General features: G+C 33.2%; 47 protein-coding genes, 2 tRNA genes and 1 riboswitch. Of the genes, 25 read left to right on the top strand and 24 right to left on the bottom strand.

Features of this window, described 5'->3' with window-relative positions; translation table 11 throughout:
• Positions 1-93 precede the first annotated feature (93 nt).
• The 4 genes from graF to CD127_RS05460 all read left to right on the top strand — a co-directional run bounded on the left by graF (position 94) and on the right by CD127_RS05460 (position 3,373).
• Positions 94-228, top strand: coding sequence for a glycopeptide resistance-associated protein GraF (graF, locus tag CD127_RS12770; protein ID WP_197730648.1), 135 nt, complete (start codon positions 94-96; stop codon positions 226-228).
• A 162-nt stretch (positions 229-390) separates the two neighbouring features.
• Positions 391-491: riboswitch (TPP riboswitch) on the top strand.
• 88 nt (positions 492-579) lie between these two features.
• Complete coding sequence (locus tag CD127_RS05470) at positions 580-1,155, top strand: ECF transporter S component (protein ID WP_103366035.1); 576 nt, start codon at positions 580-582, stop codon at positions 1,153-1,155.
• Positions 1,156-1,167: 12 nt separating this feature from the next.
• A complete protein-coding gene (locus CD127_RS05465) occupies positions 1,168-2,571 on the top strand; it encodes an ABC transporter ATP-binding protein (RefSeq protein WP_103366034.1) in 1,404 nt (467 codons plus the stop codon).
• A complete protein-coding gene (locus CD127_RS05460) occupies positions 2,564-3,373 on the top strand; it encodes an energy-coupling factor transporter transmembrane component T family protein (RefSeq protein ID WP_103366033.1) in 810 nt (269 codons plus the stop codon). Before CD127_RS05465 ends, CD127_RS05460 begins: the two co-directional genes overlap by 8 nt.
• A 57-nt stretch (positions 3,374-3,430) precedes the next feature.
• On the opposite strand, the gene purD is transcribed toward CD127_RS05460, so the two are convergent.
• From purD to purE, 11 genes are read right to left on the bottom strand one after another with little or no spacing between them, the layout of a single operon-like run.
• Positions 3,431-4,669, bottom strand: a complete 1,239-nt coding sequence (purD, locus tag CD127_RS05455; RefSeq protein ID WP_103366032.1) for a phosphoribosylamine--glycine ligase — start codon at positions 4,667-4,669, stop codon at positions 3,431-3,433.
• A 33-nt stretch (positions 4,670-4,702) separates the two neighbouring features.
• On the bottom strand, positions 4,703-6,181 hold the full coding sequence (purH, locus tag CD127_RS05450; RefSeq protein WP_103366031.1) for a bifunctional phosphoribosylaminoimidazolecarboxamide formyltransferase/IMP cyclohydrolase: 1,479 nt from the start codon (positions 6,179-6,181) through the stop codon (positions 4,703-4,705).
• Between the two features lie 15 nt (positions 6,182-6,196).
• Positions 6,197-6,763 carry a phosphoribosylglycinamide formyltransferase gene (gene purN, locus CD127_RS05445; RefSeq protein WP_103366030.1) on the bottom strand — a complete coding sequence of 189 codons (567 nt, stop codon included), beginning with the start codon at positions 6,761-6,763 and terminating at the stop codon, positions 6,197-6,199.
• Entirely contained in the window at positions 6,760-7,794 is a 1,035-nt protein-coding gene (purM, locus tag CD127_RS05440) for a phosphoribosylformylglycinamidine cyclo-ligase (protein WP_103366029.1), read from the bottom strand. The genes purN and purM overlap by 4 nt, the downstream gene beginning before the upstream one ends.
• Complete coding sequence (purF, locus tag CD127_RS05435) at positions 7,787-9,271, bottom strand: amidophosphoribosyltransferase (RefSeq protein ID WP_103366028.1); 1,485 nt, start codon at positions 9,269-9,271, stop codon at positions 7,787-7,789. Before purF ends, purM begins: the two co-directional genes overlap by 8 nt.
• On the bottom strand, positions 9,250-11,439 hold the full coding sequence (gene purL / locus CD127_RS05430; protein ID WP_103366027.1) for a phosphoribosylformylglycinamidine synthase subunit PurL: 2,190 nt from the start codon (positions 11,437-11,439) through the stop codon (positions 9,250-9,252). Before purL ends, purF begins: the two co-directional genes overlap by 22 nt.
• Positions 11,432-12,103, bottom strand: a complete 672-nt coding sequence (gene purQ / locus CD127_RS05425; protein ID WP_103366026.1) for a phosphoribosylformylglycinamidine synthase subunit PurQ — start codon at positions 12,101-12,103, stop codon at positions 11,432-11,434. Before purQ ends, purL begins: the two co-directional genes overlap by 8 nt.
• 1 nt (position 12,104) lies before the next feature.
• A complete protein-coding gene (gene purS, locus CD127_RS05420) occupies positions 12,105-12,365 on the bottom strand; it encodes a phosphoribosylformylglycinamidine synthase subunit PurS (RefSeq protein ID WP_103297081.1) in 261 nt (86 codons plus the stop codon).
• The gene (gene purC / locus CD127_RS05415; RefSeq protein WP_103366025.1) at positions 12,365-13,069 is read right to left on the bottom strand and encodes a phosphoribosylaminoimidazolesuccinocarboxamide synthase; all 705 of its coding nucleotides are present in this window, start codon (positions 13,067-13,069) and stop codon (positions 12,365-12,367) included. Before purC ends, purS begins: the two co-directional genes overlap by 1 nt.
• Positions 13,070-13,072: 3 nt before the next feature.
• The gene (gene purK / locus CD127_RS05410) at positions 13,073-14,197 is read right to left on the bottom strand and encodes a 5-(carboxyamino)imidazole ribonucleotide synthase (RefSeq protein ID WP_103366024.1); all 1,125 of its coding nucleotides are present in this window, start codon (positions 14,195-14,197) and stop codon (positions 13,073-13,075) included.
• Positions 14,184-14,666, bottom strand: coding sequence for a 5-(carboxyamino)imidazole ribonucleotide mutase (gene purE / locus CD127_RS05405; protein WP_103366023.1), 483 nt, complete (start codon positions 14,664-14,666; stop codon positions 14,184-14,186). The genes purK and purE overlap by 14 nt, the downstream gene beginning before the upstream one ends.
• Before the next feature lie 211 nt (positions 14,667-14,877).
• Here purE and folD point away from each other — a divergent pair, with 211 nt between their 5' ends.
• Entirely contained in the window at positions 14,878-15,735 is an 858-nt protein-coding gene (gene folD / locus CD127_RS05400; protein WP_103366022.1) for a bifunctional methylenetetrahydrofolate dehydrogenase/methenyltetrahydrofolate cyclohydrolase FolD, read from the top strand.
• 92 nt (positions 15,736-15,827) lie between these two features.
• On the opposite strand, the gene CD127_RS05395 is transcribed toward folD, so the two are convergent.
• Positions 15,828-16,973, bottom strand: coding sequence for a globin domain-containing protein (locus tag CD127_RS05395; protein WP_103366021.1), 1,146 nt, complete (start codon positions 16,971-16,973; stop codon positions 15,828-15,830).
• A 258-nt stretch (positions 16,974-17,231) separates the two neighbouring features.
• On the opposite strand from CD127_RS05395, the gene CD127_RS05390 reads away from it, so the two are divergent.
• The 6 genes from CD127_RS05390 to rihC all read left to right on the top strand — a co-directional run bounded on the left by CD127_RS05390 (position 17,232) and on the right by rihC (position 22,934).
• Positions 17,232-17,549 carry a DUF5011 domain-containing protein gene (locus tag CD127_RS05390; protein WP_103298762.1) on the top strand — a complete coding sequence of 106 codons (318 nt, stop codon included), beginning with the start codon at positions 17,232-17,234 and terminating at the stop codon, positions 17,547-17,549.
• 300 nt (positions 17,550-17,849) lie between these two features.
• The gene (qoxA, locus tag CD127_RS05385) at positions 17,850-18,971 is read left to right on the top strand and encodes a cytochrome aa3 quinol oxidase subunit II (RefSeq protein ID WP_103366020.1); all 1,122 of its coding nucleotides are present in this window, start codon (positions 17,850-17,852) and stop codon (positions 18,969-18,971) included.
• Positions 18,971-20,959, top strand: a complete 1,989-nt coding sequence (gene qoxB / locus CD127_RS05380; RefSeq protein ID WP_103298760.1) for a cytochrome aa3 quinol oxidase subunit I — start codon at positions 18,971-18,973, stop codon at positions 20,957-20,959. Before qoxA ends, qoxB begins: the two co-directional genes overlap by 1 nt.
• Positions 20,949-21,554, top strand: coding sequence for a cytochrome aa3 quinol oxidase subunit III (gene qoxC / locus CD127_RS05375; protein WP_103298759.1), 606 nt, complete (start codon positions 20,949-20,951; stop codon positions 21,552-21,554). The genes qoxB and qoxC overlap by 11 nt, the downstream gene beginning before the upstream one ends.
• Positions 21,551-21,841: a cytochrome aa3 quinol oxidase subunit IV gene (qoxD, locus tag CD127_RS05370; protein ID WP_103166768.1), complete on the top strand. Its 291-nt coding sequence runs from the start codon at positions 21,551-21,553 to the stop codon at positions 21,839-21,841. The genes qoxC and qoxD overlap by 4 nt, the downstream gene beginning before the upstream one ends.
• A 184-nt stretch (positions 21,842-22,025) precedes the next feature.
• A complete protein-coding gene (rihC, locus tag CD127_RS05365; protein ID WP_103366019.1) occupies positions 22,026-22,934 on the top strand; it encodes a ribonucleoside hydrolase RihC in 909 nt (302 codons plus the stop codon).
• Positions 22,935-23,015: 81 nt separating this feature from the next.
• Here rihC and CD127_RS05360 read toward each other — a convergent pair whose 3' ends face one another.
• Positions 23,016-24,191 (bottom strand): serine hydrolase domain-containing protein, encoded by a 1,176-nt coding sequence (locus CD127_RS05360; RefSeq protein WP_103366018.1) that lies wholly within the window; start codon positions 24,189-24,191, stop codon positions 23,016-23,018.
• Between the two features lie 452 nt (positions 24,192-24,643).
• Between CD127_RS05360 and CD127_RS05355 the strand changes: the two genes are divergently transcribed.
• The 4 genes from CD127_RS05355 to CD127_RS05340 all read left to right on the top strand — a co-directional run bounded on the left by CD127_RS05355 (position 24,644) and on the right by CD127_RS05340 (position 31,478).
• The gene (locus CD127_RS05355; RefSeq protein ID WP_103366017.1) at positions 24,644-25,891 is read left to right on the top strand and encodes an LCP family protein; all 1,248 of its coding nucleotides are present in this window, start codon (positions 24,644-24,646) and stop codon (positions 25,889-25,891) included.
• A 19-nt stretch (positions 25,892-25,910) separates the two neighbouring features.
• Positions 25,911-26,381, top strand: coding sequence for a DUF2538 family protein (locus CD127_RS05350; protein WP_103299058.1), 471 nt, complete (start codon positions 25,911-25,913; stop codon positions 26,379-26,381).
• 157 nt (positions 26,382-26,538) lie between these two features.
• On the top strand, positions 26,539-26,961 hold the full coding sequence (locus CD127_RS05345) for a GNAT family N-acetyltransferase (RefSeq protein WP_103366016.1): 423 nt from the start codon (positions 26,539-26,541) through the stop codon (positions 26,959-26,961).
• A 299-nt stretch (positions 26,962-27,260) separates the two neighbouring features.
• Entirely contained in the window at positions 27,261-31,478 is a 4,218-nt protein-coding gene (locus CD127_RS05340; RefSeq protein ID WP_103366015.1) for a glucosaminidase domain-containing protein, read from the top strand.
• Between the two features lie 126 nt (positions 31,479-31,604).
• Here the strand turns inward: CD127_RS05340 and CD127_RS05335 are convergent, their stop codons facing one another.
• Entirely contained in the window at positions 31,605-32,024 is a 420-nt protein-coding gene (locus CD127_RS05335; RefSeq protein WP_103296918.1) for a MarR family transcriptional regulator, read from the bottom strand.
• Between the two features lie 153 nt (positions 32,025-32,177).
• On the opposite strand from CD127_RS05335, the gene CD127_RS05330 reads away from it, so the two are divergent.
• Both CD127_RS05330 and CD127_RS05325 read left to right on the top strand, forming a co-directional pair.
• Positions 32,178-33,185, top strand: coding sequence for an acyltransferase family protein (locus CD127_RS05330; RefSeq protein WP_103366014.1), 1,008 nt, complete (start codon positions 32,178-32,180; stop codon positions 33,183-33,185).
• A 131-nt stretch (positions 33,186-33,316) separates the two neighbouring features.
• Complete coding sequence (locus CD127_RS05325) at positions 33,317-34,480, top strand: aminotransferase class I/II-fold pyridoxal phosphate-dependent enzyme (RefSeq protein ID WP_103296921.1); 1,164 nt, start codon at positions 33,317-33,319, stop codon at positions 34,478-34,480.
• Between the two features lie 75 nt (positions 34,481-34,555).
• Here CD127_RS05325 and menB read toward each other — a convergent pair whose 3' ends face one another.
• Genes menB through CD127_RS05305 form a run of 4 tightly spaced genes read right to left on the bottom strand, consistent with a single transcriptional unit; the run spans position 34,556 to position 39,184 of the window.
• The gene (gene menB / locus CD127_RS05320) at positions 34,556-35,374 is read right to left on the bottom strand and encodes a 1,4-dihydroxy-2-naphthoyl-CoA synthase (protein ID WP_103296923.1); all 819 of its coding nucleotides are present in this window, start codon (positions 35,372-35,374) and stop codon (positions 34,556-34,558) included.
• A complete protein-coding gene (menH, locus tag CD127_RS05315; RefSeq protein WP_103366013.1) occupies positions 35,367-36,170 on the bottom strand; it encodes a 2-succinyl-6-hydroxy-2,4-cyclohexadiene-1-carboxylate synthase in 804 nt (267 codons plus the stop codon). The genes menB and menH overlap by 8 nt, the downstream gene beginning before the upstream one ends.
• Entirely contained in the window at positions 36,157-37,827 is a 1,671-nt protein-coding gene (menD, locus tag CD127_RS05310; protein ID WP_103366012.1) for a 2-succinyl-5-enolpyruvyl-6-hydroxy-3-cyclohexene-1-carboxylic-acid synthase, read from the bottom strand. Before menD ends, menH begins: the two co-directional genes overlap by 14 nt.
• A complete protein-coding gene (locus CD127_RS05305) occupies positions 37,817-39,184 on the bottom strand; it encodes an isochorismate synthase (RefSeq protein ID WP_103366011.1) in 1,368 nt (455 codons plus the stop codon). The genes menD and CD127_RS05305 overlap by 11 nt, the downstream gene beginning before the upstream one ends.
• Before the next feature lie 180 nt (positions 39,185-39,364).
• On the opposite strand from CD127_RS05305, the gene CD127_RS05300 reads away from it, so the two are divergent.
• Positions 39,365-40,303, top strand: coding sequence for a 1,4-dihydroxy-2-naphthoate polyprenyltransferase (locus CD127_RS05300; protein ID WP_103296930.1), 939 nt, complete (start codon positions 39,365-39,367; stop codon positions 40,301-40,303).
• Between the two features lie 55 nt (positions 40,304-40,358).
• Here CD127_RS05300 and CD127_RS05295 read toward each other — a convergent pair whose 3' ends face one another.
• The gene (locus CD127_RS05295; RefSeq protein ID WP_103366010.1) at positions 40,359-40,913 is read right to left on the bottom strand and encodes a GNAT family N-acetyltransferase; all 555 of its coding nucleotides are present in this window, start codon (positions 40,911-40,913) and stop codon (positions 40,359-40,361) included.
• A 180-nt stretch (positions 40,914-41,093) separates the two neighbouring features.
• Here CD127_RS05295 and CD127_RS05290 point away from each other — a divergent pair, with 180 nt between their 5' ends.
• Both CD127_RS05290 and CD127_RS12965 read left to right on the top strand, forming a co-directional pair.
• Complete coding sequence (locus CD127_RS05290; RefSeq protein WP_103366009.1) at positions 41,094-41,321, top strand: TM2 domain-containing protein; 228 nt, start codon at positions 41,094-41,096, stop codon at positions 41,319-41,321.
• A gap of 84 nt (positions 41,322-41,405) precedes the next feature.
• Positions 41,406-41,504, top strand: coding sequence for an SAR1012 family small protein (locus tag CD127_RS12965; RefSeq protein WP_276516891.1), 99 nt, complete (start codon positions 41,406-41,408; stop codon positions 41,502-41,504).
• Between the two features lie 77 nt (positions 41,505-41,581).
• Here CD127_RS12965 and CD127_RS05285 read toward each other — a convergent pair whose 3' ends face one another.
• Positions 41,582-41,800 (bottom strand): IDEAL domain-containing protein, encoded by a 219-nt coding sequence (locus CD127_RS05285; RefSeq protein ID WP_103328308.1) that lies wholly within the window; start codon positions 41,798-41,800, stop codon positions 41,582-41,584.
• A 215-nt stretch (positions 41,801-42,015) separates the two neighbouring features.
• Here CD127_RS05285 and CD127_RS05280 point away from each other — a divergent pair, with 215 nt between their 5' ends.
• The 3 genes from CD127_RS05280 to CD127_RS05270 all read left to right on the top strand — a co-directional run bounded on the left by CD127_RS05280 (position 42,016) and on the right by CD127_RS05270 (position 42,919).
• On the top strand, positions 42,016-42,600 hold the full coding sequence (locus CD127_RS05280) for a competence protein ComK (RefSeq protein ID WP_103366008.1): 585 nt from the start codon (positions 42,016-42,018) through the stop codon (positions 42,598-42,600).
• A gap of 152 nt (positions 42,601-42,752) precedes the next feature.
• Positions 42,753-42,827, top strand: a tRNA-Asn gene (locus tag CD127_RS05275).
• A 3-nt stretch (positions 42,828-42,830) separates the two neighbouring features.
• Positions 42,831-42,919, top strand: a tRNA-Ser gene (locus CD127_RS05270).
• A gap of 266 nt (positions 42,920-43,185) precedes the next feature.
• Here the strand turns inward: CD127_RS05270 and CD127_RS05265 are convergent.
• Positions 43,186-44,175 carry a lipoate--protein ligase gene (locus CD127_RS05265; protein WP_103366007.1) on the bottom strand — a complete coding sequence of 330 codons (990 nt, stop codon included), beginning with the start codon at positions 44,173-44,175 and terminating at the stop codon, positions 43,186-43,188.
• Positions 44,176-44,375: 200 nt separating this feature from the next.
• On the opposite strand from CD127_RS05265, the gene CD127_RS05260 reads away from it, so the two are divergent.
• Positions 44,376-44,552, top strand: coding sequence for a YkvS family protein (locus CD127_RS05260; protein WP_103297526.1), 177 nt, complete (start codon positions 44,376-44,378; stop codon positions 44,550-44,552).
• 15 nt (positions 44,553-44,567) lie between these two features.
• A complete protein-coding gene (locus CD127_RS05255; protein ID WP_103366006.1) occupies positions 44,568-45,170 on the top strand; it encodes a CPBP family glutamic-type intramembrane protease in 603 nt (200 codons plus the stop codon).
• A gap of 99 nt (positions 45,171-45,269) precedes the next feature.
• Here the strand turns inward: CD127_RS05255 and CD127_RS05250 are convergent, their stop codons facing one another.
• The 3 genes from CD127_RS05250 to CD127_RS05240 form a co-directional block, all read right to left on the bottom strand.
• The gene (locus tag CD127_RS05250; RefSeq protein WP_103366005.1) at positions 45,270-46,781 is read right to left on the bottom strand and encodes a bifunctional metallophosphatase/5'-nucleotidase; all 1,512 of its coding nucleotides are present in this window, start codon (positions 46,779-46,781) and stop codon (positions 45,270-45,272) included.
• A gap of 131 nt (positions 46,782-46,912) precedes the next feature.
• Complete coding sequence (locus CD127_RS05245; RefSeq protein WP_103297529.1) at positions 46,913-48,271, bottom strand: TrkH family potassium uptake protein; 1,359 nt, start codon at positions 48,269-48,271, stop codon at positions 46,913-46,915.
• Between the two features lie 18 nt (positions 48,272-48,289).
• Positions 48,290-50,176 carry a S1C family serine protease gene (locus CD127_RS05240; protein WP_103366004.1) on the bottom strand — a complete coding sequence of 629 codons (1,887 nt, stop codon included), beginning with the start codon at positions 50,174-50,176 and terminating at the stop codon, positions 48,290-48,292.
• Positions 50,177-50,383: the final 207 nt, after the last annotated feature.

Raw genomic sequence — 50,383 nt, 5'->3', positions numbered from 1 at the left:
AATAAAATACTTCTCTGGACCTATATAAGTTTATCCTACTCTTTTATGGGTAAACTATAGATGTAACAATTATTCAACAAGGAGTGTTGTATGATGACAAACGAAGATGCTAAAAAATCAGCAGCTGAAAAAGCAAAAGAAGCTGAAGAAAAATTAAAAGACCAAAAAGAAGAAAAAACTGATGATCTAGAACAAACAAAACAAGACGTTCAAGACACATTAGATTAATTTAAATTTTCATTTTTTGCTACCAGTCAATTTTAATTGGCTGGTAGTTTTTTATTTAACTTTTTAATTTTTTTAATTTGAATATATTTAAGAACGCTATAATATTTAAAAGTATCTTGACATTATTTCTTAAAAGTCATACATTTAAATTAAATTAAATATTCAACGCACTAGGGGTGTGTATACTGAGATGAGGAGTATCCTCGAACCCTTTGAACCTGATCTAGTTAAAAGCTAGCGTAGGAAAGTGTCGCTAATATAAATAATAGTAGTATATACATAAAGCATGTTATTTAAATTCACGCACAACTTTCTACGGAGGGTTGTGCGTTTTTTTAGGAGGAAATAGTTATGTCAAAAGGTTTAAAGCTATCAGAAATCTTAGTAACAGTACTGATAGCAGTAATTTTTGCTATCATTTATAATTTAATGTATTTACCTTATAATGTTGTTCAAGCATTTGGTTTTCATTTAGAACAACTTACATATGGTATTTGGTTTATGGCGGGTGTAGTTTCATATTTAATTATTCCTAAGCCCGGAATTGCCTTAATTGCTGAATTTGCTGCTGGAGCTGGTGAAACAATTGTTAAAGGTGAATTTAGTATTCCAACAATTGTATATGCAATTTTACAAGGTCTAGCTTGTGAAATTATTTTTGCTATTTTCAAATATAAATCACGCTCACTAATGGTAGCAATGTTAGCAGGATGTGCAGCAGCTGTAATTTCTCTTCCAGTAGATTTCTATTATGGATATATGAAAGAAGTTGCATCTTGGAATTTAATTTTATTTATAGTATTTCGTATTATTAGCGGTATCGTAGTAGCAGGTATCTTATCTTACTATATCGTTAAAGCGCTTGATCAAACTGGCGTAACTAAGTTATTCCGCCCTGCTTCTCAAAAAGATTACGACAACCTATAAGGGGAAATTAATGTGTTAAGAGTTAAAAATTTACGCCTAAAATACCCAAATGGTAATCGAAAAATTTTCGATAACTTAAATATTGAAATTAAAGATAAACAAAAAGTGCTTTTACTAGGTCCTTCTGGATCTGGTAAAAGCACATTGCTTAATGTTTTAAGTGGTATCGTTCCTAATCTTATTGAACTTCCTATGAAGTGTGATGAGTTAGAAATTGATTCTCATTCTGGAGTAATCTTTCAAGATCCAGATACACAATTTTGTATGCCTAAAGTATATGAAGAATTAGCATTTGTGCTTGAAAATAAACAAGTGCCCCGTCACGAAATGGATCACCAAATTGAAGAAGCCCTTGCTTCTGTAGATTTAAATGTCACTAAAGATACTTTTGTTAATCACCTGAGTGGCGGTATGAAACAGAAACTAGCTATTGTAGAAACTATTTTACAAGAAGCTAATACACTTTTCCTAGATGAGCCTACTGCCATGTTAGATGTAGATGCTACAGCAGATTTATGGAAAAAATTAATTCAGTTGTGGACAGACCAAACAGTACTTATTGTAGAACACAAAGTGGAACATATTTGGGATTATGTTGACCGTGTTATTTTAATGAATTATGAAGGTGAAATTATCGCTGATAATACACCAGATTATATTCTTCAAAATTGTGAAGCGTTACTTTCGGAATATGGTGTTTGGCACCCTCATGCATGGGAACATGCCCCCGAACCAAAACCACTATCACCTAATAAAAATGAGATATTGTTGAATTTTAAAAATGGTGAAATTATTCGTGGAAAGAATGAATTGTTTTCTGTGGATAATTTAAGTGTACATCCGGGAGAGTGGATTACCATTACTGGTAAAAACGGAGCTGGAAAGACTTCCCTATTGGAATCTATACTGCAATTAATTAAATATAAAGGGCAAATGTTCTACCAAGATAAACAATTAAAAAAAATTAAAGATGCTGCTAAACACATGTATCTGATTTATCAAAATCCAGAACTTCAATTTATCACTAATTCAGTCTATGACGAAATTAATATTCATTATAATCATCTAGACCGTAAAGCAGCAGATAACGAAACACAACAGTTATTAAAACTTTTACATTTAGAAAACGTTAAAGATCAACATCCTTTTGAATTATCAATGGGCCAAAAACGACGTTTAAGTGTAGCAACTGCTTTAAGTTCAAAAGCTGACATTATTTTACTTGATGAACCTACATTTGGTTTGGATAGTCACAATACATTTCAATTAATAAAGTTATTCCAAGAACGCGTGTCTAATGGACAAACGATTGTTATGGTGACACATGATCCTGAAATCATTCGTCGTTATCCAACTCGTCGATTAAACGTTGAAAATGGACAACTTAAAGAGATGGCAGGTGACCTTCATGTTTGAACGATGGAAAAAACATTACACATTCGTTGATGATGTCAATATCATCACTAAATTACTACTTGGAGTAGCTTTATTCTTCTTTGTTATCTTTGTACATAATTTTGATTATATGATTTATATAACGCTGTTGCTATTTATACTATTGCTATTATTCAATGGTACTTCTTTTAAAATTACAGGTACATTAGTACTAGCTTGTGTATTATTTGCTTTATTATCTTCTTTATTTATGATTCTATATGGAGATGGTACTCATGTACTATTTTCTTTAGGATTTATTCAAATTAGTACTGAAAGTTTAGTCAGAGGTTTACACGTATCTTTACGTACTATTTCAGTCTCTATGTTAGGAATTTTAATCGCTTTAACTTCACAAATTGTTATGATTTTTTATAGCTTAATGCAACATTTGAAAGTTAAACCTAAAATTGCTTATGCGTTTATGGCTGCGATTAGAATGGTCCCTCTCATTTTTACATCATTTATTCAATTGAGACGTTCATTAAAAATGCGTTATCAAATGATCGATGCTTCAAATTATAGAGGGCTCAAACGTCTTAAACATTTATTAATTCCAATTTTAAGTCAAAATATCCGTCGTGCACATCAACTATCTGTTGCGATGGAATCTAAAGGCTTTAAAGATGGTCCAAGAACGTATTATTACAAAGCACCTTTTTCTTATAAAGATATTTTATTTGTGATTTGCGTTGTAGCCATTTTAATCATTGGGTTTTACCTTTCACAATATTTACCTATTACTGGTATTACTGATGCTCGTGTATCAGGATATACTGCTTAAAGCGAACATTTAGGGCGTATCACTCACAATGTGATACGCCCTTATTTTTTAATATTATTATTTCAATGCTTTATTACCAATATCGTGACGATAGAATAGATTATCACTTTCTATTTTTTCCACGTTACTATAAGCTGCTTTTTGTGCTTCTTCAATTGTTGCCCCTTTTCCAACAGCTAATAAAACTCTGCCTCCTGAAGTAACGAAGGCATTATCTTTTTTACGTAAACCACTAACGAAATAATTATCATTTAATTCGAAGCCTGTTACTTTGGCACCTTTCTCATAGCTACCAGGATAGCCTTTAGATGCTAACATCACACCTACAACAAAGTCATCTTGCCATTGGAAGCGGATAGGATCTTTACGGTCTAATGCGACGATTTGAGCCATTAAATCACTTTCTAAACGACTTAATAATACTTGAGCTTCTGGGTCGCCAAAACGCGCATTAAATTCTATGACTTTAGGACCTTCTGAAGTTAAAATCGCTCCAATATAAAGCAATCCAAAGTAATCATACCCTTCTGCTTTCATCGCTTTCGCAATAGGTTGAGCAATTTCTTTATCCGTACGTTTTAGAACATCTTCAGAAATATGAGGGACTGGACAATACGCACCCATTCCGCCAGTGTTCGGACCTTCATCGTTATCAAACGCACGTTTATGGTCTTGGGCAATACAGTCAAATGGCACTGCATAGTCGCCATTGATAAAGGTCATTAATGAGAATTCTTCCCCTTCTAAAAATTGCTCAAATACCACTTTACCTTGTTCTTCTGGATAGAGGGTTTCAACCGCTTCAATTGCGTCTTCACGTGTTTCAGCGATAATGACGCCTTTACCAGCTGCCAAACCATCTTTTTTAGCTACAATTGGCAATTCGCATTGATTTACATAATCAAGCGCCTCAGTTTTAGAATTCACTTCTTTATAATCCGCAGTTGGAATGTCGTATTTTTCCATTAATTGCTTAGCGAATAATTTTGAACCTTCTATTTGTGCGGCTTCTTTATTAGGACCAAACACTTTAACATCTGCTTGACGTAATCGATTAGATAAGCCATCAATCAGAGGTTGTTCTGGGCCGATAACCACCCATTCAACATTATTATCTTTGACAAATTTCAAAATAGCCTCGTGATCATTTTCAGCAATTTCAGTATGTGTTTCTGCCATATTCTCCATAGCATCATTGCCTGGAATAGCAAATAATTGTTGAACCAATGGTGATTGATGTAATTTAGAAACTAAAGCGTGTTCACGTCCACCTGCACCTATAACTAAAACATTCATCTAACTAGTCCCTCCATTCTTTTTAATATTTTATTAGTGTTTAAAGTGACGCATACCTGTCATTACCATAGTAATGCCATATTTATTAGCCATATCGATTGAATCTTGGTCTTTAATTGAACCACCAGGTTGAATAATCGCTTTTATACCATGTTTAGCTGCTAACTCAACGGTGTCATCCATTGGGAAGAACCCGTCAGAAATCAAAGCAACATTATCATTGATTTCAATTGCACGTTCTAAAGCTATTTTTGCAGAGCCTACACGATTCATTTGACCCGCACCGATACCTACTGTTTGTTTCGCATTACTTAAGATAACCGCGTTACTTTTTACAGATGGAATCACTTTCCAACCAAGTAACATTGCTTCCCATTGAGTATCTGTTGGTTTCGTTTCAGTCACTACTTTCATATCTTCTTTAGATACTTCATAGTTATCTTTATCTTGAACTAAGTAACCGCCTGACACTGAAACAAATTCCTCTTCTCTATTATCAATCGTCATATCAATTTCTAATAAACGGATATTTTTCTTTTTAGTTAAAATGTCTAACGCCTCATCAGTAAATCTTGGTGCGATAACTACTTCTAAAAAGATAGTATGCAACGTTTCAGCAAGTTCAGCCGTTACCGTTCTATTTAAAGCAATGATGCCACCAAAGATAGATTGATTATCCGCATCATATGCATTCTTGAAAGCATCTTCAATTGTATTGCCGATACCTACGCCACATGGATTCATATGCTTCACTACTACAGCTGCTGGTTCACTAAATTTCTTCACTAAAGATAATGCTGAGTCTGCATCTTTAATATTGTTGTAGCTTAATGCTTTACCATGTAATTGCTTAGCACCTGCGATGGTATGTTTGCTTGTAGATGTGCGGACAAAACGCGCTGATTGTTGCGGGTTTTCCCCGTAACGTAATTGTTCACTATCTCCTTTGAAGAAACTTACAATTGCATGATCATATTCGTTTGTATGCGCAAATACTTTAATCATTAATTCTTTACGGAACGCTTCATCTAGGCGATCAGATTTAATTCGTTCAATCACTTCATTATAATCTGCAGGATGTACGATTGTAGTAACGTGTTTGAAGTTTTTCGCTGCCGCACGTAACATTGTTGGACCACCAATATCTATATTTTCAATGGCATCCGCTTCAGTTACATCTGGATTTGACACTGTTTTTTGAAAAGGATATAAGTTTACGACTACCATATCGATTAAATCAATATGTTGTTCTGATAATTGTTCAAGATGTTCAGGTTTGTCGCGATCCGCTAAAATGCCCCCATGTACCGCTGGATGTAACGTTTTAACACGACCGTCCATAATTTCAGGAAATTGAGTTAAATCAGAGACAGATTTTACTGGCACAGAAGCTTCTTCAAGCGCACGTTTCGTACCACCAGTTGAATATAATTCGTAATCTAAGTCGCTTAATGCTTTAGCAAATTCTACAATTCCACTTTTATTTGAAACACTTAAAATTGCTTTTTTCATGATTTACTTAACTCCTTACTTGATGACCTTAGCAATAACGCTAGGATAAAGTTCATACTCTAAATGTTTAACACGTTCTTCTAATACTTCTTTAGTATCGTCCGGTTTAATATCACATTGTCTTTGTTCAATAATTTCTCCCGTATCCATGCCACTGTCAACATAATGGACAGTTGAACCAGTTACATTATCACCGCTATCGAACGCTTGCCCAACAGCATCTTTCCCCTTATATTTTGGCAATAATGATGGATGGATATTTAATATTTTACCTTCGTAAGCGTCTAATAAATCTGGACCTATCAATCTCATATAACCCGCAAGAATAATCCATTCTACTTCTTCACGTTTTAATAATTGAATCAAATGTTGTTCATATGCAGATTTAGATTCAAAGTTTTTAGGTTCATTGATATGTGTCGCTACTTTAAGTTTATTTGCACGATCAATACAATATGCATCGTGATGGTCTGTAAATAATGACGTAATTTCAATGTTGTTAAGTTCACCTTTGTCTACTTTTAACACGATATTTTCAAAGTTACTGCCTGAACCAGAAGCAAAGATAGCTACTTTAGTCACGCCTCTACCCCCTCTAAATGGATAGGCGTATCTTTATCTGTAATAATTTCACCAATTTCATATGCTGAAATGCCTTCATTATTTAATATTTCAATCGCTTTTTTGGCTTCTTCTTTATCGACAATAACCGTATAACCTATTCCCATATTAAATACGTTATACATTTCTTGAGTTTCAATTTGAGCCTGTTGTTGTAACCATTCAAATACTTTAGGCGTTGGGAAGGATTGAGTATCAATCTTCGCTGCTAATCCTTTAGGTAAGCCACGTGGGATATTTTCGTAAAAACCGCCACCTGTGATATGATTCATGCCTTTTATTTGAACAGCCTTTTTCAGAGCAAGAATAGGCTTAACATATAACTGTGTTGGCGCTAAGAACGTATCTAGATACGTACGTCCATCGAATTCATCGTTTAAATCAATACCTGATTCTTTAATTAATTTACGGACTAAACTGTAACCGTTTGAATGAATGCCGTTTGACGCAAGACCAATGATAGCTTGTCCTTCTTGAATCGCTGAGCCATCAATGTAGTCTTCTTTCTCAACTGCACCTACCGCAAAGCCTGCAAGATCATACTCACCTTCATGGTACATTTCGCCCATTTCTGCAGTTTCACCACCGATTAAAGCGGTATTAGTTTCTTCACAACCGTCACTGACACCTTTAACAATTTGTTCAATCACTTCTGGCACCACTTTATTTGTAGCAATATAATCTAAGAAATAAAGTGGTTCAGCGCCTGTAGTTAAAATATCGTTAACACACATTGCTACGGCATCGATGCCAATGGTATCGTGTTTGTCATTATCGATTGCAAGCTTTAATTTAGTACCTACACCATCCGTGCCAGAGACGAGAACGGGTGCTTTCATATTTAATTGTGATAAGTCGAATGTCGCACCAAATCCTCCTAGACCGCCAAGCACTTCTTTACGCATCGTACGTTGGACGTGACTCGACATTCTTTCAACTGCTTCATAACCTGCGTGAATATCAACACCTGATTGTTCATAAGCTTTAGACATGGATATTACCCTCTCTATCAAAGTTGTGTTTATGATTGTTAATGTAATCCTTTTGACGTTGACTCAAGTTTTTATAATAATTCTCTTCGTAATCGAAAAGGCCTGCCGGATAGTCGCCCGTGAAGCTTTCTACACATAAACCGTGATATGGCGCATCGTAATCTAAACCAATCGATTCAATTAACCCATCAACGCTTAAATAAGCTAATGAGTCTGCGCCAATATATTCACAAATTTCTTCTGGTGATTTACTAGCTGAAATCAATTCAGCCGTTGTTGAGACATCAATACCATAGAAACTTGGGAACATAAATTCTGGAGACGCTATACGGACGTGAACTTCTTTTGCGCCTGAATCTTTCAACATCTTAACAATACGTTTACTTGTAGTACCTCGTACAATTGAATCATCAACTAAGACAATACTTTTTCCATCGACAATGTCTTTAACAGCTGAGAGTTTTACGCGAACGCCTTGTTCTCTTAATTCTTGAGTAGGTTGAATAAACGTACGTGCTACATATTGGTTTTTAACTAAGCCCATTTCATATGGTAATTTGCTTTCTTCAGCGTAACCACTTGCAGCTGATAACGATGAATTAGGTACACCAATAACCATATCAGCATTAGCTGGACTTTCTTGAGCTAATTTTTTACCAGACGCTTTACGTACTGCATGAACATTTTTCCCAGCAATCGTAGAATCCGGACGTGCAAAGTAGATGTATTCCATTGCAGAAATCGCTGTATTTGTGTGACTTGTATAAGATTTAACTTCAACACCATCTTTATTAATGACGACGTATTCACCGGCGTGTATATCTTGAACAAACTCTGCACCTAATACATCAATCGCACATGTCTCACTTGCTAAAATGTAAGTTCCATCTTGCATTTTACCGACTACAAGCGGACGGATGGCATTAGGATCAACTGCACCATATAGTGCATCTTTAGTTAAAATCGCAAAAGTGAAACCACCTTTAATTTGACGTAAACTTTCTTTTAAAGCTTCTTCAAAAGTTGGTGCTTTACTGCGACGAATTAAATGCATAATCACTTCAGTATCAGATGATGAATGGAAAATAGCACCATGTTTTTCTAAATACTGACGAAGCGCTTGCGCGTTAATTAAGTTACCATTGTGACAAATCGCTACACTCATATCATAGAAGTGATAAAGGAATGGTTGAATATTTTCAATACCTTTATTACCAGAAGTAGCATAGCGTACATGACCAATAGCGTTATGTCCTTCTTTAAGGTTCTCCATTTGAGGCGCTTTAATCGCTTCAGTTAACAAACCTAAACCACGTTCGCCTTTTAATGTTTCGCCATCTGAAACAACAATACCTGCGCCTTCTTGACCACGATGTTGTAAACTATGAAGTCCCATATAAGTTAATTGGGCTGCTTCAGAATGATTCCATATTCCGAATACACCACACTCTTCGTTTAATCCACTGTAGTTAAACATTTTTCAATGGCCCCTTCCCAATTTTCTTTAATGTCTGAGACTTTTTCTACAATAGTAGTTTGAGCATTTGAAACTTTAAATTCGTCTACATCTGTTAATTCACCGATTTCAACAGCATTGTCGATCTCTAGTGTTTGGCCTTCTTTCACTGCAATCACGTAGCGACCTTGTGTTTCACTAAATAACTGTGCATCTGAAAGATCTACATGAGCCGATAAACCAAGACCATGATAAGCACTAATACGCGCTAACGTAATTAATAAACCGCCTTTACCAACTGTTTGAACATGAGAAGCGACACCATTTCTGATTGCTGTTTTAACCGCTTCGCCTTTTGCCACTTCATCACTTAAATCGATAGCTTCATATTCATGATTAACTTTGCCGTATAATAATTTTTCAATTTGACTGCCGCCGAAATCGTCTTTAGTTTCTCCAACAAGATATAATTTGTGGCCAGCTTCAGGATGGAAATCATTTAAATAATCGATATCTTCAATTAGACCTACCATACCTACTACAGGCGTTGGGAAAATAGATGTGCCACGTGTTTCGTTATATAATGACACGTTACCTGAAACAACAGGTGTTTTTAGCACTTCACATGCTTCTGCCATACCCTTAGTAGAATCAATTAATTGTTGGTAGATTTCTTTCTTTTCAGGCGAACCATAGTTTAAGCAATCTGTGATAGCTAATGGTGTTGCCCCAACAGCAATTAAATTGCGATATGCTTCTGCTACAACCATTTTTCCACCTTCATAAGGTTGGTTAAAGACATATCTTGCTTCACCATCAATTGTAGAAGCAACAGCTTTATTTGTGCCTTCTACACGTACAACTGAAGATTGTAAGCCTGGTTTAATAATTGTATTCGCACCAACTTGTTGATCATATTGTTCATATAAATAATGTTTTGAAGCGATAGTTGGATGCGTTAATAATTTTTCGAATACATCTTGAGCATCGATAGCACTATAATCATTTTTAGATGTGTTATATTCTTTTTCTTCACCTTCTAAAATGTAAACAGGTGCTTCATCAGCTAACGATTGAACCGGAATATCTGCATAAACCTCATTTTCGTATTTAAGAACGAAGCGGTCAGTGTTTGTTACTTCACCAATAATTGCGCTATCAAGTTCATGTTTATCGAATAAGTCTAAGAATTTTTGTTCTGTACCTTTTTCAACTACTAATAACATTCTTTCTTGTGTTTCTGAAAGCATCATTTCATAAGGTGAAATACCAGCTTCGCGTGTTGGCACTTTATCCAAGTGTAATTCCAAACCGCTTCCACCTTTAGCTGCCATTTCAGATGAAGAAGACGTTAAACCAGCAGCACCCATATCTTGAATACCAACTAATTCGTCAAATGTAATAGCTTCTAATGTCGCTTCCATTAACTTTTTACCAACAAATGGGTCACCAATTTGAACTGATGGACGTTTACTTTCACTTTCTTCAGTTAACTCTTCTGATGCAAAAGTAGCACCGTGAATACCGTCACGTCCCGTTTTTAAACCTACATAAATGACTGAGTTACCTTCACCTTTAGCAGTCCCTTTTTGAACCATGTCGTGGTCAATGACACCTACACACATAGCGTTAACTAATGGGTTACCATCATAACGATCGTCAAACTCAATTTCACCAGCAGTTGTTGGAATACCGATACAGTTACCATAACCACCAATACCACGAACCACACCTTTAAGTAAGCGTTGGTTTTGTTTCACTGATAATTCACCGAAACGTAAGCTGTTTAATAAATTAATTGGTCTAGCGCCGATAGAAACGATATCTCTGATAATACCGCCTACACCAGTTGCTGCACCTTGATATGGTTCAATTGCAGAAGGATGGTTATGAGATTCTACTTTAAATACAACGGCTTGATTATCACCAATATCAACCACCCCAGCGCCTTCACCTGGTCCCATTAATACATGTTCACCAGTTGTTGGGAATTGTTTTAAGAACGGTTTTGAGTGTTTATAAGAACAATGCTCACTCCACATTACAGAGAAGATACCGACTTCAGTAAAGTTAGGTTCTCTTCCTAAGATTTCACACACTTTGTCATATTCTGCATCACTTAAACCCATGTCTTGATAGACTTTTTCAAGTTTAATTTCTTCAATACTTGGTTCGATAAACTTAGACATTTTGTTCCCTCCAACTATTAACCATTGCTTCGAATAATTTCACACCACTATCAGTGCCAAGAATTGTTTCAAGTGCTCGTTCAGGGTGCGGCATCATACCACACACGTTACCTTGTTTGTTGACGATACCCGCAATATGCTCATGAGAGCCGTTTGGATTATCTTCATAAGTTAAGATAATTTGATTATTTTCAACTAATTCTTCATACATTTCATCTGTACAATAATAATGACCTTCACCATGTGCTACTGGATAAACTACAATTTCATTTTCACCATAAAGATTAGTAAATGAAGTTTGATTATTAGCAATTTTCAGTTTTTCATTTCTGCTAATAAATAAATGAGAATCATTATGTAGTAATGCGCCAGGTAATAGACCTATTTCTGTTAAAATTTGGAAACCGTTACAAACACCTAATACAGGTTTGCCTTCTTCTGCGAAACGTTTAACTTCATCAATAATCGGCGCTACGCTAGCCATTGCGCCTGAACGAAGATAGTCACCGAATGAGAAACCACCTGGAATGAGTACCCCATCAAAACCTTCTAACGATGTTTCTCGATAATCGACATATTCTGCTTCAGCGCCTGACTTAATTGCTGCATTGTACATGTCTCTATCACAATTTGATCCGGGAAATACGAGAACTGCAAACTTCATCTTATGCATTCTCCTTTTCATCTACAATTTTGTAGCTATATTCTTCAATAACTGTATTCGCAAATAATTTTTCACTTAACGTTGTGATAATATTATCCACCGCTTCATCTGTCGCTTCATCAACAGTCATATATAATACTTTACCTACACGAATGTCATTAACTTGTTTATATCCTAAATCATGTACTGCTCGGTTTAATGCTTGTCCTTGCGTATCTAATACCTGTGGTTGTAGTGTGATGTGAAGTTCAATCGTTTTCATTATTTAAGATCCTCCAATTTATTTAAAAATGTTTGATATGTGTCAATAAGTGAACCAGTGTCATTTCTGTAAACGTCTTTATCAAAGTTAGTATCTGAATCTTTATCCCAAATACGGCAAGTATCAGGAGAAATTTCATCAGCTAATAAAATTTTGCCATCTTGTGTTCTGCCAAATTCAACTTTAAAATCAACCAAACGTAAATTCATTTCATCCATAAGTTGGATAAGTACACGATTGATATCCTTTGCCATCGATTTTAATGTTTCTATTTCTTCATCATTAGCAATATTAAGAAGTTTAACGTGGTCATCTGTAATAAGCGGATCATTTAGATCATCATTTTTGTAAAAGAACTCTACTAATGGTGCTTCAAATTGATGACCCTTTTCAAAACCTAAACGTTTTGTAATAGAACCAGTTGCGATATTACGAACCACTACTTCTAGTGGTATAATTTTGACTTCTTCAACTAATTGTTCTGTTTCGGATAATTGTTTGATAAAATGACTCTTAATTCCTTTTTGAGTTAAATAATCAAAGATAATTGAAGTAATTTTATTATTTAAACGCCCTTTACCTTCCATAGTATCTTTTTTCGCGCCATTTCCAGCTGTAACTTCATCTTTATATTCCACTCTTAATTGGTGCGGTGTGTCAGTAGAAAAAATTCTTTTTGCTTTACCTTCATATAATAGAGACATGAATTATTCTCTCCCTTCAAATTCCTTAAGCATTTTAGCTTCTGTATCGTCAATATCATCAGTCAAAATAGTCATATGGCCCATTTTACGGTCAGGTTTACGTTCAGATTTGCCATAAATATGAATATGCCATTCAGGATGTTCACTAAATTTATCCTCTAACAAGTCTAAATCGCGACCTAGCAAGTTCATCATGACGGCAGGTTTCAATATTTCAACTGATTTTGGAAGTGTTTGTCCAGTAACTGCTAAGATATGTGTATCAAATTGTGAATAATCACAAGCTTCGATTGAATAATGTCCGGAATTATGAGGACGTGGTGCAATTTCATTTACAAATAAGTGATTGTCTTTATCTATAAAGAATTCAACCGTAAATGTTCCAACGAAATGTATTGCTTCAATAATTTTGTTAACTTCATCTCTTGCTTCTTGTTCTTTATCGCTTCTCGCTGGCACGATAGTTTTAAATAGTATTTGATTGCGGTGTTCGTTTTCTTGTAATGGGAAATAAGTGATTTGCTTTTGATTACCAATAGTTACTGTTAAAGAAACTTCAAGTGCTAAATCTAAATATTGTTCCGCTACACATTCTTGATTAGAAATAAGTGCTTTAGCTTCTTCAATATTTGTTTCATCTTTAACTAGTATTTGCCCTTTACCATCATAACCACCAAAGCGTGTTTTCAGAATGAAAGGATAACCTAATTCATTTATAACCGTTTGGAGGTCATCATTACTTTGAACAGACAAGAATGGAACAATTTTAGAACCTGCTTGCTCTAATGTTTGTTTTTCAGTTAATCTGTCTTGTAATAATTGAATGGCTTGATAACCTTGAGGAATATTAAATTGTTCAGTTAGGTGTTGAAGTTGGTCGGCCGAAATATTTTCAAATTCATAAGTAATCACGTCAGTTTTTCGACCTAACTCTTGTAATGCTTGTTCATCGTCATAAGCGGCATTAATAAATTCATGCGCTACTGGTTTACATGGACTATCGGCATTAGGATCTAAACATACGACTTTAAATCCCTTCTTCTGAGCAGATTGTGCCATCATTTTGCCCAGCTGTCCTCCGCCGATAATACCAATCGTGTCACCAAACTTTAATTTATTGAAGTTCATTTTGCATTTCACCTACTTTATCTACAAGTGATTGTTCATAATTTTCTAAATTTTTACGAACGCTTTCATTACCAATACTTAAAATTCTTGCCGCTAAAATTCCAGCATTTTTTGCACCAGCTGTACCAATGGCAGTAGTTGCAACTGGAATACCACCAGGCATTTGTACAATTGATAATAATGAATCTAAACCTTTTAAACTTTTAGACTCAATAGGAACTCCAATAACCGGTAACGTCGTCATTGATGCTACCATTCCAGGTAAATGAGCTGCTCCGCCTGCACCAGCGATAATAATGTCATAACCTTTCGCTCTTGCTTGGCTTGCAAAATCGAACATTAACTTTGGCGTACGATGTGCAGATACTACCTTCTTATCGTACGGAATTCCAAATTGCTCTAACATTGCGCAACTTTCTTGCATTATCTTCCAGTCTGAGGAACTACCCATAATGACTGCTACTTTCACTTTGTACACCCTTTCAAAAGTTTGAAATATTGATACGATTAGTTGTATATTACAGATATAGCATAACAATCATTGAATGCTTTTTCAATTAAAAATCGAACTTTATTTATATTTTTTAATTTAATTTACGTCTTTTGCCTAAAATTTGACGTAATTAGGGTTTGAAAGTTAAGCTATAATTATGATTTAAACAAACAAGGAGGAATTTTTTGTGGTTGCAAAAATTTTAGATGGGAAACAAATTTCTAAGGACTACAGACAGGGATTACAAGATCAAGTAGAAGCTTTAAAAGAAAAAGGTTATACTCCTAAATTATCTGTTATCTTAGTGGGAAATGACGGAGCTAGTCAAAGTTACGTTAATTCTAAAAAGAAAGCTGCTGAAAAAATTGGCATGATTTCTGAAATTGTTCATTTAGACGAAGATACTTCAGAAGAAGATGTGTTAAAAGAATTAGATCGTTTAAATAATGATGATTCAGTAAGTGGTATCTTAGTTCAAGTTCCACTTCCAAAACAAGTAAGTGAACAAAAAATCCTAGAAGCTATTAATCCAGAAAAAGACGTTGATGGTTTCCATCCATCAAATATCGGTAAATTATATATCGATGAACAAACATTCGTACCATGTACACCTCTAGGTATTATGGAAATCTTAAAACATGCTGATATCGATTTAGAAGGTAAAAATGCAGTTGTTATCGGTCGTAGCCACATTGTTGGTCAACCAGTTTCTAAATTATTATTACAAGCTAATGCGACTGTAACAATTTTACATTCACGTACTAAAGATATGCACAGTCATTTAAAAGATGCTGATGTTATCGTAAGTGCAGTTGGTAAGCCTGGTCTTGTAACTAAAGATGACGTTAAAGAAGACGCTGTTATTGTCGATGTAGGTAATACACCAGATGAAAACGGTAAATTAAAAGGTGACGTTGAATTTGACGAAGTTAAAGAAGTAGCTGGCGCAATTACTCCTGTTCCAGGTGGCGTTGGCCCATTAACAATCACTATGGTATTAAATAATACTTTATTAGCTGAAAAAATGCGTCGTGGCATTGAATAATTCTATTGATCGTTAATGTAATTGATGATTAAAAAAAGGGATGATAAGCGAAATAAATTCGCTTATCATCCCTTTAATATTTGGTTTAGTTATTAAACAGCCACACTTAATTTAGGTACAAATGTTTCGAAGTGGATATGGCTTTGGTCAACATCCATTTCTTTCAATAATTCAATAACTGATTGAAGGAATTGAGTTCCACCACACACATATACTTCTGTTTCATTATTAATAAATTTATCTAAATATTCTTTAGTTAAATAACCATTTGACGCTCTGTCATATAATTCATAATTAGCAGTTTCTGCTTTTTCACTAATATCTTTCAATAGTGAAGTGAACGGTGTATCATTCACATCTCCAGTAACTTGAATGAACTGAGCTTGACTACCTTTATCAACAACTTCTCTAAACATTGAAACTAACGGTGTAACGCCAATGCCAGCTCCAATAAATAATTGAGGATGTTCAGTATTTTCTACCATAAATGGTCCAACTGGTGCTGATAAATTAATATCATCACCCTCTTTTAATTCATCATGTAAAATAGTTGAAACTTCACCTTCATGCTCTGTAGTAACATCTCTCTTAACTGCAAATGTTAAATGTGTGTTGTCTCCGCCTACGATTGAATAATGACGTTTTGCACGATAAGGCATTTTGCTACTACTTACATCTACTGTAATATAGTTACCAGGAATAAATTGACTTAAATCATATTCATTTGAAGTAACTGTAAATGCTTTAATGTTTGATGAAAGTTGTTCAATTTTTTCAATTTTGAAAGGTTTGAATCCATCCCATAACATTTTACTGTAAATGTCTTTTTCAACTTGGATAAATACATCAGCGATTTCTTGATATGCTTTTTTCCAAGTTTGAATAATTGGATCCTCATCACCAAGACCTACGACTGCTTTGATTGCTTCTATTAAATTTTCTCCCACAATATCGTAGCCTGCAGGTGGTACTTGTAAAGCACAGTGTTTATAAGCGATTTCTTTAACAACCGGCAAAATGTTAGCTAAATTTTCAATATTAACTGCTGCTGCTAACACACTTTGAGCTAACGCAGTAGATTGAAAACCCTTCTGCTGGTTAGTTTGGTTAAACATATTTTTTAATTCAGGATGTTGTTTAAACATTCTTTTATAGAAATAAGATGTTATTTCTGTTCCCTTTTCTTGTAATACAGGCACTGTTTCTTTGATAATAGCCTTTTCTTGTTCATTTAACACTAAAAATCACTCCCATTATTTATAACTCGTAATGACTACAACCATATTGTAATACATTTTAAAAAAGTTGCGTTAATAATTGTTATTGATTTCACAAAATGTTCAATTTACATAAACTTAATATATATTTTCCTTTATATTATTTAAATTTCAGAAGTAATACGCTATATTAAGACTATAGTATGATGTTTATCATCAGAAAATAAAGTATAGTTTAATTAAACAAAACAACGATTTATTAATTCGGAGGTTAACGTAATGAATAAACTAATACAGTCACTTTCAGCGCTCGGAGTCTCCGCAACTCTTGTTACCCCAAATTTAAGTGCCGAAGCAACAACTAATCACGCTCCTGAACTTAAAGGCGTCAATGATATTGTTATTCAAAAAGGTCAAAAGTATAATTTATTAAATGGAATTAGTGCTTTCGATAAAGAAGATGGCGATTTAACTCATAAAATCACGGTAGATGGTCATGTTGACACATCAAAAGTTGGCAAATACAAAGTACAATATCATGTTATTGACTCAGATGGGGCTCAAGAAACATCAACTAGATACATAGAAGTTAAATAAAATGTCATATTTATAAAATTCAGATGAGATAAAATTCTCATCTTTTTTTATGTCTAAAACCCTTGAAAACGCTGAAAATGATAACGTTTCTCAACTACAAACACTTAAGTCTCAATTTTGTCATTTTTCACAGAATAGACACATAATTTTAACAAATCTTACATTCCCCGTCATTCCTATTGTTATTAGTTTTTTCCTATTTATAAATATAATTTTTTTCTTATAAGTACTTGTAAATATCGCGTAATAAACTAAAATTAGTGGTAAGCCCTACATTTGTAGTATTAGGAGGTCAAAAAAGTGTCAAAATTTAAGTCTTTGCTTCTAATGTTTGGGACGCTTGTTTTACTTAGCGGGTGTTCGAACATAGAAGTATTTAATGCAAAAGGGCCAGTAGCAAGTAGTCAGAAGTTCTTGATTATTTATTCAATCATCTTCATGCTTGTTATTGTTGCTGTTGTACTTACAATGTTCGCTATTTTTATTTTCAAATATAGCTACAATAAAAATAACGAATCAGGTAAGATGCACCACAATTCTTTAATTGAAACAATTTGGTTTGTGGTACCTATCATTATCGTTATCGCTTTAGCTATTCCAACAGTTAAAACGTTATACGATTATGAAAAACCACCTGAAAGTAAAGAAGATCCAATGGTGGTCTATGCAGTAAGTGCTGGATATAAATGGTTCTTTGCTTATCCAGAACAAAAAATTGAAACAGTTAATACATTAACTATTCCAAAAAATCGTCCAGTAGTATTCAAATTACAATCTATGGACACAATGACTAGTTTCTGGATTCCTCAACTAGGTGGTCAAAAATATGCCATGACTGGCATGACAATGGATTGGACTTTAACAGCCGATCAAACTGGTACTTTCAGAGGACGTAACTCAAACTTCAATGGTGAAGGTTTTGCTCGTCAAACATTCAAAGTTCACTCTGTAGACCAAAAAGATTTCGATGCTTGGGTAAAAGATGCTAAAGGTAAGAAAACAATTAGCCAAGATGAGTTTGATAAACAAATTCTTCCAAGCACGCCTAATAAAGAATTAACATTCAATGGTACACATATGGCATTCGTTGACCCTGCAGCTGATCCAGAGTACATCTTCTATGCTTATAAACGTTACAATTACGTTCAAAAAGATCCAAACTTCGTTCCTGAAGACAAATTATATGAAGATGTAACAGATAAACCTCAGAAACCAGCTCGTAAGGTTCAAATTACTAACGCTAACTATAAGCGTCATGGTATGAAGCCAATGATTTTAGGCAACAACGATCCTTATGATAATGAATTCAAGAAAGAAGAATCTCATAATTCTGAGGAAATGGAAAAAATCAATAAAGGAGCTAAAGACGAAAATGCGTCTAAGCTTCAGCACAAAGACAATGATCATGGAGGTGAACATTAATGAATTTTCCATGGGATCAATTGCTCGTTAAAGGTAACTGGATGATTACAATGGCCCAAATTGGTGCGCCATTCTTAGTTATCGGACTTATCGCAGTAATTACTTATTTCAAATTATGGAAATATCTTTATAAAGAATGGTTCACATCCGTAGACCATAAAAAAATCGGTTTAATGTACTTAATCTGTGCGGTATTAATGTTCGTCCGTGGTGGTATTGACGCGTTATTATTACGTACTCAATTAACGATTCCAGATAACAAATTCTTAGAATCAAACCACTATAACGAAATTTTCAGTACGCACGGCGTAATCATGATTATCTTTATGGCCATGCCGTTCATTTTTGGTTTATGGAACGTAGTAGTTCCTTTACAAATTGGGGCACGAGATGTGGCATTCCCAGTTATGAATAACATTAGTTTCTGGTTATTCTTTGTTGGTATGATCTTATTCAACCTTTCATTCATCGTAGGTGGATCACCAGCAGCTGGTTGGACAAACTACGCGCCATTAGCTGGCGAATTTAGTCCAGGACCTGGAGTTAACTACTACTTAGTTGCGATTCAGATTTCGGGTATCGGTACCCTAATGACTGGTATCAACTTCTTCGTAACAATTTTAAGATGTAAAACTCCAACTATGAAATTCATGCAAATGCCAATGTTTACTGTAACAACTTTCATTACGACTTTAATCGTAATTTTAGCGTTCCCAGTATTCACAGTTGTTCTTGCATTAATGACAGCTGACCGTATATTCGGAACTCATTTCTTCACAGTAGCAGACGGCGGTATGCCAATGTTATGGGCAAACTTCTTCTGGGTATGGGGGCACCCTGAGGTATATATCGTTATCTTGCCTGCATTTGGTATTTATTCAGAAATTATTCCAACATTTGCTCGTAAACGTTTATTCGGACACCAAAGCATGGTGTGGGCAACTGCTGGTATCGCATTCTTAAGTTTCTTAGTTTGGGTTCACCATTTCTTCACAATGGGTAATGGTGCTTTAATTAACTCATTCTTCTCAATCTCAACAATGTTAATCGGTGTTCCTACCGGAGTTAAATTATTCAACTGGTTATTAACATTGTACAAAGGGCGTATTACTTTCGAGTCACCTATGTTATTCTCATTAGCCTTCATCCCTAACTTCTTATTAGGTGGGGTTACAGGTGTAATGTTAGCGATGGCATCTGCTGACTATCAATATCACAATACTTATTTCTTAGTAGCCCACTTCCATTACACATTAGTTACTGGTGTAGTATTTGCCTGCCTAGCTGGTTTAATCTTCTGGTATCCTAAGATGATGGGTTACAAATTAAATGAAAAACTTAACATGTGGTGCTTCTGGTTATTCATGATTGGATTTAACGTATGTTTCTTACCACAATTCATTCTTGGATTAGATGGTATGCCACGTCGTTTATACACTTACATGCCATCAGATGGTTGGTGGTTACTAAACGTTATTTCAACTATCGGAGCATTAATGATGGCTGTTGGCTTCCTATTCTTAGTAGCAAGCATCGTTTACAGTCATATTAAATCACCTCGCGAAGCAACTGGTGATAACTGGGATGGTTTAGGACGTACTTTAGAATGGTCAACTGCTTCAGCAATTCCACCTAAATACAACTTTGCCATTACTCCAGATTGGAATGACTACGATACATTTGTTGATATGAAAGAACATGGTCGTCACTTCTTAGATAACCATAATTACAAAGATATTCATATGCCAAACAATACTCATACTGGTTTCTTCATGGGTATCTTCATGTTAATCGGTGGTTTCTTCTTAATCTTTGATACTATTGTTCCTGCAATTATCTGCTTAGTTGGTATTTTAGGTACATTAATTTATCAAAGTTTCGTACAAGACCATGGATATCATATCCCTGCTTCTGAAGTTGCCGAGAATGAAGCTCGCTTAAGAGAAGCTCGTATTAAAGAAAGGGAGGCTGTAGGTCATGAGTCATGATACAAATACTGTTGATTCACGTACGCACGAAGGTCAATTAAATAAACTTGGCTTCTGGATTTTCCTTACAGCCGAATTCGCGTTATTCGGTACCCTGTTTGCAACGTTATTAACGTTGCAACACGGTGGCGATTACGGTGGCAAAATGACAACTGAATTATTCGAGTTACCACTCGTTTTAATCATGACATTTGCCTTATTAATCAGTTCATATACATGTGGTATTGCAATTTACTACATGCGTAAAGAGAAACAAAGCTTAATGATGTTTTGGATGATTCTTACAGTGCTTTTAGGTTTAGTATTCGTTGGATTCGAAATTTACGAGTTCAGTCACTATGCATCTGAAGGTGTAACACCTAAATTAAGTTCTTACTGGTCAAGTTTCTTCATCCTATTAGGTACTCACGGTGCCCACGTATCATTAGGTATTGGTTGGATTATTTGTTTATTAATCCAAGTTGCTACACGTGGATTAAATAAATTTAATGCTCCAAAATTATTTATCGTAAGTTTATACTGGCACTTCTTAGATGTTGTTTGGATCTTCATCTTTACTGCCGTATATATGATAGGGATGGTGTATAGCGGATGAATACAATTGTAAAACACACAGTCGGCTTTATTGCCTCAATCGTTTTAACGTTATTAGCAGTTTTCGTAACACTATACACAAACATGACATTTCAAGCTAAAACAACTATCATCTTTGGTTTTGCTTTCATTCAAGCTGCAGTTCAATTATTAATGTTCATGCACTTAACTGAAGGTAAAGATGGTCGTTTACAATCGTTCAAAGTTATCTTTGCGATTATTATCACTTTAATCACAGTTATTGGTACTTATTGGGTTATGCAAGGTGGACATTCTCACCACTTATAATTTAATAAGCGCCCTGCTTCTAAAACCTGTATTGAAACGATTTTCGTTTCATGCAGGTTTTTTTATATCTATTTTCAAACGCTTTAACTGCAAATCCCCTATTCTTTTGTATTAATAAATGCTTATCCAACTCATTAATAGTAAAATTAAAAATAAGATAATTATTATTTAGGAGGTAATTGAGATGGCATTACCTATTATCATAGATACGGATCCTGGTATAGATGATGCAGCTGCGATTAGTTTAGCCCTGTGCCACCCTAACTTTGACGTTAAGATGATTTCTACTGTTAATGGCAATGTTGACATTGAAAAGACAACTATGAATGCACTAAAACTTAAATCCTTTTTTGACAGCGATGTTGCTGTTCATAAAGGAGCTGCGAAACCTTTATTAAACGAAATAAATAGCGCGAGCCATGTTCATGGAGAGAGTGGGATGGATGGTTATGAGTTTCCAGACATTTCTTCAGAAGAACTTACTTCAACCCATTCAGTAGAAGCTATGTATAATATTTTAGTAAACGCTGAGGAACCTATTACCCTTATTGCTTTAGGTCCACTAACTAATATTGCCCTACTTTTCAATACCTATCCTGAAAGCAAAACTTATGTTAAAGAAATTATTTTGATGGGTGGAAGCACAGGCCGTGGGAATGTAACTCCCCTAGCGGAATTTAATATTTATTGTGACCCCGAAGCTGCACATATAGTATTTAACAGTGGCTTGCCTTTAACGATGATTGGCTTAGATTTAGCACGCCAAGCGTTATTTACCCACGAGTTTATTACTTCTTTTGAAAAGATGAATCAAACGAGTTCAATGCTTTATAATATATTCCAACATTATAGAGAAGATGATTTCGAAATAGGTTTAAAATTGTATGATGTTTTTACTATTTTATATCTGATGGATAGCGCGAATTATGAGGTTAAAGAAGCTGATGTTCAAATTGAGTTACAAGGTAGTTTGACGCGTGGCGCTACTGTAGTGAATTTTAAAACTGACTATCCTAATTGTAGTGTAGTCACATCTACATTTAATGATAATTATGAAAAAGTCTTTTTAGATATGCTTAAAGAATGTAAATAATATTTTGCACATAAAGATAACGCTGTATTGTTAGAGTGAATAATTAGTATTCATTCTAAATCAATACAGCGTTGTTGCTTTTTAGTAACTGTAATATGATGTTTGATTTAATAATCTATCATAAATATGGGAGATTTTATTTTCATTTGAAACTTTGTTCTCATTTGCAATATTAGTTCCCATTACAACCGTGTAACGTTGGTTAAAGTACACAGTGAATATTTGTCCGAAAAATACCCCATTAATACGATCACGTTGTGGACTAACGTAAAAACCATAACGATACGATTCTGGATACATTGTGCTTCCCATTTGTTGTAATAAAGGCGTTGTTGTAGATTCATTAAATATTTTATTTTGTTGCAAGTTCTGAACTAACTGTGCCATGTCATACGTTGTCATAAATAAATTACCTGCACCATAGTACTGGTCTAAAATATTTGGATGCATCGTTTTAAGCTTATTGTTGATAATCTTGTAGCCAGTAGCCATATATTTTTGGTAAGGTTTTTCATTGAAAAATGCACTATTCTCTAAACCATTTGGCTTAGCAATGTCTTCATAATAATTTTCAACATATGACTTATGTGTAACTTTTTCAATTACTTGTGCTAAAACTAAATAGTTTGCATCATTATATAAATGTTTATGATAAAACTTATTATCAATGCCTCTTTGTTGAATCATGTGCACTGCACTATCTAAACTTTTAGACTTTGGAGAAGCCTCAAATTTATACAACCCACTTCTATGTAACATTAAATCTTTTAAAGTAATCGTCTTAGAAGTTTTAAACCATGGAAGGTATTTAGTTACTGGATCATTAATATTGATTTTATTTTCTAATTCTAATTTTTTTAATATTAAGCCTGTAGTAAATTTTTGAGCTGAACCAATTAAATACATTGTATCTGGTGTGTTTTTAACACCTTTTTTAATATTACGGTAGCCATAGCCTTTGTTTAAGACTAATTTCCCACGATCAAGGATTGTGATTGAGCCGTTAAATTGTACATCGTTTAAATATGTATCAATGTTTTTCATATTAATATCGTTCGCTTCAACCGTTTTTAAATGCTGAATTTTCTTTGGCTCTTTATCTCTATTTAAAAGATACATTTTATTATCATTTTCTTTATTATATTCGCTTTGTTTTTGTCTAGCGCTGATTAGTTTCATTGAGAAAATGATAATCAATAAAACTAGCACACATAATACTACTGTAAAAAATACTGCTTTAATTTTATTTGTCTTCATCTGTTGCCTCTTTATAATTAAACGGATATCGCTATAATAAAATTAAGTTATCCATTTAATTTATATTCACTTATTATTTTATATTATATATTATGCTATAAAAGAATTCATCTTTAACTTATCATACTCTTTTTCTAAAAAAGTACATCATCCTTTAGCCCGATAAAGTAAAATATATTTTCATTTAAATAAGCTTAAGTGGAAATAATAATTTAACTTCTATCCATTTATTTGTTACAAAATTTAAGTTGTAATTTCACCCAAAGAGTAATACAATTTATGGTTATGAGAGTTAAAGATTATTTAAAAATTTAAGCAATTTAAGTCATCTTAGTGAAAAATATATTATTTTAAATAAAAATAGGAAATATAACCTCTATAAATAAGATAATAGTTTATAATTTCTTAATTTAACTGATAACTATTAAAAATTTAGTATAGGAGCAAAAGTTATGAACCGATTTTTAAAATACTTTATGATGTTATTGACTTTAGTTCTTATAGTGGTTCCTGCAATTTTTATTATCAATTTATATCATAGTTCTGAAGATGCTATGAAAGATTCTTATAGCAAAGACGATGCCAATCGAGAATCAAACTTAAGAAAAGGAAAAGTTGACCCATCTAAAGATGCTGTTTCAATTTTATTTTTAGGTATTGATGATAATGAAGGCCGTAGAAAAAATGGTCAAACTACAGAACACTCAAGAACAGATTCAATGATCCTTTCAACCCTTAGTCCTCAAAAACATCAAATTAGATTACTAAGTATCCCCCGTGATACAATTAGTTATATTCCTAAGGTCGGCTATTACGATAAAATCACCCATGCTCATGCTTATGGTGGTCCGATAGCTGCAATGGATTCTGTAGAAGCAACATTAAACGTACCAGTTGACTACTACGTTCGAATTAATATGGATGCATTTGTTCAAGCAGTTGATGAGCTTGGTGGCATTTATTATGATGTACCTTATGATTTAAATGAACCTAACACAGATGACACTGGTAGAATTAAAATCAAAAAAGGCTACCAAAAACTTAATGGCGATGAAGCGTTAGCTGTAGCAAGAACGCGCCATCATGATTCTGATCTTAAACGTGGCGAACGCCAAATGGATTTAATTAAACTTCTTTTCCAAAAAGCAAAAGATTTAAATTCATATAGTAAATTAGATGAATTAGTTCAAATCGTGGGTAAAAATGCGAAACATAATTTAACATCTCAAGAAATCAAAAGTCTCGCTTCTATGTATTTATCTGATGATATAGACTTTAAAAAGTCTCAACTTAAAGGTAAAGATGATTACTTAGATGGTATCTATTACTATAATCCAAGCGTGGATAGTATCGCCAAATATTCAAATTTATTGCGTTCAGATTTAGGACTATCTAAAATAACAGATAAGAAAGAGTTTTTAGATGAACGTGTTATTAAGCATTATGGCTCATTAGTTCCATTAACACCATTAGATCAGTCTTTATTAAAAGATAATCAAAAAGATACAACTTCAAAAGATAAAAATAATAACGCAACAGATAATAATACGGAAGATACTAATTCTTACAATAATGAACAAAACAATACAAATGACGATACCAACCAATCGTCTTCAAATGATAACAACTCAGACGCTACGTATATTCCAGATCAATCTAATGAATTAGATAATAATAATCAAAACAATCAGTTATATTAAGTTGAAAGGAGCACGTACAATGTCACGTAAAACATATGAAAAAGTTGCCAATATCAACGGGATGTTCAATGTTTTAGAACAACAAATCATTCATAGTAAAGATATGGCGTTATTTAGAAATGAATTCTTCTACGTTAATCATGAACATCGTGAGAATTATGAAGCTTTATTATTGTATTATGGTAATACGTCAGAGAACCCTGTTGTAAATGGTGCTTGCTATATCGTAGCTCTTCCAGAAATTTTCAATAAAGTAGATGTATTTGAATCAGAGCTACCATTTTCTTGGGTTTACAATGAGAATGGCATTACAGAAACAATGCAAAATATCAGCATACCGCTTCAATATTTAATTGCAGCGGCGTTAGAAGTTACTGATGTCAACTTATTTAAACCTTCTGGCTTTACTATGGGAATGAACAACTGGAATATTGCGCAACTTAGAATTTTTTGGCAATACTGTGCCATCGTGCGTCAAGAAGCTCTTTAATCATAAACATTTATGCAATGAGCGGGCCGAGGAAATCTATTTAATTACTATTGATTTCTGGTCCGCTCTATTTTTATATCATTATCTAATATAGAATAACCCTATATTTATATTCATCTTGACTAATACTAATTTTTTAAAAAAGGAGAACTAAACAATGTTTGAAATTGTAAAAAATAAAGATATGTTATCAGCCTGCTTTGCAATTAGAAAAGAAGTATTTGTGAAAGAACAAGGAGTGCCTCTTGAAAACGAACTCGATGAATTTGAAGAACAATCTACTCACATTATTGGGTACGATCAAGATCACCAACCATTTGCTTGTGCACGGTTTCGACCTTTTGAAGATGTTGTTAAAATAGAACGTGTGGCCATCTTAAAAGAATATCGTAAATATGGCTATGGGCATGCTTTAATGACTGCTACAGAGCGCTTTGCTAAAGAACAAGGACATCAGCGTCTTGTTTTAAATGCTCAAACACAAGCCCAAGGTTTTTACGAAAAATTAGGTTACACCCCTACAGGTGAGATATTTTTAGAGGAAAATATTGAACATATTAAAATGTATAAAAATATCTAATCCTTAATTCTACTTACACTAGTAAGCAATTAAATTTATCTCTATCGTTTAACTAAACATATAAATACCAATGTAAAATAAATATTTTTCTAAAAATAATTGATATTTAAAATGTTTAGTATTTTATTCTTAGCTTTTTAGCCACCGTTAGTATAATTATTTTTTGTTAAAAAATAAAAAGAAAAATTAAAGTTAGTTTACAATATAGTTAAATTAATTATTAACAAACGAATAATTATTATAATGGTGGAGTAGTAAAAATTATACGAAGTATAAAGAAATTTGTGAGGAGTAAAAAAATGACAAAAAAATTCAACCTTAAATTGCCTTCAATGATTGCAATTACCCTATTTGGTGCTGCATTTACATCACACCAAGCTCATGCAGCTGAAAACAATCAAACTAATGCTGACGCTAAAAATGTAGTTGACGATCAACATCAATTAAAAGGTGCTACACAAGCGAAACAACAAGTAACACAGTCAACTCAAAATATTTCTGGCGTTCAAGCTTATCACAATCCATCTGAAGTAAAAGCTAACACTTCTTCTAATGTTCGTACATATGATGCTAACTTAGATAATTTACATAATTCAAATAGCCAATCTAAGGCTCAAAACAATACTAGTGTTGCATATTCAAGCAATACAAATGTGAACAAAGCAGCTACAAACAATAATGTTGCAACTAATAATACTACAACTAATAAAACAAGTAGTGCACAAGCATCAAACGCTACTCAAGCAAATAACGCTCAACAATCAAATACAACAAATTCAAATAATAATACACAAACTGCATCACAACAGAAAAATCAAGTCGTATCTAATCAACAAAACTTAAATAGTAATCAAAACGTGACGACACAAAATAGTAATGCATCACAATCTAATAAAGCAGCTACAACTCAAAATAGTAATAGCAACAAACAACAATCAGCTGTTGCTAATACGAATCAAAATACTCAAAAACAAGATGTCTCAAAAGCTAACACAGCTACACAAGCACAACCTAAAGCTCAAACATCTACAACATTAAATTCAAATAATAGTGTCAACAAGACTCAAAACAGCACACAAACAACTAATGTTCAAAAAGCAAATACTAATTCAGCAGTAAATGCGAAAAACACAACTGCTACACAAAATAATGAACAACTTAAGACTCAAAACGACACAACTAAAACAAGTAAAGCATCAGCTCAAAATAACACAGCATCAACACAAACTAAACAAACTAACCCTACAACTAACGCACAAACACAAAATAAAACAAATAAAAACGTAACAACTTATGCTCAACCAACAACTGGTGATTCAGCTGTTAAATCTGTAGGTGGTAAAGGTGGCCCTGCTACTAACGTTCGTGCTGTAAAACGTTATGCGACTACTTCATCATTACCTAAATATAAACCACAAGTGAGTTCATCAATTAACAATTATATTCGTTCTCACAATTTCCAAGCGCCAAGAATTGAAGAAGATTATACATCTTATTTTCCTCAATATGGCTATCGTAACGGTGTAGGTAAACCTGAAGGAATTGTTGTCCATGATACTGCTAACGATAACTCTACTATCGAAGGCGAAATCAATTATATGAAGAATAACTATCAAAACGCTTTTGTACATGCTTTTGTTGATGGTGATCGTATCATTGAAACAGCACCAACAGATTACTTATCTTGGGGCGCAGGTCCGCAAGGTAACGAACGTTACATCAACGTTGAAATCGTGCATACTCATGACTATGATTCATTCGCACGCTCAATGAATAACTATGCGGATTATGCCGCTACTCAATTACAATACTATGATTTACAACCAGATAGTGCCGAGTATGATGGTCAAGGTACAGTATGGACACATTACGCTGTTAGTCGTTACTTAGGTGGCTCTGACCATTCAGATCCACATGCTTACTTCCAAGCACATAACTATAGCTATGATGAATTATACGATTTAATTAATGAAAAATATTTAATTAAAACTGGACAAGTAGCACCTTGGGGCACAACATCAAGTAATACTTCAAATAACAATTCAGGTACTAATAACAACAATAGTAGTAAAGGAAATAACAGTTCAAACACTGCTAAAAATGACAAGTTAACTGTTAAACCAACTACTGGCTTAGCTCAAATCAATACGGATAATAGTGGTGTTTACACTACTGTTTACGATGATAAAGGAAAAGCTACTGACCAAGTTCATAATACATTATCAGTTACTAAATCAGCTCAATTAGGTTCAGACAAATATTACTTGCTTTCTGATTATAATAGTGGCAAAACATACGGCTGGGTTAAACAAAACGAAACAACTTACAATACTGTTAAATCTCCAGTAAAAGTTAACCAATCTTATACTATTAAACCTGGTTCAACGTTATATACAGTACCTTGGGGTAATTACAATCAAAAAGCAGGCACTGTTTCTAAATCAAATACTGCACCATTTAAAGCAACTAAATCTCAACAAGTAGGCACAGCTACTTATTTATATGGTTCAGTTAACGGACAAAATGGTTGGGTAAGTCAATATTACTTAAGCCCATATTCAGCACCTAAAGCAAATGTAATGAAAGTTTCAGACTTAAAAAATACCCTTGGTCAAGTTTCAACTAAGAGTAAAGGTGCATATACAACAGTTTACGATAAGGCTGCTAAAGCAAATCCTGAACTTAACGGTAATACGTATCGTATCACTAAAAAAGCTAATTTAAATAATCAAGATTTTTACTTAATTTCTGATTACAATAGTGGTCAATTGCGTGGATGGGTCCCATCATCAGATATTTCTGTGAAGACAGCTACACCTACTAAAACAGATGTCACTTCTTATAAATTAAATAAGAATGCAAATGTGTATAGTACGCCTTGGGGCAGCAAAAACCAAATCAAAACGACTACTACTAAAAGCAATCAAGAACTAAGATCAATCGATACAGTTCAAATTGGTAAAGATAAGTACCTTCATGGTGTAGTTAATAATGTATGGGGCTGGGTTAATGCCAATGATGTGGTTAAACCTCGTATCAATGCTAAATTTGCTGCAGCTGCTAAACCTGCTACAGCTACTAAATCTGCTACAGCTACTAAATCTGCTACAACACAAACGGTATCTGGTATGGCACAAGTGAATGCTAAAAATGAGGGTATCCGTGCTACTGTTTATGATAAAAACGGTAAAAATGCAGCGAAATACGCTAATAAAACTTATAAAGTAACTAAAGAAAGAACAATAGATGATAACACTTATGTTCTATTACAAAATCCAACTCAAAATACACCTTTAGGTTGGTTCAACGTTAAAGACTTAAATGTTCAATCATTAAGTAATGAACAAAAAGTTTCTGGTACTTATACTGTTAATAAAGCAAATAACGGACTTTATTCAGTAGCTTGGGGTACACCACAACAACGTTTAGATAATAAAAATTTAGCGAACCAAACATTCAAAGTTTCAAAAGCTGCTACTATTGGCAATACAACTTATTACTACGGCACAGTAAATGGTAAAACAGGTTGGATCGCGCAAAATGATTTAACAGCTAACACTACTGTTGATAATGCTGAAAATTATAACGATGATTTAATTATTGATAGTGCAAATAGCTTTTACTATGACTCACCTTCTTCAGCGAAAGCTTATGCTTTGAAACCGTATAATGAACAACCTTTCCATGTGACTAAGCGTAAAGTCGTTAATGGCAAAACTTGGTACTATGGTAAATTAAGTAACGGTAAATATGTATGGATTAAAGATACAGATTTAAAAAAACAATTAGTTAAAAGTTCAAAATCATATCAAACATTAAACCAAGCTGTGGCGAAACAACAAAATGCTTATGGTGCAAAACCACAAGTTCAACGTAATGGATATGGATGGTCAAATGCTTCAGCTAGTGAAATTAAAAATGCAATGAATCCTGAAACTTTATCTAAAGATAATACACTTAAATATCAATTCTTACGTTTAGATCGTCCACAAAACTTATCAGTAGCAAGCATGAATACGTTACTTAAAGGTAAAGGCGTGCTTGAAAATCAAGGTCAAGCATTTAGTGACGCAGCTAAAGCAGCAGGAATTAATGAAATTTACTTAATTGCTCATGCTTTACTTGAAACTGGAAATGGTCAATCACAATTAGCTAAAGGTGCCGATGTAGTGAATAATAAAGTGACTACTAAAAATGCGAACAAATACTATAATGTATTTGGTATTGCAGCTTATGATAGTAACCCTATTGCAAGTGCTGTTAATTATGCTAAAAATGCTGGATGGAACTCAGTATCTAAAGCTATCATCGGTGGTGCTAAGTTCATCGGTCAAGATTATATTAAAGCTGGTCAAAATACTCTTTACAAAATGCGTTGGAACCCTGATCACCCAGGTACACACCAATATGCAACTGATATCAATTGGGCAAACCTTAACGCTGAAATTTTAAAATCGTTTTACGATAAAATCAAAACAGTAGGTAAATATTTCGAAATCACAAGTTATATTAAATAATAACTTAAATTAAAAATATAAGAGGTGCGTTATCAAAGCGTAACGCACCTCTTATACTTTTCTCTGTATTAAAATAACCCTATGCCATCACACGTTTAATCAAGCGAGATGACATAGGGTTTCATTTTAAAAATATATATGACGACTATTTAATTTATTCAATAATGAGTTTAAATTTTCAATTTCTTTTTTGGATAAACATTGGCATCGTGCTTCAATTAATTCACATCTTGCAGTATTAATTTGCTTAATTAAATCACGTGCTTCTTCTGTTAAACATAATTCTTTACAACGTAAATCCTCATGTGATTGTTGGCTTGTAATATAGCCTTTATAAACCAATTTCTTAATCCATCGTGAAACAATGGATTGTTCTCTACTAATCTTCATAGTTAAATCGTATTGAGATAAGCGATCATAATTATATAATATTCTCAATAATTCTAACTGGTCATTAGTAATGTCTGTCCGTTGTCCAAAGCGTCTATTTACTAAATTAAGATCATTATTCGTTAATGTGATAAGTTTTTCTAGTTGATTGTACATAGCTGTTCTACTCCACTTTTGTAATTGTTACTATTATAAAATTTATTCTATCATTATACAATACTATTCAACAAATTGACTAAATTTGTTGCATTATTATATTATTTTATACTAAGTTATATACAGTTAGCATTTAATAAAGGAGCACATCGTATGACTATAAATAAAGATAGAGACTATTTTTTCGATAATGCACGTGCCATACTAATATTTTTAGTCGTATTAGGTCATATGATTCAGCCTTATACTTCTGAGAGTAAATATATGTTAGCTTTGTATCTTGTGATTTATAGTTTCCATATGCCAACCTTTTTATTTATCTCAGGATACTTCGCAAAGCATTTAGATAAACCCAATTATTTAGAGAATGTCGCTAAAAAATTGCTTGCACCTTACGCTATTTTTTATGCATTTTTTTCAATTTATTATTTTATAACTGGAAAAAGTGATGCCATACAAATGGATCCATTCAATCCTGTATTTGCTTTATGGTTCCTACTAACACTATTTTTTTTCCATGTTATTTTAGTTATTATTCGTCGTTATAATCCAATGATCGTCTTGCCTATTGCTATTATTGTTTCAGTTTTAGCAGGCTTTTCAGATAATGTGGGCGGCTATTTAAGCGTTTCACGCACTATAGTGTTCTTCCCTGTTTTCTATATTGGTTATTTAATGACGAAATCTCAGACCCAAATTTTCAGAAATAAGAAATTAAGCATTGTATCAATATGCATTCTTATCGCTTTCTTTATCGGTTACTATATTCACCCCATTAACGGAGATTGGCTATTAGGCAGCAGTCCCTATACCTCTCTCGAGAATCATAATCAAAGTGTTTATAGTCCCTTGAAACGATTAATGCATTACGTCATTATCTTTGTAACAATGTTTGCATTTCTTAATTTAATGAGCAATCATCAACGTTTTTATACTTATATTGGGCCACGTACGATGTATGTCTATCTATTGCATGGACTCGTGATTGGCGTAGTAAGAGGATTCAAGCTATATCCATTTTACGATTCTATTTCACTATTGACCTATATTTATTTAATCGGGACTTCAATGTTGATTGTCTACATTCTTTCAAGTAATTTTGTTTGTAAATGGACCAATCCTGTCATTAATCTTAAGAAACCGTCCCAATTTAAGCTTTAATTTTTGAAAATGAAAAACAACACACGGATACCAAATTATAGTATTAAAATATGTTATTATTAGATTATTCTAAAAAATCTATAGTGACATATAAGATGACTATAGTTTGGTATTTTTTTGAGGTGTAAAACATGAAATTATCATTAAATTCAAATTCTAAATTTTTAAGAGCACCAAGTATTCGCCAATTCTCTAATCGTATGAAACATATTGATGATTGTGTCAATTTAACGATTGGTCAGCCCGATTTCCCAATGCCAGATGTGGTTAAAGAAGCGTATATTAATGCGATTAAAGAAGATAAAACAAGTTATTCCCACAACAAAGGATTGACTGAAACGCGCCAAGCTATTAGCCAATATTTTAACAATAAATATGGCTTTTATTATAGTGAAGAAGAAATTATTGTAACAAATGGTGCAAGTGAAGCATTAGATACCTCTTTACGTAGCATTATTGAACCGGGCGATGAAATCCTTATCCCTGGTCCTATTTATGCAGGTTATATCCCCTTAGTAGAAACACTGGGCGGACAACCTGTATATATTGATACAACACAATCTCATTTTAAAGTCACACCTGAGTTAATCGCTCAACATATTACAGATAGAACGAAAGCAATTCTACTTAACTACCCTACTAATCCTACCGGTGTCATTCTAGAACGTCATGAAGTAGAAGCTTTGGTAGATTATTTAAAAACGAAAGAAATCTTCATTATTAGTGATGAAATTTATGCTGAAAATACATTTAAAGGTCAACATACATCTTTTGCAGAATATGAAGTGATTCGTGATCAATTATTATTAATTGGTGGTTTGAGTAAATCGCATTCAGCTACGGGTATTCGTATCGGCTTTTTATTAGGTCCTGAATATCTTATTGAAAAGTTAACCTTCATGCATGCATATAATTGTATTTGCGCTAACGTACCTGCACAAATTGCGTGTATCACCGCATTAAATGAAGGCTTAGATGCGCCAAAATATATGAATGAAGCGTATATTGAACGTCGCGATTATTTAAAAAATAAACTTGTAGAATTAGGTTTTGAACTTGAAGGCCAGCCAGAAGGTGCGTTTTATATTTTCCCAAGTATAAAGAAATATACAGAAGAAGACTTTGATTTTTGTGTCAAAGTGTTAGAAGAAGCTCATGTAGCTATCGTGCCTGGCTCATCTTTTACTGATATTGGTAAAGGCTATGTGCGTATCTCCTACGCCTATGAAATGAGCGTCTTAAAAGAAGGTATGCGTCGTTTAGAAGCATTTTTAAAACAGAATTATGGTTTATAATTAAAAAGGACACATAATGAGATTTATCTACATCTCACTATGTGTCCTCGTTTTTTCCTAACCTATTAAAATCTATTATGGGAATTTAGGGAATTGATCGAAGTCTGGGTCACGTTTTTCTTTAAACGCGTCACGGCCTTCTTTTGCTTCATCAGTTGTGTAGTACAATAATGTAGCGTCTCCAGCCATTTGTTGTAAACCAGCTAAACCATCAGTGTCTGCATTCATAGCTGCTTTTAAGAAACGTAAAGCAGTTGGTGAATGTTTCATAATTTCTTTACACCATTTAACTGTTTCATCTTCTACTTCGTCTAAAGGTACTACTGTATTTACTAAGCCCATATCTAATGCTTCTTGTGCATTATATTGACGGCATAAGTACCAAATTTCACGTGCTTTTTTATGACCAACGATTCTAGCTAAGTAACCTGAACCATAACCTGCATCGAATGAACCTACTTTAGGACCTGTTTGTCCGAAGATAGCATTGTCAGCAGCAATTGTTAAGTCACATACTACGTTTAAGACGTTACCGCCACCAATTGCATAACCTCTAACCATAGCGATAACTGGTTTAGGAATAACACGGATTAAACGTTGTAAGTCTAATACGTTTAAACGAGGAATTTGGTCTTCGCCTACATAGCCACCATGTCCACGTTTCTTTTGATCTCCGCCTGAACAAAATGCTTTGTCGCCTTCACCAGTTAAGATGATGACAGATACATTTTGGTCATCGCGTGCACGTGTAAATGCATCAATCATTTCAGCAACTGTTTTAGGTGTGAATGCATTACGCACCTCTGGACGATTAATTGTTACTTTTGCAATTCCTTCGAAAAATTCATATTTAATTTCATCATATTCTCTTAGTGTTTCCCACTGTCTAGTCATTTTGCTCCTCCTTTAAAAAACCTAATACTATTGTATCAAATTCCGTCTCATCTTCCACATGAATTGTATGGCCTACTTCGTTGAAGATATGAACTTGACTATGATTCATTTTATCAGCCATAGCATGCGCAGTTTTCACGAATTTTTTATCTAATTCTCCTGCTAAAATGAAGCACGGTATTTGAATATCTTTTACTTTATTCCATAAATTCGGCATATGTCCTGTGCCATAATCTCGTAACGCTTTCGCTAATTTATGAGGGTCTTGGGACATACGCATGTCACGAATCGCTTTACGCTTCTCTTTATCTAAATCATATTGTGTATAAAATAGCGGTAATTTTTCCCAATCATTCACAAAGATTTCCAAACCAGCTATATCAAGGACCTTACCTCGTGCAGCATCGATTTGTTGACGTTCAAGACGGTCGTCTTCATTGTCGATACCTGGCGATGTACTCTCTAATATTAAACTTTTCAAAGTATGGTTACCGTGTAACGCATAATATAACGCCACACGTCCGCCCATAGAATAGCCTAGTAAATGTAATGTATACGCATTGAATTGGTCTAAAACCTCATCTAATTGTTTAGCAAGATACGGGAAGTCCCACGTTACCTTCATTGACGAGTCATCTTGGCCGTGGCCTGGTAAATCAATCGTTAATACGTTCACTTCTTGTAATAACGCTGGGAGATGTTGGCTATACGTACGACTATCACTAATAAATCCATGCAATAATATTAATAATTGAGACGTTTCTTTCTCTGCTTTATGAAAATTATAATGTAACATTTAGAATATCACTCAATTTCTTATATAAGATTTGATGTTGTTCAAGGTTATCTTGACGGTCCGTCATAATTTCATAAATGTGTGAACTCATATGCGATAACTTTTCCTGAGAAAAATCAGTAATCGTGTTAAAACGCTTGAATGTGAAATCATAAAGTAATGCTGTGTATTCAAAATTCAAGCCTGTTGGTGTGCCAAATAAACGTTCAAAGTAAGCATCGGCAGACGATTTCTGTGGTAAATAAGAGAAAATGCCTCCACCATCGTTATTTAATAACACAATATTTAAATGAATATTATTCAATTTCGCCATTAATAAACCATTCATATCATGATAAAAAGCTAAATCGCCAATTAATAACGTGATATTTTTATGAACAGCCATACCAATAGCAGTCGACACTACGCCGTCAATCCCATTAGCGCCACGGTTCGCATACACTTCAACTTCACTATCAAATAATAAATTATCGACGTCACGCACAGGCATACTATTACTAACAAATAGTGCATCATCTTTCGTCAATTTATTAATTACTGCATTTACATAAGCCGCTTCATCTGTAGCTTGTTCGGCATGTTTAGTAATCATTGCGCGAGATTGCGTTTCAAGTGTTTGCCACATTTCTATCCAAGATTTGCGATTAACTGTCGATTCTTCCACTAAATTTCTGAAGAAGTCATTCGCTGAAATTTCATAAGAAATACTTGGTGGTGTTGGGAAAACATCAATTTTATCATTATTTTGTACAAGAATTTGAAATGCATTGGTGCATTTCAGCCATTGATTTAACTTTTTAGAAATAACGGGTTTACCGACACGAATAATAAAATCAACATCTAAATCTAATCCTGCACGATACAATAAATCATACGTTGTAATCACATTAGGATGATTATATTTACGTAATTGACTTAATGGATCAGCTAGTATCGGTAAATCGTGTATCGTCGCATATGTAAGAATTTGATCTACCGCTTGATGTTGCATATCCCCTACTATAATAAGGCCTTTTGGTTGTTTTAAAATGTCTCGAATGTCTTGCACATTAATATTTTTTTGATAATGTGGCAACGTTTTATGATACGAAGTAAGCCATTCTACCTTTTCAAGGTCAGGCGTCAACGGCTCTCTAAACGGCAAGTTGAAATGAATAGGTCCACGATGCGGGCCATATAAATATTGACTTGCGATTTGCATTTGATAATAAATCGTATCTAACATTTGCTCACTGCCATCTGCTACCGGCATATCAAATTGGAAATTCACATAGTTCTCAAACATGTTCACTTGATTAATCGCTTGAGGTGCCCCTACACTTCTTAATTCATGTGGGCGGTCACTCGTTAATACAATTAATGGAATGCGACTAATTTGGCTTTCTGCAATAGCTGGCGTGTAATTTGCCGCTGCAGTACCTGATGTACATAATATCGCTACCGGTCTTTCGCTTCCTTTTATTAAACCTAAAGCAAAAAAGGCGGCGCTACGTTCATCAGGATGAATCCAAGTCTTAATGTTTGGATGCGCTTCAAAGGCAATCGCTAATGGCGTTGAGCGAGATCCAGGACTAATCACTACTTCTCGCACGCCATAAGCATAGAGCTCTGAGGCGAAAGTATATACTTGTTTCGTTAATGCTTCATTATGATTCATTCTTATCCACTACTCCTAAAGCATTCATCATTGGTGAGAATTTAACTGCTGTTTCAGCTAATTCACTTTCAGGATCAGAATCCTTAACTATGCCACAACCGGCAAATAAAGTCGTTTGTTTCTCTTTAATTAACATCGAGCGTATAGCAACGATAAATTCACAATCATCATCCATATCGATATAGCCTACCGGTGCGCCGTACAGACCACGCGTACCAAATTCATTCTCTTCAATAAATTTAAGCGCTTCATCTTTTGGATAACCGCCTAAAGCAGGCGTTGGATGTAATTCGTCAATTAAACCAATATATGAATTACTTTTTAATTTACCTTTAATTTCAGTATATAGATGATACATATGATCATTTTTTAATATATTAGGTGTTTGATTGTACTCTACATCATCTACAAATGGCTCAATATCATGTAGGATGCTTCTTACTACAAATCGATGTTCACCTAAGTTCTTTTTATCTTCTAAGAAAGCTTTCACATTTTGTTTATCGACATCTTCATTATGCGTGCGTTTAATTGTACCCGCTACAGCCTTAGTTGATAATACACCTTCATCTACTTTTAATAATTGTTCAGGCGTTTGTGAAAAGAAGACCGATTGATTTGATTCTAATATGAAAATGTAACTATTTTTCTCATTTTCAAGTGCGCGTTTTAAAACATAAGGAATGCTAATGGTTTTATCGAATTTAATTAAACGACGACGCGCTAAGACAATCTTTTTGTCTTCATCTAATTGAGCAATTGCATCGCTTACTAATTCTTGCCATTCATCTTTATAAATGTCTTCCATACGCGTGATATTGCCCATTGCATCATTCACATCTGGTTCATGAACTTCAGCATTCTCGAAGTAATCAATAATCTCTTTAAATTGCGCCATATCGAAGTTTTCTCTTTCGACGGTATACGTTAACAAGGTTTGATTATCAACATTAGAAATAAGGACTTTCGGCACAACAAAATGATTAATGCCATATTCACGCCATTCATCATCAGATTTATGACTTGAGAATTGGAAGCCTCCCACTACTTTTAAGTGGTGTTTAGAAGTCTCAAGATGTATCAGTTCCACATCTTTTTTAAACTTTTCCCATTCACGAAAAATGGACTGTTTATTTTCAAAGTTATTTTTAAATCTTTGAACTGCATGATAGCCGAAAAACGAAGACTGATTATCATTTAAACGTAGATAAAAGCGATCACCTGCTTGGTCTTCAGTTAATTGAAATAAAGCAGTTGGTGGTAATGTTCTATTTAAAATTACTTCCACAGAAATCCAATTTTTATTGCTTTCGTAAATTGATTCAATAATTTCGTCTTCTTTTAAATTCGCAGCCATTCATTTCACTTCTTTCATTTTTCTATTTTTACTCATTATAATATTGTATCATTTTTCATTATTTATAGTGGCATAATTGCTTAATCGAATTGGGAAATATTTCACGTAGATTGACCTTTATAACCTATTCCTTTAAAATACATATGTTAAAACTTTATATAATAAGAGGTAGATTATATTATGGCAGATCAATATCAACAATATTCTACTGTTAGAAAATATTGGCAACTGATGCGACCTCATACATTAACTGCTGCCATTGTACCTGTATTAGTAGGTACAGCAACAGCTAAACTTTTTTTATTAGGTAGTCAAGACCATATTAAGTTCAGCTTATTTTTAGCTATGTTAATTGCATGTCTGTTAATCCAAGCTGCAACAAATATGTTCAATGAATACTATGACTTTAAAAAAGGTTTAGATGACCACACTTCTGTGGGCATAGGTGGCGCTATTGTAAGAAATGGTATGAGCCCTAAACTTGTCATGAATCTAGCAATTGCATTTTATATTATAGCCGCTTTACTTGGTATCTTCCTTGCTGTTAAAAGCTCTTTCTGGATCATTCCAGTAGGTATCGTTTGTATGGCGATTGGTTACCTTTATACTGGAGGCCCATTCCCAATTTCATGGACACCATTTGGTGAATTATTCTCTGGTTTATTTATGGGTATGATTATTATTTTACTTGCGTTTTTCATTCAAACAGGCAATGTCAATGGATTTGTAGTATGGATTAGTATTCCGATTGTAATTACTATCGGATTAATTAATATGGCAAACAATATCCGTGACCGCGTTAAAGATAAAGCAAGCGGACGTAAAACTTTACCGATTTTATTAGGTAAAAGAGCTTCAATCACATTTATGGCAGCAATGTACATTTTAGCTTATGCTATTGTCGTATTTATTGCTTTATTTAATAAAGGTGGTTCACTATTTTACCTACTTGTATTACTTTCATTCCCAATGCCAGTTAAAGCGATTCGTCGTTTCAAGAAAAACGATACACCTGCTAGCATGATGCCTGCAATGGCCGCAACAGGTAAAACGAATACAGTCTTTGGTATTCTTTATGCTTTAGGAATTTATATTAGTGCATTACTTGGTGGTATTTAATAAATGATTATTATCCAACATCACTGTTTATATAACAGTTAAATGTTGGATTTTTTTATGCTTGATAAATCATGTGTAAATAGTTATGTCCATATAAATCAATATCCTCTACCCATTTGAAACCTAAACGTTCATATAATTTGCGCGCTTTAGGATTATCATAATCACAATTTAAACTCCACTTTTTATCAGGATAAGCGTCGATTAAATATTCAAACAGTTGTGTAGCAATCCCTTGTCCTCTATATTCCGGAAAAGTAGCTACCGTTTCAATGTACCATTCATCATCTTTCGCTTCCTTAATTGGTAAAGGTGTACCATACGCTTTCATATCTTCTTCAAGTGGTAACTCATTCCACGTGGCTTCTAACGCCATTTCTTCGGCCCCATCATAAGCAATAATACATCCTGCTACCTTATTGTCTTGTTCATAGACCCATACATTGTCATAAAAAGCACGATAACGAATGTTAACAACACTTTCTTCTAATGCATTTAAAATACGTTCTTTAGTTATCTCTTTAACCATTTCTAGTTCCATATCTTCCCAAATCATATAACACAATTCTGCAATTTGTTTATTATCACTTGGATGTGCTTTACGTATCACTGCATACTCTCCTCCCCTTATAGTTCTACCTATCTATAATTATATAAAAGTTTCAAATTTTAATAAATTAATTACAAAAAACTTGGATGTTTGGTTCTAGTTCTAACGGTAATCATATAAATAAGTATATAATCTTTATTTAAATAGGGTTAAAAGTGAAGTCATGGAGGATTAGATTTAATGAGAGTAAACAAAACCATTTATGTATTATTAGCAATCTTTTTAGGTGGCGTCGGTATTCATAAATTCTATGCTGACAAAGTATGGCAAGGCGTCTTTCACTTAGTATTCTTTTGGACATTTATACCAACAATTATTTCTATTATTCACGGTATCATCGTTATTTTCACTACAAAAGCAGATAAATATGGATATATTACTTTATCTAATAAAGATTTAAATATTTAAGCGAATATTTGAAAACTTATCTTTATTTTTAGACGAAACGGGTAAAATTAACAATAAGATAATTTGAAAAAGGGGTTAATAAATATGAATATTATCAGACGCGTTTTCCGCATCATTCTTACAGGATATATAGTAAAGTGGATTCGTAATATGATTGAAGGTAATTCAAAAGGTAGAAGATAATAATATAAAAAAGGTCTATTTACTATTTTAATTTAAAGTAGAAATAGACCTTTTATAATGAGTGACAGGATCCTATTTTACTCATTGAAAACTGCCTCCAAAGTTTTATATTCGTTAGTGTAATTCATAAAATCTGTTTCGTTTTTATTAATCAATGCTTCATCAATTAATTTAACAAGTTGCTTTTTGCGCGCTTGTCGAAGGGCCTCATCAATTATAAGCTCAACTCCAAGATCATTAACTGTAGTTACAAAATCTTCTAGTGTCGTATGTTTGACGTTCGTGTTGTAATACATTACAATCACTGCCTTTCTTTTTTATATAAGGATAGTATACAAGCTTTTATTTTTTAAATCAATCGAATATTCAGACATTTCTGTAAAAATAAGTGTAATATTATTTTAAAAGAAAACCTTGACAACTGATAAAAATTTTATATAATAATTTTATATTATTAATTGACACTCAATTGTGGCTTTTAATAGTAAATTTAATAAAAAGGAGTTTTTCTATGAATAAGACTGAAGAACTCAACAATACTGTTTATGTCATCCGGAAAGGTGATATGGTAATCAAACCTATTTTCAATGAGTATGAGCAACCTCAAGGTACTGAAATAATGAAGTTTGACACTACCAAAGAAATTAGTCCTTTCAAAACGCAAAAGATTATTGAACGCTCTTGCAAATTTTATGGTAATAATTATTTAAGCAAGAAAGCAGAAACGCAACGCATTGCAGGCATCACAAGCAAGCCCCCTATTTTATTAACTCCTTTATTTCCAACCTATTTCTTTCCTACTCATTCAGATCGTTTAGAAGAAAACATATGGATTAATATGCATTACATCTCAGATATCAAACCTCTTAAAAATCGTCGCAGCAAAATTATCTTCGCTAATCAAGAAACCCTCACTTTAAATGTTTCATTCCACAGTTTATGGCACCAATATACCAACGCAATTTTTTACTACTACATGGTTGATAAACATTCCCGCATGAAATCTAACAATCCAGAAATGCCAATTGACTACGAAAAAACTACCCTCAACATTTTTGAAGCTCTTTCACATTATTCATTATTACAAGATAAATAGTTTTACGTTTAATATTAAATTATACGGGACGTTTATATTAATATAGTGTAAATGTTCCGTATATTTTTTTAAGATTATCCCTTGCATATTTTAAGTTTATTGATATAATAATATTTGTGCTCATTAGAGAGATGACTTAAAAATTTAATTATTCCGCAGTAGCTCAGTGGTAGAGCTATCGGCTGTTAACCGATCGGTCGTAGGTTCGAATCCTACCTGCGGAGCCATATGGAAACGTACTCAAGTTGGCTGAAGAGGCGCCCCTGCTAAGGGTGTAGGTCGCGAGAGCGGCGCGAGGGTTCGAATCCCTCCGTTTCCGTCATGTTAAAACCACCGAATATTCGGTGGTTTTTTTATGTTTTATTACCTCTCGCAAAAGCCTGTATTGACGGGGTTTTGAGGCAATTTGAATTTATGAAATAAATTTGGCTTACTCGCTATATTTTAAATTCTGTAAGTTTTTGGTCAACAAGTGGACAATATCTGTACGAAATGTTGTAACGTTGTCCACTTTGTTGTCCACATAAAAAGAAAAGCGGCTAACAGATATTATTTTCTGTTAACCGCTTCTCTCTTTTTAATAAATTAATAAGACATTAATTTTATAATTTCATCTTTTTCAATATCACCGAAGTAATGATAGAAATCAAAGTCAGCCATAGCTTCTTTAATGTGTGTGTAGTCGTGTAATACACCAATTAGCGCTTCTTCTAGTTCAGTCACATTTCCCTCACCGAAGAAATCCCCGAAGATTTTTGCGTGCTCTATTTTACCTTGTTTAACGTCAAATTTGATTTGCACAAAACCTTTTTCAAATTTTTCATCACGTTCGAAATTATATTTTGGATTTCTACCAAAATTCCAATCCCAAGTACGGTATTTTTCATTACTTAGTTGTTCAATATTTTTCCAATCTTCATCTGTAAGTTTGTATTCTTCAACTTCATGTTCACCAAATATTGTTTTTAAAATAATTTGTTTAAACTCGTCGATAGAAATAGATTGTTCTAAAAATTCATCAATATTAGCAACACGTTTACGTACAGATTTCACACCTTTTGATTGAATTTTTTTAGGATTTACTTTTAAAGCATTTTGAACTTCTCCTAAGTCACTATTCAACATCAATGTACCATGGCTAAACATTCTTTCTTTCACTTTAACCATTGCGTTTCCTGAAATTTTAGCTTGCCCTACTTGAATATCATTTCGTCCTGTCATTTCTGCATTTACGCCCATAGATTGTAAAGCTTGCACGATAGGTTCTGTAAATTTTTGGAAATTATGGAAACTATTGCCATCATCATCCGTAATAAAACTAAAGTTTAAATTACCTTGATCATGATATACTGCGCCGCCTCCAGAAATACGTCTCACTACATGAATGTTATGTTCGTCTACATATTGTTTATTAACTTCTTCAATAGTGTTTTGGTTTTTACCAACAATAATTGAAGGCTCATTCACGTAAAATAAAAAGTAACTATCATCAACAGGTAGATGTTTTAATACATACTCTTCCATGGCAAGATTTATTGTAGGATCGGTAATATTATTATTACTTACAAATTTCATATATATCTCTCCTTAATATTTCTCTTATATGCCCTTATATTAGTTATGCCTCAAATAAAAAATTATTGCCAATTATTTACTCAAATATGACATTAATTTTTCAATTCAATTATTATTTTCTATTTTTAGTATATATTTGTTTATTTGTAGGCTAAATTTTAGTACAATATAGCCTAGCTATGATTTGAGGAGGACTCGAAATGACTGTTGCAGAAGTAGGAAATATCGTAGAATTTTATGACGGTTTAAGAGGCCGTGTTGAAAAAATTAATGATAATTCAGTAATTGTTGACTTAACTATAATGGATAACTTCAATGAACTAGACTTACCAGAAAAAACAGTTATTAATCACAAACGATATAAAATCGTTGAATAAGAAGGTTAATAGTAAATGAAAAATATATCAAAAGCATTGATTTGGTTTATTGCAAGTTTTATTGTTTTTCACCTTATCTTATTTATTATGTGGGGTGAACACCAAGAATACTGGTATTTATATACTGGAATCATGTTAATAGCAGGAATTAGTTACGTTTTTTATCAAAGAGATATCAGTTCGAAACGCTTGTTAACATCGATTGGCGTAGGTATTTTGACAAGTATTGTTTTAATCGTTATACAATTAATTTTCTCATTATTGTCATCACAAATATCTTATCCTGAACTTATTAAAGAATTAAGTAGAACAGGTGTTTATTTTAAATGGCAAATGCTAGTGACATTAATTTTTGTTATTCCATGCCATGAGCTATATATGAGAACTGTGTTACAAAAAGAATTAAGCAATTTCAAACTACCTACTTGGGTAGTCATCCTTATTCCAGCTTTATGTTCAAGTTCACTGTTCATATATCTTGATAAATGGTGGATTGTAGCATTCATTTTTGTTGCACAAATCGTATTATCAATAAGTTATCAATATACTCGTCGAATTGTAACTACATCACTTGGCCAAATTGTTGCGATTATATTATTGTTAATATTTCACGGATAAAAAAACTTTTCTTAGTTTAAATCAACTAAGAAAAGTTTTTTTGTGAAGTAATTTAGTTTTCTACTTCGTTTATATAAGTGTAAGGCTTAAATTTAACCTTTAACTTTTAACTTGAAAATTATCAATGACGTTTAACTTATAATCAGGATCTTTCAATTTTTCAGTAATAAGCGTACTCATAGAATGTTCAAATGAACTGTGATGAACTTTAGCATCCTCTAACAAGTGCTTGTAATTTCTATAAGTATAATCCGTCATCGTTACACGATATGATTTGTCTAACACAATATCTTTTAAAGTCACGCGATGAAATGGTAAGGCAGTCATATCTACTTCATAGCGGAAACCTTGCCATAAAGTACATAGCGTTTCATCTACAATTGTCATACTGAGTTGATGTTGTTCAAATTGAATATAAGAATACGTATATTCAATGATGTCTTTGATTTGACTTCCTTTCAATGTTAATTCCATAGCTTTATCAGGATGAGGATAAGCATTATAAATATCTTTGTTTGTAATCACATCCTTAAATCCTTGCTCGCCATTTTTAGGTACGTTAACACAAGTAATGTCGTTATCATAAGCTAGTTTAATACTGTCATGCAGCAGTTGTGTAAATGGATGGCTTTTACTTAATAAATCTTCTAACCCGTTAACCTGCATCTTCAAATCATTTTCTGACACAATTTCTTTAGACCAATATTCTATCGCTTTACGATCATAGTGAGTTATATCTAATAACTCTTCATCTTCTGGATAGTTACTCAAATCAATTATTTCAGATTGAACCGCTTCTTTTTCAAATGTATTCGTACGTTTTTTAAATTTTATTTTCACATGAACTAAATCTTGTGCGTTTTGTCCTGCTTGAATATAGGTCGTTTCATAATCATTACCAATAAAAGTTTGATGTTGATGTGCTGTAATCAGCAAATCAATGACACCTATTTCTTTCATCAATTTTTCCGCTTCGTGCGAACTTTCTCCGTGACGCGGATTGGTTTTATTAATTTTATCTAACCCGCCATGATAAATCACCACTAAAAAGTCTGGGTGTTCTTTTTCATGTATATATCTAATCCAACGTTTTGCGGAAAGTAATGATTTTTCAATACTAACGTCTCTTTCCATTTCTGCGTATTCATTTTTCATTAAACCTTCAGCTGTTAAGCCTACAATAGCTATTCTTACATTATTTAGTTCTTTAATAACATAAGGTGTTGAAAAATATGGTTCTTTAGTTAATGCATATTCTATATTGGCTGATAACCAATGAAAACGTGCTAATGAAACAGCCTTAGTTAAGAATGATAACCCGAATTTAAAATCATCTGGACTAATACCACTAGCATCATATTGCATTGCGTTCATCAATTTAATCATGGGATGGCGTTTATAAGGCGCAACTATCGCATAGTAATGAGCAGCTAACGAACCAGCTAAACTTCCCCCACTATCTAATAAAATAACATTATCGTTTTGTTCTCTAATATTTTTAACATATGTTCCTGCTCGATAAATATTAGATCCAAAATCTCCATTCATAAAATGACTATGCATATCAGATGTTGCTAAAATATCGATATTAAAACTTTCATTTCTATCCACGTTTACACACCCCTTATTTAAGGCTAGTTTAACATTTATTGTTATCTTAGTGTTATTGATATATTTTCAAAAAAGGAAAAGACATTTCAAGCAAATTCATTAATAAATTTACTTAAAATGTCTTAATCGAATTAACCAATTTGAATACGTTCTTTAGGATAACTAAATTTATCTGGTTCTTTACGGCCTGATATCATAATAATAAATGATATTAAACCTACACGACCAATAAACATTAAAATCATGAGAACGACTTTCGTAATACTACTAATGTTATCTGTTACCCCTAATGACAAGCCACATGTACCAAAGGCAGACATCACTTCAAAGAAGACTTGTAGGAAACTAAGATTATTTTTTTCAGTGGCTAAAATAATAATCATACTTACAAATGTAAGGATTGAAGCCATTGTAAATACAGCAAATGATCTTTGAATGTCTACCACATGAATTTCTCTATTATATACTTTAATTGATGTTTTCTCAGAATTATTATTAAAGTTAATTACAAATAGAATTAATATCGCAAATGTTGTGGTACGAATACCCCCACCTACAGAACTAGGTGAAGATCCAATGAACATCAAGATACTCATGATTACATTCGTGGCATCACTTAATTGAGTCACATCAATGGTCTGTAAACCAGCACTTCGTGTTGTAGCAGATTGAAACAGAGCGTAAAACAACGATTGATGCCAACTTAATCCTTTAAATGCGTTATTATGCTCTAACGCTAAAATAGCTAATACTCCAAACGTGAATAAAAAGAAATATGTTGTCGTAGTGATTTTAGTAAATAATGAAAATCTAAAATGACTTACTCTATTTCTAATATAAGCACGTACTTCCAATAATACGGGAAATCCAATAGAGCCTAGAATAATAAGAAACATTACTATTGTTTGAACAAAATAATCATTTGCATATGGAATTAATGATTGTCCTGTTATGTCTAGACCACCATTTGTAGTAGCAGATATAGAAACAAATAATCCTTGCATTAACGCATTATTCAAATCTGGATTGTCTCTATAGAAATAAAATGCTAATAATAATGCACCTATAAATTCAATAGTAACAATCGTTTTAATAATTTCTAAAATGAGTTTCACTGTACCACTCATCGTGTCTTTGTTATTATCTAGCATGATTAATTGACGCTCTCGGATTCCAATATGTTTACCGAGCACTACCCATAAAACTGTACCAATGGCCATTACACCAATACCACCGATATTTAGAATGATGAGTATAATGATTTGCCCAAATGCAGAATATGTATCAACAATATTAACCGGGGTTAATCCTGTTACACTGATACCAGAAACGGCTACAAACAAAGTATCAATTGGTGAAACATTCACACCTGGCTTATGCACAAAAGGAAGATTTAATAATAAAAAAGCGACAATTATGGCTATTAGATAATATAAAACAATCCCTTGTTGAGGACTAGATTTTTTAAGTAACTTACTGAAAATAGACATTAACTTGTCACCTCAACGTTATTTTAATTTTATTTTTATCTCTTGAGATTTTCCATCTCTAAAAATTTTCGCGGACAATGTTTTTAAATCTTGTCTGTGTTCAAAAAGAATTTGTCTATACTGTAAATTATCTTTTAGCGTTTTACTATCTAATTCTACAATGACATCGCCAGTTTTTAAACCAGATTTTTCACCTAACCCACCATCTTTTAATTTTTTAACTATAATACCTTGGTTAATTTCGTTAGGTATCTTATAGATTGTTCTTTCATAACTGTTCAATTCTGTTACGTTTTCAATGGCTATGCCAGTATTTGGATATTCAATTTTTCCATGTTTTTCCAATTCATTAGCTATAGATTGTGCTTCATTAATAGGTATTGCAAAGCCCATTCCTTCAATACTTGGCATATTTATTTTCAGAGAGACTACACCAATTAAGTCTCCATTTTTATCGATGATTGCCCCACCAGAATTTCCAGGATTTACAGGCGCATCAATTTGGAAAGCTTTAATGAGTTCATCATTATTATTATCTTTATCAAAATCAACTGGTACTAAACGATTAATTCCCGAAATAATTCCTTTAGACACAGTATTTTTAAAATCATTTCCTAACGGATTCCCTATAGCTAAAATAGATTCCCCAACTACTAAATGATTAGAATTTCCAATATGAAACGGTTTAATATTGCTATCTTTTAATTTAACTTTCAGCACTGCTATATCAGACCATTTGTCTTTACCTACAAGCTTAGCTTGAGCAGTCTTATTATCATCATAAGTGATTTTAATATTGTCGCTTTTATCTATAATATGTGTATTAGTTAAAATAAAAATAGTGTCGTCTACAGTTTTGTAGACGACACCTGAGCCAAGTTCATTATCTGAATTTATATTTGTTTTTTGAACTGAAGTATTCTTAGGTGTGTTACTTTCGACTGTTACGACTGATTTAACAGCGTTATTAGCAATTTTCATAGTTGTGGTATACTTCTTATCGTTAATTTCGCTTTGATTGATATTTTGATTATGTTTTGAGTGAGAGAAAATCGAACTTAGTATTAAAATTAATAATAGAATAATGATAGCAATAACAATTTTAATCCAATGACGTTGAAGAAAGGCTTTCACTTTATCCATAGTCTCGTTGCCGTTATTAGATTTTGTCGTTTCTTGTTGAGAATCAACGTTCTTCTTAGTATTACTTTCATTTCTTGATTTTTCTTGAGCTTTTAATTCTTTATCTTCTTCTACTTTTTGAGTAGATGTTTTTTTGTGATTGTCTTTTGCATCATATTTATTTTCATTGTTGTTTTTCTTCACGTTTTTGTGTGGTTTCTCTGTTGATGTTGTGTTATTTACTGAACTATGTGGTTCACGCTTACTATCTAAGTCATTCGTTTGATTATCATAGACTGTTTCAATTTTTTGTTTTTTAGTTTTATCTTTATTGTCAGTAGTTTGTTTATCTTTTTCTTTATTTTTTTCTAATCTACTATATGTAGGCTGTGATTCTTTTTCTTTGTTTGAATGACGTTTTAATTGTTCACTGTCTGTAGAATGATTGTTTTCTTCTTTTAAACGCTGTTCTTCAGGCAATGTCAAATTATGATCTTTATTTTCTTCTTTGCTAGAAGAGTTATTATTATTAGCTCTTAATTTCGCTTCATGTTGTTGCTGTTGTATTTCTTCTTGAGTTAATTTTTCAATTCTAGCTTTTCTTAAATTATCACGAACACGTTCTTCATTTACCTTTACTAATTGTTGCTCTTTCTCAGCTAAACGTTCACGTTGTTCTTTCTCACGCGCAATTCTTTCTTCACGTTCTTCATTATGAAAATATTCATGACGCTTACGACGATATTTATCGCGTGGTATGACGTGCTTTTTATCATTATCCAAAGCTGTCCACTCCTAACTTTATAATCACTACCTATAAATATGTATCATTTTAGACTGTAGACAAACTCTTTCACTCTTCGTCAACTTATACGTAACTAGCTCATTTACGCATAGTAAACTCCCGTCGTTACGTATTTCGTTTCCTCGATTGAAAAGGGTTTTCTGACAGTCTTACCAATTCTTATTACTTTAAAGACAAATAAATAC

Source organism: Staphylococcus petrasii (assembly GCF_002902565.1).
In the GTDB taxonomy this organism is placed as follows: domain Bacteria; phylum Bacillota; class Bacilli; order Staphylococcales; family Staphylococcaceae; genus Staphylococcus; species Staphylococcus petrasii.
The sequence above is the reverse complement of the archived record's forward strand: the minus strand, read 5'-3'. Positions and strand labels throughout refer to the sequence as shown.

What these genes read in the sequence shown, in the direction of transcription:
- CD127_RS05340 (WP_103366015.1), top strand. Translation starts at nt 27,261, where the DNA reads ATGACAAAAAAATTCAACCTTAAATTGCCTTCAATGATTGCAATTACC.
- CD127_RS05285 (WP_103328308.1), bottom strand. Translation starts at nt 41,800, where the DNA reads ATGTATTACAACACGAACGTCAAACATACGACACTAGAAGATTTTGTA.
- CD127_RS05390 (WP_103298762.1), top strand. Translation starts at nt 17,232, where the DNA reads ATGAATAAACTAATACAGTCACTTTCAGCGCTCGGAGTCTCCGCAACT.
- CD127_RS05355 (WP_103366017.1), top strand. Translation starts at nt 24,644, where the DNA reads ATGAACCGATTTTTAAAATACTTTATGATGTTATTGACTTTAGTTCTT.
- menH (WP_103366013.1), bottom strand. Translation starts at nt 36,170, where the DNA reads ATGTTACATTATAATTTTCATAAAGCAGAGAAAGAAACGTCTCAATTA.
- purQ (WP_103366026.1), bottom strand. Translation starts at nt 12,103, where the DNA reads ATGAAGTTTGCAGTTCTCGTATTTCCCGGATCAAATTGTGATAGAGAC.
- CD127_RS05305 (WP_103366011.1), bottom strand. Translation starts at nt 39,184, where the DNA reads ATGGCTGCGAATTTAAAAGAAGACGAAATTATTGAATCAATTTACGAA.
- CD127_RS05335 (WP_103296918.1), bottom strand. Translation starts at nt 32,024, where the DNA reads ATGTACAATCAACTAGAAAAACTTATCACATTAACGAATAATGATCTT.
- purC (WP_103366025.1), bottom strand. Translation starts at nt 13,069, where the DNA reads ATGTCTCTATTATATGAAGGTAAAGCAAAAAGAATTTTTTCTACTGAC.
- qoxB (WP_103298760.1), top strand. Translation starts at nt 18,971, where the DNA reads ATGAATTTTCCATGGGATCAATTGCTCGTTAAAGGTAACTGGATGATT.
- CD127_RS05470 (WP_103366035.1), top strand. Translation starts at nt 580, where the DNA reads ATGTCAAAAGGTTTAAAGCTATCAGAAATCTTAGTAACAGTACTGATA.
- purS (WP_103297081.1), bottom strand. Translation starts at nt 12,365, where the DNA reads ATGAAAACGATTGAACTTCACATCACACTACAACCACAGGTATTAGAT.
- CD127_RS05325 (WP_103296921.1), top strand. Translation starts at nt 33,317, where the DNA reads ATGAAATTATCATTAAATTCAAATTCTAAATTTTTAAGAGCACCAAGT.
- menB (WP_103296923.1), bottom strand. Translation starts at nt 35,374, where the DNA reads ATGACTAGACAGTGGGAAACACTAAGAGAATATGATGAAATTAAATAT.
- purM (WP_103366029.1), bottom strand. Translation starts at nt 7,794, where the DNA reads ATGTCTAAAGCTTATGAACAATCAGGTGTTGATATTCACGCAGGTTAT.
- CD127_RS12965 (WP_276516891.1), top strand. Translation starts at nt 41,406, where the DNA reads ATGAATATTATCAGACGCGTTTTCCGCATCATTCTTACAGGATATATA.
- CD127_RS05280 (WP_103366008.1), top strand. Translation starts at nt 42,016, where the DNA reads ATGAATAAGACTGAAGAACTCAACAATACTGTTTATGTCATCCGGAAA.
- CD127_RS05265 (WP_103366007.1), bottom strand. Translation starts at nt 44,175, where the DNA reads ATGAAATTTGTAAGTAATAATAATATTACCGATCCTACAATAAATCTT.
- CD127_RS05350 (WP_103299058.1), top strand. Translation starts at nt 25,911, where the DNA reads ATGTCACGTAAAACATATGAAAAAGTTGCCAATATCAACGGGATGTTC.
- purL (WP_103366027.1), bottom strand. Translation starts at nt 11,439, where the DNA reads ATGTCTAAGTTTATCGAACCAAGTATTGAAGAAATTAAACTTGAAAAA.
- purH (WP_103366031.1), bottom strand. Translation starts at nt 6,181, where the DNA reads ATGAAAAAAGCAATTTTAAGTGTTTCAAATAAAAGTGGAATTGTAGAA.
- purK (WP_103366024.1), bottom strand. Translation starts at nt 14,197, where the DNA reads ATGAACTTCAATAAATTAAAGTTTGGTGACACGATTGGTATTATCGGC.
- CD127_RS05360 (WP_103366018.1), bottom strand. Translation starts at nt 24,191, where the DNA reads ATGAAGACAAATAAAATTAAAGCAGTATTTTTTACAGTAGTATTATGT.
- CD127_RS05300 (WP_103296930.1), top strand. Translation starts at nt 39,365, where the DNA reads ATGGCAGATCAATATCAACAATATTCTACTGTTAGAAAATATTGGCAA.
- CD127_RS05260 (WP_103297526.1), top strand. Translation starts at nt 44,376, where the DNA reads ATGACTGTTGCAGAAGTAGGAAATATCGTAGAATTTTATGACGGTTTA.
- CD127_RS05290 (WP_103366009.1), top strand. Translation starts at nt 41,094, where the DNA reads ATGAGAGTAAACAAAACCATTTATGTATTATTAGCAATCTTTTTAGGT.
- qoxD (WP_103166768.1), top strand. Translation starts at nt 21,551, where the DNA reads ATGAATACAATTGTAAAACACACAGTCGGCTTTATTGCCTCAATCGTT.
- purF (WP_103366028.1), bottom strand. Translation starts at nt 9,271, where the DNA reads ATGTTTAACTACAGTGGATTAAACGAAGAGTGTGGTGTATTCGGAATA.
- CD127_RS05345 (WP_103366016.1), top strand. Translation starts at nt 26,539, where the DNA reads ATGTTTGAAATTGTAAAAAATAAAGATATGTTATCAGCCTGCTTTGCA.
- CD127_RS05255 (WP_103366006.1), top strand. Translation starts at nt 44,568, where the DNA reads ATGAAAAATATATCAAAAGCATTGATTTGGTTTATTGCAAGTTTTATT.
- qoxC (WP_103298759.1), top strand. Translation starts at nt 20,949, where the DNA reads ATGAGTCATGATACAAATACTGTTGATTCACGTACGCACGAAGGTCAA.
- CD127_RS05460 (WP_103366033.1), top strand. Translation starts at nt 2,564, where the DNA reads ATGTTTGAACGATGGAAAAAACATTACACATTCGTTGATGATGTCAAT.
- rihC (WP_103366019.1), top strand. Translation starts at nt 22,026, where the DNA reads ATGGCATTACCTATTATCATAGATACGGATCCTGGTATAGATGATGCA.
- CD127_RS05245 (WP_103297529.1), bottom strand. Translation starts at nt 48,271, where the DNA reads ATGTCTATTTTCAGTAAGTTACTTAAAAAATCTAGTCCTCAACAAGGG.
- purD (WP_103366032.1), bottom strand. Translation starts at nt 4,669, where the DNA reads ATGAATGTTTTAGTTATAGGTGCAGGTGGACGTGAACACGCTTTAGTT.
- CD127_RS05330 (WP_103366014.1), top strand. Translation starts at nt 32,178, where the DNA reads ATGACTATAAATAAAGATAGAGACTATTTTTTCGATAATGCACGTGCC.
- graF (WP_197730648.1), top strand. Translation starts at nt 94, where the DNA reads ATGACAAACGAAGATGCTAAAAAATCAGCAGCTGAAAAAGCAAAAGAA.
- menD (WP_103366012.1), bottom strand. Translation starts at nt 37,827, where the DNA reads ATGAATCATAATGAAGCATTAACGAAACAAGTATATACTTTCGCCTCA.